This window comes from Citrobacter sp. Cpa228, from assembly GCF_030333085.1.
Lineage (GTDB): Bacteria > Pseudomonadota > Gammaproteobacteria > Enterobacterales > Enterobacteriaceae > Citrobacter > Citrobacter pasteurii.
On sequence record NZ_JAOWGQ010000050.1, the window covers coordinates 57672 to 114553 of the forward strand.

The 56882-nt window shown below is 53.2% G+C and carries 56 protein-coding genes and 1 pseudogene (1 of these 57 only partly in view); 35 read left to right on the forward strand and 22 right to left on the reverse strand.

The annotated features are described in order from the left end of the window. Both fieF and cpxP read right to left on the reverse strand, forming a co-directional pair. Nucleotides 1–541: the 5' portion of a CDF family cation-efflux transporter FieF gene (fieF, locus tag OGX91_RS13460; RefSeq protein ID WP_040233055.1), read on the reverse strand. The gene continues 362 nt to the left of window position 1, outside the view; 541 of the gene's 903 nt are visible here — the first part of the coding sequence; its start codon is at nucleotides 539–541; the stop codon falls past the left edge of the window. A 147-nt stretch (nucleotides 542–688) separates the two neighbouring features. After that, nucleotides 689–1189: a cell-envelope stress modulator CpxP gene (gene cpxP / locus OGX91_RS13465; protein WP_005121753.1), complete on the reverse strand. Its 501-nt coding sequence runs from the start codon at nucleotides 1187–1189 to the stop codon at nucleotides 689–691. Nucleotides 1190–1339: 150 nt separating this feature from the next. Here cpxP and cpxR point away from each other — a divergent pair, with 150 nt between their 5' ends. Next, nucleotides 1340–2038 carry an envelope stress response regulator transcription factor CpxR gene (gene cpxR, locus OGX91_RS13470; RefSeq protein ID WP_005121756.1) on the forward strand — a complete coding sequence of 233 codons (699 nt, stop codon included), beginning with the start codon at nucleotides 1340–1342 and terminating at the stop codon, nucleotides 2036–2038. Continuing rightward, complete coding sequence (cpxA, locus tag OGX91_RS13475) at nucleotides 2035–3408, forward strand: envelope stress sensor histidine kinase CpxA (protein WP_005121758.1); 1374 nt, start codon at nucleotides 2035–2037, stop codon at nucleotides 3406–3408. The genes cpxR and cpxA overlap by 4 nt, the downstream gene beginning before the upstream one ends. A gap of 62 nt (nucleotides 3409–3470) precedes the next feature. On the opposite strand, the gene yiiM is transcribed toward cpxA, so the two are convergent. Continuing rightward, nucleotides 3471–4145: a 6-hydroxyaminopurine reductase gene (yiiM, locus tag OGX91_RS13480; protein ID WP_149692173.1), complete on the reverse strand. Its 675-nt coding sequence runs from the start codon at nucleotides 4143–4145 to the stop codon at nucleotides 3471–3473. 152 nt (nucleotides 4146–4297) lie between these two features. On the opposite strand from yiiM, the gene OGX91_RS13485 reads away from it, so the two are divergent. Next, complete coding sequence (locus OGX91_RS13485) at nucleotides 4298–5194, forward strand: dihydrodipicolinate synthase family protein (protein ID WP_188232354.1); 897 nt, start codon at nucleotides 4298–4300, stop codon at nucleotides 5192–5194. Between the two features lie 42 nt (nucleotides 5195–5236). Here OGX91_RS13485 and kdgT read toward each other — a convergent pair whose 3' ends face one another. Then, the gene (gene kdgT / locus OGX91_RS13490; protein ID WP_040233060.1) at nucleotides 5237–6220 is read right to left on the reverse strand and encodes a 2-keto-3-deoxygluconate transporter; all 984 of its coding nucleotides are present in this window, start codon (nucleotides 6218–6220) and stop codon (nucleotides 5237–5239) included. A gap of 236 nt (nucleotides 6221–6456) precedes the next feature. Next, complete coding sequence (gene sodA, locus OGX91_RS13495; RefSeq protein WP_005121766.1) at nucleotides 6457–7077, reverse strand: superoxide dismutase [Mn]; 621 nt, start codon at nucleotides 7075–7077, stop codon at nucleotides 6457–6459. 289 nt (nucleotides 7078–7366) lie between these two features. Between sodA and rhaT the strand changes: the two genes are divergently transcribed. Next, entirely contained in the window at nucleotides 7367–8401 is a 1035-nt protein-coding gene (rhaT, locus tag OGX91_RS13500; RefSeq protein WP_005121768.1) for an L-rhamnose/proton symporter RhaT, read from the forward strand. Here rhaT and rhaR read toward each other — a convergent pair. Together rhaR and rhaS are read right to left on the reverse strand one after the other, a co-directional pair. Continuing rightward, a complete protein-coding gene (gene rhaR / locus OGX91_RS13505) occupies nucleotides 8398–9246 on the reverse strand; it encodes an HTH-type transcriptional activator RhaR (RefSeq protein ID WP_005121771.1) in 849 nt (282 codons plus the stop codon). The two genes, rhaT and rhaR, sit on opposite strands and share 4 nt — an antisense overlap. 131 nt (nucleotides 9247–9377) lie before the next feature. After that, complete coding sequence (gene rhaS / locus OGX91_RS13510) at nucleotides 9378–10226, reverse strand: HTH-type transcriptional activator RhaS (RefSeq protein WP_155022020.1); 849 nt, start codon at nucleotides 10224–10226, stop codon at nucleotides 9378–9380. Nucleotides 10227–10529: 303 nt separating this feature from the next. On the opposite strand from rhaS, the gene rhaB reads away from it, so the two are divergent. The 5 genes from rhaB (at nucleotide 10530) to rhaM (ending at nucleotide 15812) form a co-directional block, all read left to right on the forward strand. Then, a complete protein-coding gene (gene rhaB, locus OGX91_RS13515) occupies nucleotides 10530–11999 on the forward strand; it encodes a rhamnulokinase (protein WP_286626520.1) in 1470 nt (489 codons plus the stop codon). Then, complete coding sequence (gene rhaA / locus OGX91_RS13520) at nucleotides 11996–13255, forward strand: L-rhamnose isomerase (protein WP_005121780.1); 1260 nt, start codon at nucleotides 11996–11998, stop codon at nucleotides 13253–13255. The genes rhaB and rhaA overlap by 4 nt, the downstream gene beginning before the upstream one ends. A 143-nt stretch (nucleotides 13256–13398) precedes the next feature. Further along, nucleotides 13399–14226, forward strand: a complete 828-nt coding sequence (rhaD, locus tag OGX91_RS13525) for a rhamnulose-1-phosphate aldolase (protein WP_005121783.1) — start codon at nucleotides 13399–13401, stop codon at nucleotides 14224–14226. Between the two features lie 126 nt (nucleotides 14227–14352). After that, nucleotides 14353–15501, forward strand: a complete 1149-nt coding sequence (gene fucO, locus OGX91_RS13530) for a lactaldehyde reductase (RefSeq protein WP_286626547.1) — start codon at nucleotides 14353–14355, stop codon at nucleotides 15499–15501. Then, on the forward strand, nucleotides 15498–15812 hold the full coding sequence (gene rhaM, locus OGX91_RS13535; protein WP_155022022.1) for an L-rhamnose mutarotase: 315 nt from the start codon (nucleotides 15498–15500) through the stop codon (nucleotides 15810–15812). The genes fucO and rhaM overlap by 4 nt, the downstream gene beginning before the upstream one ends. An 84-nt stretch (nucleotides 15813–15896) precedes the next feature. Here the strand turns inward: rhaM and OGX91_RS13540 are convergent, their stop codons facing one another. Next, entirely contained in the window at nucleotides 15897–16445 is a 549-nt protein-coding gene (locus OGX91_RS13540; protein ID WP_003028726.1) for a helix-turn-helix domain-containing protein, read from the reverse strand. A 101-nt stretch (nucleotides 16446–16546) separates the two neighbouring features. Here OGX91_RS13540 and OGX91_RS13545 point away from each other — a divergent pair, with 101 nt between their 5' ends. The 6 genes from OGX91_RS13545 to OGX91_RS13570 all read left to right on the forward strand — a co-directional run bounded on the left by OGX91_RS13545 (nucleotide 16547) and on the right by OGX91_RS13570 (nucleotide 22550). Next, on the forward strand, nucleotides 16547–17206 hold the full coding sequence (locus OGX91_RS13545; RefSeq protein ID WP_040233068.1) for an AzlC family ABC transporter permease: 660 nt from the start codon (nucleotides 16547–16549) through the stop codon (nucleotides 17204–17206). Next, the gene (locus tag OGX91_RS13550; RefSeq protein ID WP_005121797.1) at nucleotides 17206–17529 is read left to right on the forward strand and encodes an AzlD domain-containing protein; all 324 of its coding nucleotides are present in this window, start codon (nucleotides 17206–17208) and stop codon (nucleotides 17527–17529) included. Before OGX91_RS13545 ends, OGX91_RS13550 begins: the two co-directional genes overlap by 1 nt. A gap of 182 nt (nucleotides 17530–17711) precedes the next feature. Then, nucleotides 17712–18158, forward strand: a complete 447-nt coding sequence (locus tag OGX91_RS13555) for a PTS fructose transporter subunit IIA (protein WP_005121799.1) — start codon at nucleotides 17712–17714, stop codon at nucleotides 18156–18158. Nucleotides 18159–18168: 10 nt separating this feature from the next. Next, nucleotides 18169–19620: a PTS fructose-like transporter subunit IIBC gene (locus tag OGX91_RS13560; RefSeq protein WP_149692165.1), complete on the forward strand. Its 1452-nt coding sequence runs from the start codon at nucleotides 18169–18171 to the stop codon at nucleotides 19618–19620. Continuing rightward, nucleotides 19610–20722: an aminopeptidase gene (locus tag OGX91_RS13565; RefSeq protein ID WP_286626527.1), complete on the forward strand. Its 1113-nt coding sequence runs from the start codon at nucleotides 19610–19612 to the stop codon at nucleotides 20720–20722. Before OGX91_RS13560 ends, OGX91_RS13565 begins: the two co-directional genes overlap by 11 nt. Nucleotides 20723–20804: 82 nt before the next feature. Further along, nucleotides 20805–22550 (forward strand): putative frv operon regulatory protein, encoded by a 1746-nt coding sequence (locus OGX91_RS13570; RefSeq protein ID WP_286626529.1) that lies wholly within the window; start codon nucleotides 20805–20807, stop codon nucleotides 22548–22550. 56 nt (nucleotides 22551–22606) lie between these two features. On the opposite strand, the gene OGX91_RS13575 is transcribed toward OGX91_RS13570, so the two are convergent. Together OGX91_RS13575 and fdhD are read right to left on the reverse strand one after the other, a co-directional pair. Then, nucleotides 22607–22819 (reverse strand): YdgH/BhsA/McbA family protein, encoded by a 213-nt coding sequence (locus OGX91_RS13575; RefSeq protein ID WP_003825262.1) that lies wholly within the window; start codon nucleotides 22817–22819, stop codon nucleotides 22607–22609. Nucleotides 22820–22946: 127 nt separating this feature from the next. After that, nucleotides 22947–23783 (reverse strand): formate dehydrogenase accessory sulfurtransferase FdhD, encoded by an 837-nt coding sequence (gene fdhD / locus OGX91_RS13580; RefSeq protein ID WP_005121813.1) that lies wholly within the window; start codon nucleotides 23781–23783, stop codon nucleotides 22947–22949. A 193-nt stretch (nucleotides 23784–23976) separates the two neighbouring features. Here fdhD and fdnG point away from each other — a divergent pair, with 193 nt between their 5' ends. The 4 genes from fdnG to fdhE all read left to right on the forward strand — a co-directional run bounded on the left by fdnG (nucleotide 23977) and on the right by fdhE (nucleotide 29622). After that, nucleotides 23977–27036 carry a formate dehydrogenase-N subunit alpha gene (gene fdnG / locus OGX91_RS13585; protein ID WP_188232348.1) on the forward strand — a complete coding sequence of 1020 codons (3060 nt, stop codon included), beginning with the start codon at nucleotides 23977–23979 and terminating at the stop codon, nucleotides 27034–27036. Nucleotides 27037–27161: 125 nt separating this feature from the next. Beyond that, nucleotides 27162–28064, forward strand: coding sequence for a formate dehydrogenase O subunit beta (gene fdoH / locus OGX91_RS13590; RefSeq protein ID WP_005121817.1), 903 nt, complete (start codon nucleotides 27162–27164; stop codon nucleotides 28062–28064). Continuing rightward, nucleotides 28061–28696, forward strand: coding sequence for a formate dehydrogenase cytochrome b556 subunit (fdoI, locus tag OGX91_RS13595; protein WP_005121818.1), 636 nt, complete (start codon nucleotides 28061–28063; stop codon nucleotides 28694–28696). The genes fdoH and fdoI overlap by 4 nt, the downstream gene beginning before the upstream one ends. After that, a complete protein-coding gene (fdhE, locus tag OGX91_RS13600) occupies nucleotides 28693–29622 on the forward strand; it encodes a formate dehydrogenase accessory protein FdhE (RefSeq protein ID WP_005121819.1) in 930 nt (309 codons plus the stop codon). The genes fdoI and fdhE overlap by 4 nt, the downstream gene beginning before the upstream one ends. Nucleotides 29623–29658: 36 nt before the next feature. Here the strand turns inward: fdhE and OGX91_RS13605 are convergent, their stop codons facing one another. Together OGX91_RS13605 and OGX91_RS13610 are read right to left on the reverse strand one after the other, a co-directional pair. Continuing rightward, complete coding sequence (locus tag OGX91_RS13605) at nucleotides 29659–30033, reverse strand: type II toxin-antitoxin system VapC family toxin (RefSeq protein ID WP_005121821.1); 375 nt, start codon at nucleotides 30031–30033, stop codon at nucleotides 29659–29661. Next, nucleotides 30033–30275 carry a ribbon-helix-helix domain-containing protein gene (locus OGX91_RS13610; protein ID WP_005121822.1) on the reverse strand — a complete coding sequence of 81 codons (243 nt, stop codon included), beginning with the start codon at nucleotides 30273–30275 and terminating at the stop codon, nucleotides 30033–30035. The genes OGX91_RS13605 and OGX91_RS13610 overlap by 1 nt, the downstream gene beginning before the upstream one ends. A 205-nt stretch (nucleotides 30276–30480) precedes the next feature. Between OGX91_RS13610 and OGX91_RS13615 the strand changes: the two genes are divergently transcribed. The 3 genes from OGX91_RS13615 (at nucleotide 30481) to OGX91_RS13625 (ending at nucleotide 32250) form a co-directional block, all read left to right on the forward strand. Beyond that, nucleotides 30481–31410: an alpha/beta hydrolase gene (locus OGX91_RS13615; RefSeq protein WP_005121823.1), complete on the forward strand. Its 930-nt coding sequence runs from the start codon at nucleotides 30481–30483 to the stop codon at nucleotides 31408–31410. Nucleotides 31411–31495: 85 nt separating this feature from the next. Then, entirely contained in the window at nucleotides 31496–31807 is a 312-nt protein-coding gene (locus tag OGX91_RS13620; RefSeq protein WP_155022027.1) for a type II toxin-antitoxin system HigB family toxin, read from the forward strand. Beyond that, on the forward strand, nucleotides 31804–32250 hold the full coding sequence (locus OGX91_RS13625) for a helix-turn-helix domain-containing protein (protein ID WP_040233078.1): 447 nt from the start codon (nucleotides 31804–31806) through the stop codon (nucleotides 32248–32250). The genes OGX91_RS13620 and OGX91_RS13625 overlap by 4 nt, the downstream gene beginning before the upstream one ends. Before the next feature lie 11 nt (nucleotides 32251–32261). Here the strand turns inward: OGX91_RS13625 and fabY are convergent, their stop codons facing one another. The 6 genes from fabY to OGX91_RS13655 all read right to left on the reverse strand — a co-directional run bounded on the left by fabY (nucleotide 32262) and on the right by OGX91_RS13655 (nucleotide 36986). Then, on the reverse strand, nucleotides 32262–33203 hold the full coding sequence (fabY, locus tag OGX91_RS13630) for a fatty acid biosynthesis protein FabY (RefSeq protein WP_003825286.1): 942 nt from the start codon (nucleotides 33201–33203) through the stop codon (nucleotides 32262–32264). 44 nt (nucleotides 33204–33247) lie between these two features. Next, nucleotides 33248–33685 carry a D-aminoacyl-tRNA deacylase gene (dtd, locus tag OGX91_RS13635; protein WP_286626533.1) on the reverse strand — a complete coding sequence of 146 codons (438 nt, stop codon included), beginning with the start codon at nucleotides 33683–33685 and terminating at the stop codon, nucleotides 33248–33250. Next, the gene (locus tag OGX91_RS13640) at nucleotides 33682–34554 is read right to left on the reverse strand and encodes a virulence factor BrkB family protein (RefSeq protein WP_040233081.1); all 873 of its coding nucleotides are present in this window, start codon (nucleotides 34552–34554) and stop codon (nucleotides 33682–33684) included. The genes dtd and OGX91_RS13640 overlap by 4 nt, the downstream gene beginning before the upstream one ends. Continuing rightward, the gene (gene yihX, locus OGX91_RS13645) at nucleotides 34548–35147 is read right to left on the reverse strand and encodes a glucose-1-phosphatase (RefSeq protein ID WP_182289591.1); all 600 of its coding nucleotides are present in this window, start codon (nucleotides 35145–35147) and stop codon (nucleotides 34548–34550) included. Before yihX ends, OGX91_RS13640 begins: the two co-directional genes overlap by 7 nt. A gap of 105 nt (nucleotides 35148–35252) precedes the next feature. Beyond that, complete coding sequence (locus OGX91_RS13650) at nucleotides 35253–36056, reverse strand: DeoR/GlpR family DNA-binding transcription regulator (protein WP_003847907.1); 804 nt, start codon at nucleotides 36054–36056, stop codon at nucleotides 35253–35255. A gap of 33 nt (nucleotides 36057–36089) precedes the next feature. After that, nucleotides 36090–36986, reverse strand: coding sequence for a sugar kinase (locus OGX91_RS13655; RefSeq protein WP_040233085.1), 897 nt, complete (start codon nucleotides 36984–36986; stop codon nucleotides 36090–36092). A 166-nt stretch (nucleotides 36987–37152) separates the two neighbouring features. Here OGX91_RS13655 and yihU point away from each other — a divergent pair, with 166 nt between their 5' ends. The 8 genes from yihU to ompL all read left to right on the forward strand — a co-directional run bounded on the left by yihU (nucleotide 37153) and on the right by ompL (nucleotide 46792). Then, nucleotides 37153–38049 (forward strand): sulfolactaldehyde 3-reductase, encoded by an 897-nt coding sequence (gene yihU / locus OGX91_RS13660; RefSeq protein ID WP_286626536.1) that lies wholly within the window; start codon nucleotides 37153–37155, stop codon nucleotides 38047–38049. 10 nt (nucleotides 38050–38059) lie between these two features. Further along, the gene (gene yihT / locus OGX91_RS13665) at nucleotides 38060–38935 is read left to right on the forward strand and encodes a sulfofructosephosphate aldolase (protein ID WP_286626538.1); all 876 of its coding nucleotides are present in this window, start codon (nucleotides 38060–38062) and stop codon (nucleotides 38933–38935) included. Nucleotides 38936–38949: 14 nt separating this feature from the next. Next, nucleotides 38950–40191 (forward strand): sulfoquinovose isomerase, encoded by a 1242-nt coding sequence (gene yihS / locus OGX91_RS13670; RefSeq protein WP_005121832.1) that lies wholly within the window; start codon nucleotides 38950–38952, stop codon nucleotides 40189–40191. 18 nt (nucleotides 40192–40209) lie between these two features. Next, on the forward strand, nucleotides 40210–41052 hold the full coding sequence (locus tag OGX91_RS13675) for an aldose-1-epimerase (protein ID WP_286626539.1): 843 nt from the start codon (nucleotides 40210–40212) through the stop codon (nucleotides 41050–41052). A 48-nt stretch (nucleotides 41053–41100) separates the two neighbouring features. Further along, nucleotides 41101–43137: an alpha-glucosidase gene (locus tag OGX91_RS13680; protein ID WP_188232342.1), complete on the forward strand. Its 2037-nt coding sequence runs from the start codon at nucleotides 41101–41103 to the stop codon at nucleotides 43135–43137. Nucleotides 43138–43182: 45 nt separating this feature from the next. Next, entirely contained in the window at nucleotides 43183–44565 is a 1383-nt protein-coding gene (locus OGX91_RS13685) for an MFS transporter (RefSeq protein WP_040233093.1), read from the forward strand. A gap of 46 nt (nucleotides 44566–44611) precedes the next feature. Next, the gene (locus tag OGX91_RS13690; protein WP_199947747.1) at nucleotides 44612–46033 is read left to right on the forward strand and encodes an MFS transporter; all 1422 of its coding nucleotides are present in this window, start codon (nucleotides 44612–44614) and stop codon (nucleotides 46031–46033) included. 66 nt (nucleotides 46034–46099) lie between these two features. Then, nucleotides 46100–46792, forward strand: coding sequence for a porin OmpL (ompL, locus tag OGX91_RS13695; protein WP_040233095.1), 693 nt, complete (start codon nucleotides 46100–46102; stop codon nucleotides 46790–46792). Nucleotides 46793–46862: 70 nt separating this feature from the next. On the opposite strand, the gene typA is transcribed toward ompL, so the two are convergent. Then, nucleotides 46863–48686, reverse strand: coding sequence for a ribosome-dependent GTPase TypA (gene typA, locus OGX91_RS13700; RefSeq protein WP_003028641.1), 1824 nt, complete (start codon nucleotides 48684–48686; stop codon nucleotides 46863–46865). A gap of 379 nt (nucleotides 48687–49065) precedes the next feature. On the opposite strand from typA, the gene glnA reads away from it, so the two are divergent. The 4 genes from glnA to OGX91_RS13720 all read left to right on the forward strand — a co-directional run bounded on the left by glnA (nucleotide 49066) and on the right by OGX91_RS13720 (nucleotide 53449). Beyond that, complete coding sequence (gene glnA / locus OGX91_RS13705) at nucleotides 49066–50475, forward strand: glutamate--ammonia ligase (protein WP_006686119.1); 1410 nt, start codon at nucleotides 49066–49068, stop codon at nucleotides 50473–50475. Between the two features lie 281 nt (nucleotides 50476–50756). Continuing rightward, nucleotides 50757–51806: a nitrogen regulation protein NR(II) gene (gene glnL, locus OGX91_RS13710; RefSeq protein ID WP_199947748.1), complete on the forward strand. Its 1050-nt coding sequence runs from the start codon at nucleotides 50757–50759 to the stop codon at nucleotides 51804–51806. Between the two features lie 10 nt (nucleotides 51807–51816). Beyond that, complete coding sequence (gene glnG, locus OGX91_RS13715; RefSeq protein WP_040233111.1) at nucleotides 51817–53226, forward strand: nitrogen regulation protein NR(I); 1410 nt, start codon at nucleotides 51817–51819, stop codon at nucleotides 53224–53226. A gap of 112 nt (nucleotides 53227–53338) precedes the next feature. Further along, nucleotides 53339–53449, forward strand: a complete 111-nt coding sequence (locus tag OGX91_RS13720; RefSeq protein WP_086523820.1) for a YshB family small membrane protein — start codon at nucleotides 53339–53341, stop codon at nucleotides 53447–53449. Nucleotides 53450–53538: 89 nt separating this feature from the next. Here OGX91_RS13720 and hemN read toward each other — a convergent pair whose 3' ends face one another. From hemN to OGX91_RS13735, 3 genes and pseudogenes are all read right to left on the reverse strand, one after another. Further along, complete coding sequence (gene hemN / locus OGX91_RS13725; protein WP_005121847.1) at nucleotides 53539–54912, reverse strand: oxygen-independent coproporphyrinogen III oxidase; 1374 nt, start codon at nucleotides 54910–54912, stop codon at nucleotides 53539–53541. Between the two features lie 188 nt (nucleotides 54913–55100). Further along, a complete protein-coding gene (gene yihI, locus OGX91_RS13730) occupies nucleotides 55101–55610 on the reverse strand; it encodes a Der GTPase-activating protein YihI (protein ID WP_005121849.1) in 510 nt (169 codons plus the stop codon). A 168-nt stretch (nucleotides 55611–55778) separates the two neighbouring features. Next, nucleotides 55779–55913, reverse strand: a pseudogene (locus OGX91_RS13735) (hypothetical protein). 260 nt (nucleotides 55914–56173) lie between these two features. Between OGX91_RS13735 and yihA the strand changes: the two are divergent. Continuing rightward, on the forward strand, nucleotides 56174–56806 hold the full coding sequence (yihA, locus tag OGX91_RS13740) for a ribosome biogenesis GTP-binding protein YihA/YsxC (protein WP_103771976.1): 633 nt from the start codon (nucleotides 56174–56176) through the stop codon (nucleotides 56804–56806). Nucleotides 56807–56882: the final 76 nt, after the last annotated feature.

The following is a 56882-nucleotide window of genomic DNA, read 5'->3' on the forward strand; positions in this document are numbered from 1 at the left end:
AGGCATCCGCACGATGCCAACCATACCAGGCCAGTCCAAGCGCCACGAGAATCGCACCGTTCATCATAACATCAGACTGATAATGAAGCATATCTGCCCGTACAGCCTGACTTTGCGTACGTTTAACCACCCAGCGCTGAAACGTGACCAGAATAATTGTACACACTAACGCAATGATGGTGACCACCACCCCAACGCCAGGATCTTTCATCGGCGTCGGCTGGATGAGATGCTGAATCCCGGTCAGGAATAAAAACAACGCCGAACCGGAAATAAACATGCTTTGCGCCAGCGCCGCCAGTGATTCCGCTTTTCCGTGTCCGAACGTATGTTCATCATCGGCCGGTTGCAACGAATAGCGCACCACCAACAGGTTGGTTAACGACGCCGCGATGTCCACCAGAGAATCCACCAGTGCAGCCAGAATACTGACCGATCCGGTGTACCACCACGCAAAAATTTTGATCAAAAGTAACAGCGATGCCATCACGGTAGCCGCGATTGCCGCCCGGCTAACCAGCCGCCCATAGGTTTGATTCATAAACACTCCTGCCAGGATATGCCGCTAGTATAACGGATGAAGTAAAACAGTCAGGCAATTACCGAGTGACAAATTTGGGGCAAAAAAAACCCCCACATCATGTGGGGGAAGACAGGGATGGTGTCTATGGCAAGGAAAACAGGGTTACTACTGGGAACGTGAGTTGCTACTACTCAATAAATTTAACGATGAGCTTTGTTTCCAGTGCGCTACGTCGCGCAGTTGCTCCATTCGTTGTTCATGTTTCTCATTTAAAACCGCTTGCTGCTCGGGCGTTAACAGGCGATACATCTGGTTGCGGACCCTGGCTATTTCAACCTGGCGGGCAACCTGTTCTTGTGCCATTTTTTCTGCCTGAGCGCGCACAGCGCTTTCATCAAATTTCTCTGCGGTGACAAGACGATGCATTGTCTCCATTTCGCTAACATTAACAGGAGGCTGTTCGTGTCTTGCCTGCTGCATTAAATCTCGCATCTGTTGACGTTGATGTTCGGTTAAACTGATACCGTCAAACATGTGGCTCTGTACGCTGCGCTGCGATGAGCCTTCACCGAGGTGCCAGTGATCGCCTGTGACGACTTCAGCTGCATGGCTTAAAGTACTAAGTGCCAGCGTTGAGGCCATGACGGCAGCGGTAACTTTGCCCATCACTTGCTCCCAAAATCTTTTCTGTCGCGATTCAACGAGAGACAGTTTACGATTCGGGCTGCAAACATGCGTCAGGGGGTGTAAAACAACGTAAAGTCATAGATTAGCGACGCCTGATGACGTAATTTCTGCCTCGGAGGTACGTAAACAATGAATAAAATCCTGTTAGTTGATGATGACCGAGAGCTGACTTCCCTGTTAAAGGAGTTGCTCGAAATGGAAGGTTTCGATGTGCTGGTTGCCCATGATGGGGAGCAGGCACTTGAGCTTCTGGATGACAGCATCGATTTACTTTTGCTCGACGTCATGATGCCGAAAAAAAACGGCATCGATACACTGAAAGCGCTTCGTCAGACACACCAGACGCCCGTAATCATGCTGACCGCTCGCGGCAGCGAATTGGATCGCGTACTCGGCCTTGAGCTGGGCGCGGACGACTATTTGCCCAAACCCTTTAACGACCGTGAACTGGTCGCGCGCATCCGCGCTATTCTGCGTCGCTCGCACTGGAGTGAACAACAGCAGAACAGCGACAACGGTTCACCGACGCTGGAAGTGGATGCGTTAAGCCTGAATCCGGGTCGCCAGGAAGCCAGTTTTGATGGGCAAACCCTGGAGTTAACCGGCACCGAATTCACCCTGCTTTATTTACTGGCACAGCATCTCGGCCAGGTCGTTTCTCGTGAACACCTGAGTCAGGAAGTGCTGGGCAAACGCCTGACGCCGTTTGACCGCGCGATCGACATGCATATCTCGAACCTGCGTCGTAAGCTGCCAGAGCGTAAAGACGGACACCCATGGTTTAAAACTCTGCGTGGTCGCGGCTACCTGATGGTCTCCGCTTCATGATAGGGAGCTTAACCGCACGCATCTTTGCCATCTTCTGGTTGACGCTGGCACTGGTGTTGATGTTGGTGCTGATGTTACCCAAGCTCGACTCACGCCAGATGACCGAGCTACTGGACAGCGAGCAGCGCCAGGGGTTGATGATTGAGCAACACGTTGAAGCTGAACTGGCGAACGATCCACCCAACGATTTGATGTGGTGGCGTCGCTTGTTTCGGGCAATAGACAAGTGGGCGCCGCCAGGGCAGCGGTTATTGCTTGTTACTACAGAAGGACGTGTGATCGGTGCAGAACGCAACGAAATGCAGATCATTCGTAACTTTATTGGTCAGGCCGATAACGCCGACCATCCGCAAAAGAAAAAATATGGTCGCGTTGAGATGGTCGGGCCCTTCTCCGTCAGAGACGGTGAAGATAACTACCAGCTGTATCTCATTCGACCTGCCAGCAGCTCACAATCTGACTTTATCAACCTGCTGTTCGACCGGCCGCTGTTGTTACTGATCGTCACCATGCTCGTCAGCTCGCCGCTGCTGCTTTGGCTGGCATGGAGCCTGGCGAAACCGGCGCGTAAGTTGAAAAATGCGGCAGATGAGGTGGCACAGGGTAACCTGCGTCAGCATCCGGAACTGGAAGCCGGCCCGCAGGAATTTCTGGCAGCAGGTGCCAGTTTTAACCAGATGGTGACCGCGCTGGAACGCATGATGACCACGCAGCAACGCCTGCTGTCGGACATCTCTCACGAGTTGAGAACGCCACTCACACGTTTGCAACTGGGGACTGCGCTGCTGCGCCGTCGTAGCGGTGAGAGCAAAGAGCTGGAGCGGATTGAAACTGAAGCACATCGGCTGGACAGCATGATCAACGACCTGCTGGTGATGTCGCGTAATCAGCAGAAGAACGCGCTGGTCAGTGAAACGGTGAAAGCCAATCAGCTGTGGGGCGAAGTACTGGATAACGCCGCCTTTGAAGCCGAGCAGATGGGTAAATCGCTGACAGTGAATTTCCCGCCGGGTCCGTGGCCGCTGTATGGCAACCCGAACGCACTGGAAAGCGCATTGGAAAACATTGTGCGCAATGCCCTGCGCTATTCACATACGAAGATCGAAGTGGGCTTCTCGGTGGATATCGACGGGATTACCATCACCGTGGACGACGACGGCCCAGGAGTTAGCCCTGAAGACAGAGAACAGATTTTCCGTCCGTTCTATCGTACCGATGAGGCCCGCGATCGCGAGTCTGGCGGAACGGGTCTGGGTCTGGCTATTGTGGAAACCGCAATCCAGCAGCATCGCGGCTGGGTGAAGGCCGAAGACAGCCCGCTGGGTGGTTTACGGCTGGTAATTTGGTTGCCGCTGTATAAGCGTTCCTGAGTCTCTCTGTGGTGCCGGATGGCGGCGTAAATGCCTCATCCGGCCTCCACGGACTGGAAGAATTATTTCCCCCACAAACGGCGGGAATTGTCCTCGATTTTGCCGCTTAAACGGCGCTTCTGCATCGTTCTGGTCCAGCTTTTCGATAGCCCCGCAGCCGACAGCAAACGGTGATACTGGTCGTCATCAAACGGCATATGCCAGGCAATGGCAATCGCCTCCTGCACACTGACATCGCTCACGCGTGACGCCAGGATCAACGGCGCGTCCGCCGATACCAGCCCGGGAGCAATGACGCTGCACAGCCAACCCGTCTTGCCCGCATCCTGCATCTGGCTGGCCATATCGCTGATGCCAAAATGGAAATTTAGCTTAAAGCACGGCGAGCGCGGCTGCGTGACCTGAATCAACGCCTCGCCCCACTGGAAAATATCGCCAATATAGACATTCTCTTCTGTCAGCCCAAGCGTTGAGAGGTTCTCCCCAAAGGCGGGGGCGACAAATAACTCCGCCTGTTCGGGGAATTCTTGTATCCAGTGCTGATAGTGTTCACGCGGATAGTGGCACAACGCACGATCCGGCCCGCCGTGAATTTTAGTCTCCGCCTGTTCATCACCCGTGAGCCCCAGATCGGTCAGCATCAGCTCGCCATCAACCTGAACTTTAGCAATCGCGCTGGGACGGCTTCCCGTGTAGTCCCGAATCTTGCCTGTAAAAACATCGACCGGATATCGCATCTGTTCCCTCTCCCGATAAATTTCTCCCATTACACCATATTTATTTTACCCCAGTCGCTCAAAATGAGAGCACGGTTCACATGAAACTTAGGGACACATGCTATCAATGTAAGCTGGTTTTGAAACATCATTTCAATTAAGGAGTCGACAACGTGACTGGTCAATCGCAATTTGCTGGCGTCTGGTGTCCTTCCATTACGCCAATGGACAATGACGGCAAGATCGATCTTAACGGTCTGAGCCAGCATCTCAAACGCCTTACCGAGGCCAAAATCGACGTAATTTTGCTGATGGGCAGCATCGGGGAATTTGCCTCCTTTACGCTCGAAGAAAGGCTGTTGCTGATCCGTGAAGCCCGTGCCATGAGCTCGCTGAAGATGGTCGCCAACGTCTCATCCACTTGCCAGAACGATGTGCTGTTGATGGCACAGGAAGCGTATCGCGCCGGTTACGATGCCGTGATGATCCTACCACCTTACTATTACGGGCAAACGGCGAAACAGCTCCTGAGCTACTTCCGTCAATTGGGGCAGAAACTCAGCGGCAAATGGTTTGCCTATAACTTCCCGGCGCGAACCGGTTGTGATTTAACGCCTGAACTGGTTGCCACGCTGGCAGCTGAATTCCCGAACTTTGCTGGCATTAAAGATACCGTGGACTGCCAGTCCCACACCCGCAGCATGATCCAGACAACACGTGCCGTGCGGGAAGATTTTGCGGTGCTGTCGGGTTATGACGAATACTATATTCCTAACCTGCTGGCAGGTGGCGCGGGGATTATTTCAGGATTAAACAACGTCATGCCGGCGCTGTTTGTCAGCGCACGAGAAGCATTTAAGCAGGGGGATCTGGCTGCACTTCGCGATATTCAGGACCAGATTGGCACCTACATGTCCATCTACGCCATCGGTGAGGATTTCGTCACCACCATCAAAACCGTGGTATCGCGTAAGTTTGGCTATTGCACCGGGGTTTCGCGTAATGCAGGCGGGGAGCTGAATGAAAGTGAGTGTCGAACAATTGATGAGGTGTTTGTAATCAAGGGTTAAAACGGTTAAGCCGGATGGTACAAACCATCCGGCTTAATCACGTTACTTCACCGCGTTGCGCATATCGATTGCCGCCGCTCTGGCTTTGACTCTTTTCGACCAGATGGACGTGATAATCGGCACGAGGATGGAGGTTACAATCACTGACGTCGCCACCAGAGAGGTTGCCGCCGGTGCCATGGGTTTAAACGCCGGAACCATTTCCGCAATCAGCACCGGTGTGGCGACCGCCGCCCCCGCAGAGCTGGAAGCTGCAATTCCTGCCGTACCATCGCCGCCGCCAATCAGTTTATCGGCAATAATCAGCGGGATACCGGTGATGATAATCACCGCCACGCCCAGCAGAATACCCAGTACGCCGGTCTGTGCAATCACGCTCAAATCAATGGTGTTACCTAATGCGAAGGCGAAGAAAGGGATCAGCGTCTGCACGGCCTTACTGAAGAATTCCCGCAGTTCAGGGTCCAGATTCCCCAGCGCAAAGCCAATCAGGAACGGCAATACTGCACCAACAAATACGTGCGGTTCAAACGACGCGATCCCGGCAGTTCCCAGAATCACCATGGTCATCAGCGGACCTGACTCCAGCGACATCAGGACAAACGCCCCGGCCTCTTCTTTGGTGCCGTACTGCTGCATAATCGAGGCATACAGCCCGCCGTTAGTCATATCCATGGCCGCCACCAGCGCCAGCGTAGACAACCCGGCGAAGAACCCGACTTCCACGCCATGTTCAGGCAGAATGCGCGATGCAATCGCCGCAACCACCCACGCCACCAGGATCTTAGTTATCACTAACGTGCCGGATTTACGCAGTACGGTTCCGGTAGCGCTCAGCTTAATCGACGCTCCCATGCAAAAGAACCAGACTGCCAGAATCGGCACCGTACCGGTGATCATACCGTTGGTAAATGAGCCGAAGTATTTCCCGGCGCCGGGGGAAAAGGTGTGACACAACGCGCCCAGAAACAGCGGCACCAACATCATACCGCCTGGGATTTTCTCTATCGTACGTTTGATCTGCATTTCCATCACCTGTAGACATAAAAATGGGGCAATTTTTATGGGCGACTGCATCTTGCTTTTGAGATGCGCCCGTCTTGATGAAAAGAAGATAGACATTCGTAGAGACTATAAAAGTGATCTCACCCACATAATAAAACCTTGTTTCAATTTAAATGGATCATTGTTTTTATATTGATTTTGATCACAAAAAAACCCCCACAAGCATCGCTTGCAGGGGCTTAGTTAACGCGTCGAACTTATTTTTTTGCAGCGAAACGTGCAGCAGCTTCGTCCCAGTTCACTACGTCCCAGAACGCCTTGATGTAGTCCGGGCGACGGTTCTGGAATTTCAGGTAGTAAGCGTGTTCCCAAACGTCCAGACCCACGATCGGGAAGCCGGAAGCGCCAGAGATTGCTTCACCCATCAGCGGGGAATCCTGGTTAGCAGTGGAAACAACAGCCAGTTTGTCACCTTTCAGCACCAGCCACGCCCAGCCGGAACCGAAACGAGTTGCTGCTGCTTTTTCAAATTCAGCTTTGAAGTTGTCAACAGAACCGAAGTCACGTTCGATAGCCGCTTTCAGGTCGCCCTGCAACGTGGTACCGGTTTTCAGGCCTTTCCAGAACAGGCTGTGGTTAGCGTGACCGCCCGCGTTGTTACGCAGAACGGTTTTCTTATCCGCAGGCAGCTGATCCAGTTTGGTGATCAGTTCTTCAGCGGACAGGCTCGCGAATTCAGGCAGGCTTTCCAGCGCAGCATTAGCGTTATTTACGTAAGCCTGGTGGTGTTTGGTGTGGTGGATTTCCATCGTCTGCTTATCGAAGTGCGGTTCAAGGGCATCATAAGCGTACGGCAGGGATGGCAGTGTATAACTCATAATCATCTCCAGTATTGTCGGGCGGCCAGTGTTAACGCCGCGTAAGCAGTTGGGTCATTATAGTTAATTAAATGATATTGAAAATGATTATCAATGCCGTACTTTTTACATGGTTTTAATTATTCATCACCATTGCTGAAGATGTGAGCCAAATCACCCAGTTAACGTGATGATTGCCAACAAGAGGACAAAGGCGGCAATCGTCAAAAGGTTAATAATCTGCGTAATTTTTAAACTCGTTGTGTCGGAGGGGTTATGACCGACGATAAAAAATAACGAGGATTCAGTCATGAGTAACGCGATTACGATGGGTATTCTTTGGCATTTGATAGGTGCAGCCAGTGCAGCCTGTTTCTATGCCCCGTTCAAACAAGTCAAACATTGGTCATGGGAAACGATGTGGTCGGTTGGCGGGATCGTCTCCTGGCTTATCCTGCCATGGACCATCAGCGCCATGTTGCTTCCCAACTTCTGGGCCTACTTCAGTTCTTTCAGCCTCTCCACGCTGGCACCGGTATTCCTGTTTGGAGCGATGTGGGGGATCGGTAATATCAACTATGGCCTGACCATGCGCTATCTCGGCATGTCGATGGGGATTGGTATTGCGATTGGTATTACCCTGATTGTCGGCACGCTGATGACCCCTATCATCAACGGTAACTTTGATGTGCTGATCAACACCGATGGCGGGCGCATGACGCTACTGGGCGTATTGGTCGCGCTGATCGGCGTGGGCATTGTGACCCGCGCAGGACAGTTGAAAGAACGTAAAATGGGCATCAAAGCAGAAGAGTTCAACCTGAAGAAGGGGCTGGTGCTGGCGGTAATGTGCGGCATTTTCTCTGCCGGGATGTCCTTTGCGATGAACGCGGCGAAACCCATGCACGATGCCGCCGCCGCGCTGGGCGTTGATCCGCTGTATGTCGCGCTACCAAGCTATGTCGTCATCATGGGCGGCGGCGCGTTAGTCAACCTGGGCTTCTGTTTTATTCGTCTGGCAAAAGTGAAAGATCTTTCGATAAAAGCCGACTTCTCGTTAGCCAAACCGCTGATCATTACCAACGTGCTACTGTCCGCGCTCGGTGGCCTGATGTGGTATCTGCAATTTTTCTTCTACGCCTGGGGCCACGCTCGCATTCCGGCGCAGTATGATTATGTCAGTTGGATGCTGCACATGAGCTTCTATGTCCTGTGTGGCGGTATTGTTGGTCTGGTGCTGAAAGAGTGGAAAAACGCGGGCCGCCGTCCGATCAGCGTACTGAGCCTCGGCTGCGTGGTCATTATTCTCGCGGCAAATATTGTTGGTCTGGGGATGGCCAGTTAATCATGCGGGCTGCTGAGATGACGCCACTGGCTCGGCGTCATCCCGGTTTCTCGCGTGAATACCACCGAAAAGTAATTACTGTCTTCAAAGCCGCAGCGCATAGAAATTTCACTGATCATCAGCCTACTGTGTTTGAGCAGATACTGAGCATGGCAAACCCGTACCTGGCGGAGATACTGGTTGATGGTCATCCCGGTCTGGCTGCGAAACTGCTGACGCAAAACTCGCTCACTGCACTGTTCCTGCTCACAGAATTTATCCAGCGCAAAGGCATGTTCATGACTCCCGGCCAACGCGGTAATCAGCTTATCCAACAACGTTTCACTTGATGTCGATGGAAGCGTATCCGTGGCATAGCGGTGCCGTTTGAAATGAGTCACCAGTTGCCCAAACAGCAACTCGGCCATTTCAAAAGCCAGCGGGTCACGCTGATTACTCTCATGCTCAAGCTGACTAATTATCTGCCGGGCCTGGGACATACCCGCGCTACCAAGCCGCCAGTGGGGCTGTCGCGGCGAGCCGTTAAATCCTGGGATCGCGCTTTCCCAGCCGACATTCAGCGTCAGCCGTTCCGGGCAGTAAATGATATTTTGCAGGACGAGATCGTTAACTGAGGTGTAGGAGTGTTTGTCTTCGGCACGGATATAAAACAGATCGCCACGGGTTATCCGGTACGGGCGATCGTTGAGAACATGCAGGCCATTGCCGCGCCAGACCAGCACCAGCTCGCAAAACTCGTGAGTATGCTCAGCGAAGACATCCTGCGGATAACGATCGGCCACGGCGACAGCCTGCTGCTCATGCGCAAAAAAGTCTGATTTCAAAAGGATTAGCTGATTCGCCATCACAATATTCCCTGCCGGATAGCGGCTACGTGTCACGTAATCTGTAGGCCGGATAAGGCGTAGCCGCCATCCGGCGTTAAGGAACAAGATTATCTGAGATTCGGCGGTAAAAAACGTTGATAGCTTTCGCGTTACTGGAGGCTGCTTCCAGTAATGACATCGCGTCCCTGTCGGATATCGCGCGGCGACCAGTTAAACTCCCGGCGAAACAGCGTCGAAAAATGGTTACTGTCACCAAACCCGCAGCGATAAGCGATGTCCGTCACGCTGTCATCACTGTGACGTAGCAAATGGCGGGCTTTGATAAGCCGTAGGCGGTTGAGATAGCGCTGTGGCGTCAGCCCGGTCTGTTGTTTAAGCTGGCGGTGCAAAGTACGTAAAGAGAGCGAAAACTGCTCGGCTATGGCTTCCCAGCACACTTCATCGGCAAAATTGTCCTCCAGCCATGCCAGTAGTTGGTTCAGCCGCGCATCATTATCTGTTGCCGCTTCCATCAGGCTGCTTTTACGCAACAGCACCAACAACTGCATGAACAAGATCTCACGGTTTGCCGCTGTTGGCGTATCCATTGCCTCTCCAAGATTTTCCATTTGCCCCACCAGATGCCGAACCTGCTGCAACACGCTCTGATTCACCCGCCAGTGTGACAGATATTGCCCATTCAACTCCTGGGGTAACAACTGATTCAGCCCGGCCAAAAACTGAAATGCATCCGGGGAACGATACAGAATATTGGTCAGACACAGGTTGTCAGTATGTTCATATAAGTGTCTGTCATGATCGCGGACAAAACACACCGTTCCCCCGCCAATGGTATAAGGCTGTCCATTGAACACATGAATTCCCGTACCATGTTCAACCACTACAATTTCATGAAAATCATGATGATGCTCTGGAAAAGCAGGCTGAGGAAGCCGGGGCTCAATCGCCACGGGCGCTTTACCTGTCGGAAAAAAATCCACGCAATGCAATACGGTCATGATGACATCCCCCCCGATCAAATGGACATGGCTGAATAGTAATTAAGGGTTATCACCCTCACCTTAAATTTTTGACGCCAAAGTGCGTAAACACGGTCAATTCTTCAAGAAATAGCAGGAAAGATCGGGAATTGCGGAAGGGGTCACATCAGGTGAAATCGTCCCTATTAGTAGAAACTGTGAACGCTATCACGTTCACCTTTGCCATGCTGCCAGCCGCGTATTGTCGCTGTCACTAACAAGAAGGTACGCCATTTCACGGGTTCTTAGACTGAGTGCAATGAAACTCAGAAGGACCTCGCTATGACTCTTCGCCATTGTGCCGCTGTTGATCTCGGTGCATCCAGTGGACGCGTAATGTTGGCGCGTTACGACAGTGAACACCGTACCCTGACACTGCGTGAAATCCACCGCTTTGTTAACTGCCTGCAAAAAACAGACGGTTTTGACACCTGGGACATCGACAGCCTGGAAAACGACATTCGCCTCGGTCTGCAGAAAGTCTGCGATCAAGGCATTCGGATCGACAGCATCGGCATTGATACCTGGGGTGTGGATTATGTCCTGATCGGTAAAAACGGTCAGCGTGTTGGGTTGCCAGTCTCTTATCGCGATAGCCGCACGAACGGCATTATGTCACGAGCCATGACGCAGCCAGGTAAAAGTGAAATCTATCGCCGTAGCGGCATTCAGTTTCTACCCTTTAATACCCTGTATCAGCTCCGCGCGCTGGTCGAGCAGCAACCGGAACTGCTCCCCCAGGTGGCGCATGCCCTGCTGATCCCAGATTACTTCAGCTATCGCCTGACCGGAGAAATGAACTGGGAATATACCAACGCCACCACCACCCAGTTAGTCAATATCAACACCGACGACTGGGACGAAACCCTGCTGGCCTGGAGCGGTGCCGACACAACGTGGTTTGGCCGCCCCACGCATCCGGGGAACGTAATTGGCCACTGGATTTGCCCGCAGAAAAATCAAATTCCGGTGGTTGCCGTCGCCAGTCACGACACGGCCAGCGCGGTCATTGCTTCTCCGCTGGCCGATAAAAATAGTGCCTATCTCTCTTCCGGTACCTGGTCGCTGATGGGCTTCGAAAGCAGAACACCGTATACCAACGATGCGGCGCTGGCGACGAACATCACCAACGAAGGGGGCGCGGAAGGGCGCTACCGCGTGCTGAAAAACATCATGGGGCTGTGGCTACTTCAGCGCGTGTTAAAAGAGCGACAGATAACCGACCTGCCAGCGCTTATCGCCCAAACGCAAGCGCTGCCGGCCTGTCAGTTCCTGATAAACCCCAACGACGATCGCTTTATTAATCCCGACGATATGAGTGCGGAAATTCAGGCGGCCTGTCGTGAATCAGGCCAGCCCGTTCCCCAGCAAAACGCCGAACTGGCGCGCTGTATCTTCGACAGCCTGGCATTGCTGTACGCCGATATCCTGCAGGAACTGGCTGAGCTTCGCGGCGAAGTATTTCACCAACTGCACATCGTGGGTGGTGGGTGCCAGAACGCATTACTCAACCAACTTTGCGCGGATGCCTGCGGTATTCGTGTCATATCCGGGCCTATTGAGGCCTCCACGCTCGGCAATATTGGCGTCCAGTTGATGACGCTGGACGAGCTTAACAACGTCGATGATTTCCGTCAGGTGGTACGCGCTAACTACGACCTGACCACCTTCATTCCCAATCCTGAAAGTGAAATTGCCCGCCACAAAGCGCAGTTTCAACCATTACGACAGACAAAGGAGCTTTGCGCATGACCACTCAACTTGAACAAGCCTGGGAACTGGCAAAACTGCGTTTCGCCGCGGTAGGTATTGATGTCGAGGCAGCCTTGCGCCAGCTCGATCGTCTGCCGGTCTCCATGCACTGCTGGCAGGGCGACGACGTCGCCGGATTCGAAAACCCGGAAGGTTCGCTCACGGGTGGTATTCAGGCTACCGGCAACTATCCGGGCAAAGCGCGTAACGCCAGCGAACTGCGGGACGATCTGGAGCAGGCGCTGAGCCTGATCCCGGGTCCAAAACGTCTGAATTTGCATGCGATCTATCTGGAGTCTGATACGCCAGTTGCCCGCGACCAAATCAAACCTGAACACTTTAAAAACTGGGTTGAGTGGGCAAAAGTGAACCGCTTAGGGCTTGATTTCAACCCGTCCTGCTTCTCGCATCCGCTGAGCGCCGACGGCTTCACGCTGGCCCACGCCGATGACACCATTCGCCAGTTCTGGATTGACCACTGCAAAGCCAGCCGTCGCGTCTCGGCGTATTTTGGCGAGCAGTTGGGTACGCCATCAGTGATGAACATCTGGATCCCGGATGGCATGAAAGACATCACTGTTGATCGTTTAGCACCGCGCCAACGCCTGCTGGACGCGCTGGACGAAGTGATCAGCGAGAAATTCGACCCGGCGCACCACATCGATGCCGTCGAGAGCAAACTGTTTGGTATTGGCGCAGAAAGCTATACCGTCGGCTCCAACGAATTCTATATGGGTTACGCCACCAGCCGCCAGACCGCGCTGTGCCTGGATGCAGGTCACTTCCACCCAACAGAAGTGATCTCCGACAAAATCTCCGCCGCCATGCTGTACGTGCCGCGCCTGCTGCTGCACGTCAGCCGTCCGGTGCGTTGGGACAGCGATCACGTGGTGCTGCTGGATGATGAAACACAGGCGATTGCCAGCGAGATCGTGCGCCACAACCTGTTTGACCGCGTACACATCGGCCTCGACTTCTTCGACGCCTCCATTAACCGCATCGCCGCGTGGGTGATCGGCACCCGCAATATGAAAAAAGCCCTGCTGCGCGCGCTGTTAGAACCGACCGGGCAATTGCGTCAGCTCGAAGCCAGCGGCGACTACACCGCACGTCTGGCTCTGCTGGAAGAGCAAAAATCGCTGCCGTGGCAGGCCGTCTGGGAGATGTATTGCCAGCGTCACGACACGCCAGCGGGCAGCCAGTGGCTGGACAGCGTGCGCACTTATGAAAAAGAGATTTTGAGCAAACGTAGCTAACCGCATCGCCTGACCTGTAGGCCGGATAAAACGCCCCGCGTCGCCATCCGGCAATGAATAAAACACGATTGCCGGATGGCGCTTCGCTTATCCGGCCTACGTAAGACCCGATAACGTTCGGGCAATAAATGGGAACACCGAACATGCAAAACATGACCACTTCCTGGTTCGTCCAGGGGATGATTAAAGCCACTTCCGATGCCTGGCTGAAAGGCTGGGACGAACGCAACGGCGGCAACCTGACACTGCGCCTGGATGAGGCAGATATTGCGCCATTTAGCGCCGATTTCCACGAAAAACCGCGCTATATCGCGCTGAGCCAGCCGATGCCGCTGCTGGCGAATACGCCGTTTATCGTCACCGGTTCGGGGAAATTTTTCCGCAACGTCCAGCTCGATCCGGCAGCCAATTTGGGCGTGGTGAAAATCGACAGCGATGGCGCGGGTTACCACATTCTGTGGGGGCTGACCCACGAAGCCGTGCCGACCTCCGAACTGCCCGCGCACTTCCTTTCCCACTGCGAGCGCATTAAAGCCACCAATGGCAAAGACCGCGTGATCATGCACTGCCATGCCACCAACCTGATCGCCCTGACCTACGTACTGGAAAACAATACCGCGCTGATGACCCGTAAGCTGTGGGAAGGCAGCACCGAGTGTCTGGTGGTGTTCCCGGATGGCGTCGGTATTCTGCCGTGGATGGTGCCTGGTACGGATGAAATCGGTCAGGCCACCGCAGAAGAAATGCAGAAACATTCGCTGGTACTGTGGCCATTCCACGGCGTGTTCGGCAGTGGCCCCACCCTCGACGAAGCGTTCGGTTTGATCGATACCGCAGAGAAATCCGCTGAGGTTCTGGTCAAGATTTACTCGATGGGCGGTATGAAGCAGACCATTACGCGTGAAGAGCTGGTAGCACTTGGCAAACGCTTCGGCGTGACGCCGCTGGCAAGCGCCATAGAGCTGTACTGATACCTCCCCACTCAACGTCGGATGCGGCTTCGCCTTATCCGGCCTACATGACGGTGCGCATTTCACCGTAGGCCCGATAAGCGTAGCGCCATCGGGCACCAGGGAATTTTTTTAAGGAGAATAATGATGAGCTTTATGTTGGCACTGCCAAAAATTAGCCTGCATGGCGCCGGCGCGATTGCCGATATGGTGAACCTCGTGGCGAATAAGCAATGGGGCAAAGCGCTGATCGTCACCGATGGTCAACTGGTAAAGCTGGGCCTGTTGGATAGCATGTTTGCCGCGCTGGATGAACATCAGATGTCTTACCACCTGTTTGATGAGGTGTTTCCAAACCCGACGGAAGCGCTGGTGCAGAAAGGCTTTGCGGCGTACCAGGACGCAGAGTGTGATTACATCATCGCTTTCGGCGGCGGCAGCCCGATCGATACCGCCAAAGCGGTGAAGATCCTGACCGCCAACCCAGGCCCTTCCACTGCTTACTCCGGCGTGGGAAAAGTGAAAAATGCGGGCGTACCGCTGGTCGCCATCAATACCACCGCCGGAACGGCAGCAGAGATGACCAGTAATGCGGTCATTATCGACTCAGCCCGCAAGGTTAAAGAGGTGATCATCGACCCGAATATCATCCCGGATATCGCCGTGGATGACGCCAGCGTCATGCTGGACATCCCGGCTTCCGTCACCGCTGCAACCGGCATGGACGCCCTGACCCACGCCATTGAAGCCTATGTCTCCGTCGGCGCACATCCATTGACCGATGCCAACGCGTTAGAAGCGATTCGTCTGATCAACCTATGGCTACCGAAAGCGGTCGATGAGGGTCATAACCTCGACGCCCGTGAGCAAATGGCGTTTGGTCAGTATCTGGCGGGTATGGCATTCAATAGCGCTGGCCTGGGTCTGGTGCATGCGCTGGCACACCAGCCGGGCGCAACGCACAACCTGCCGCACGGCGTCTGCAACGCCATCCTGCTGCCGGTAATCGAAAACTTTAATCGCCCCAACGCCGTGGCACGCTTTGCCCGCGTGGCGCAGGCAATGGGCGTCGATACGCACGGTATGAGCGATGAAGCGGCCAGCATGGAGGCCATCAACGCGATTCGTGCACTCAGCAAGCGTGTCGGTATTCCTGCGGGCTTTAGTTCACTTGGCGTGACGAAAGAGGATATTGAGGGCTGGCTGGATAAAGCGTTGGCCGATCCGTGTGCGCCGTGCAACCCGCGCACCGCCAGCCGCGACGAGGTCCGCGAGCTGTATCTGGAGGCGTTATGATCCGCAAGGCCTTTATAATGCAGGTGAATGCCGATGCGCACGTTGAGTATCAACGTCGGCACAATCCCATCTGGCCAGAACTGGCAGCGGTGCTGAAAGCCCACGGCGCACATCACTATGCGATTTATCTCGACGAGGAGCGCAATCTGCTGTTCGCCACCGTTGAGATCGAGTCCGAAGCGCGCTGGAATGCTGTCGCCGAGACTGAGGTTTGCCAGCGTTGGTGGAAGCATATGCGCGATGTAATGCCGGCAAACCCGGACAACAGCCCGGTCAGCGCAGAGCTAAAAGAAGTGTTTTATTTGCCGTAAGTCGTGTGCCCGGTGGCGCAAGCTTACCGGGCCTACGGTTCTATTTTTTCCAGGTCGGATAAGCGATAGCGCCATCCGGCAGTTTCAATTTTGTTCAGAAACCAGAATCGCCTGGGTGTCCGGCTCCAGTGCTTTAAAGATATGCGCCTGGTCAGCGGGGTAACAAATATAGTCGCCCTCGCCTAACTCCTCCGGCGCTTCCGTCAATCCCACCATCGCCTTACCCTGCGTCACAATAATATGCTCCACCGATCCCGGTGGATGTGGCTGTGAAATACGGTCCGCACCGGGTTGCGTCAGCAGCAAATAGATATCCCGCCGCGCGCCCGGTGGGCAAGCTGCCAATAAAATCGCCTGATAATGGGCCTGTTCCGCCACCACTTTTGTCCCTTCGCCACGGCGAATCACCTGCGTTTTTTGCTCCTGCGGTTCCAGTAATCGGGCAAAGGGGATATCCAGCGCCACACACAGTGACCACAGCGTTTCCAGGCTAGGATTTCCATTACCGGCTTCCAACTGCGAAAGCGTAGATTTTGCAATCCCTGCGCGGCGCGCAATCTCCGCCAACGACAAACCGGTACGCTGACGTTCGCGCACCAGACTCTTCGCAATCATACTGATGGGTTGGGTCATATTCGACTCTTTGTTTTTTATATCGAACGAATCGTTCGACTTGTAAAGCAAACCTGTTCCGTTCATTATAATGGAAATTCGTTCGATATGGCTAAAACAGTATGAAACATTATTTTTCCAGCCTCAAAGGCGACACGATTAAAGCGATATTTTTAGTGTGCCTGGCCGTCGGCGTGGTAGGCATGTCCTACGGTTCGCTGGCAATGGCTTACGGCTTCCCGATTTGGGTGCCCTTTGTACTCTCGATTACAGTGCTGGCCGGGGCTTCTGAATTTATGTTTATCGGTATTATCGCCAGCGGCGGAAATCCGTTGGCGGCAGCGGCGGCCGGGTTACTGGTGAATGCCCGACATGTACCGTTTGGCGTGACGGTACGCGATCTGGTCGGCACTCGCGCCGCTGGCTTTCTCGGCTGCCATATCATGAACGATGAAAGCGTGGTGTTCGGCCTGTCGCAAAAAACACCGGAACAACGTAAAGCCGCCTACTGGTTATGCGGCCTGGGCGTCGCCATTTTCTGGCCGATTGGCACACTGATCGGTGCCGGTGTCGGCAAGCTGCTCCCTGCACCTGAAACCATTGGGCTGGATGCCGTTTTCCCTGCCATTTTGTTGGCCTTAGTGGTTCCGGCCTTTAAAAACCGCACCACGCTCATCCGTGCCTGTAGCGGGGCCGCATTGTCACTCGCGTCCGTACCTTTCGCACCGGTAGGCTTGCCGGTACTGCTCTCACTGTTTGGCTTACTGGCGAGGAAAAAATAATGGGTAACATGACGCTGTTTATCGTCGGTATCGCCGTATTGTCTTTGGGTACATATTTAATGCGCTTAGGGGGAGCAAAACTGGGAGGCCGTTTAGCCTTTTCTGAACGTTCACAGGCGTTGCTTTCTGATGCTGCAACGGTGTTACTGTTCTCCGTCGCGCTGGCAACCACCTTTTATGAAGGCGAACACTTTGCCGGCATGGCGCGCGTACTCGGTGTGGGTTTTGCGGTGTTTCTCGCCTGGCGTAAGCTGCCGCTGATTGTGGTGATCGTTGCCGCCGCAGTGGTGACTGCGTTGTTAAGAATGGCTGGTATGCACTAAAAATAGCATTACCCTGGCAAAATATTCGTCAGGGTAATCGCCTGTGGCGTTGTGTGTTTTACTCCACAAAACCAGGCGCTAACTCTGCCTAAAATTGTCACGCCCCGCAGACATATTGCTGCTCATCTCTTCGCCATCTCATCGTTAAAATCACATCAAACAGTTTTTAACGGAATCCCACCATGACAGCCCTTACAGCTAACTGTATTGACCTGAATATTCAGGGGAATAGCGTTTATGCCATCCTCAAGCAACTGGCGGATATGGCGTTTCAGAATGGTTATGTCTCCGATCGCAGCGCCTTCCTACAAACCCTATTGCTGCGCGAAAAGCTGCACTCTACTGGCTTTGGATCCGGCATCGCCGTCCCTCACGGTAAAAGCCCCTGCGTTAGGCAGCCTTTCGTCTTGTTCGCGCGTAAATCAGAAAACGTGGACTGGAAAGCCAGCGACGGCGAAGACGTTAACTGCTGGATCTGCCTCGGCGTACCGCAAACCGGCGAAGATGATCAGGTCAAAATTATCGGCACCCTGTGCCGCAAAATCATCCACGACGATTTTATCAACCAGCTGAAACAGGGCGACGCCAGCCAGGTGCTCGCCCTGCTCAATCAGACCTTAACCTCATAAGGAAGCGGCTATGGAGTCATCCTTACGTTTAGTGGCGATCACCAACTGTCCGGCAGGTATCGCTCACACTTATATGGTGGCGGAAGCGCTGGAACAAAAAGCGCGCGCACTCGGCCACACCATTAACGTTGAAACTCAGGGTTCAAGCGGCGTCGAAAACCGCCTGACAACCGAAGATATTGCCGCCGCCGATTACGTTATTCTGGCGACGGGTCGTGGATTAAGCGGTGAGGATCGCGCGCGTTTCGCCGGGAAAAAAGTCTATGAGATTGCCATTTCCCAGGCGCTGAAAAATATCGACCAGATTTTCACCCAGTTGCCGACGCATTCGCAGCTGTTTGCCGCCGACAGCAGCGTGAGGCTGGGTAAACAGGAGGTTCAGCAGGGCAGCGTGATGAGTCACCTGATGGCGGGCGTTTCCGCCGCGCTGCCGTTTGTTATCGGCGGGGGTATTCTGGTCGCCATCGCCAATATGCTCGTTCAGTTCGGTTTGCCCTACATCGATATGTCGAAAGGCGCACCTTCGTTTACCTGGATTGTCGAATCGGTAGGCTATCTGGGTTTTACCTTTATGATCCCAATTATGGGCGCGTATATCGCATGGTCGATTGCCGATAAGCCGGCTTTCGCTCCCGCATTTCTGGTCTGTTATCTGGCAAATGATAAAGGCCTGCTCGGTACCCAGTCCGGGGCGGGGTTTCTCGGTGCGGTAGTGCTGGGGCTGGCGATCGGTTACTTCGTGCTGTGGTTTCGCAAAGTTAAGCTCGGCAAAGCGCTGCAGCCGCTGCTGGGTTCCATGTTGATCCCGTTCATCACCCTACTGGTGTTTGGCGTACTGACTTATTACGTCATCGGCCCGGTAATGTCTGACATCATGGGCGGCCTGCTGCACTTCCTGAACACCATTCCGCCGTCTATGAAAATGGGCGCGGCTTTCCTCGTTGGCGCGATGCTGGCGTTTGATATGGGCGGGCCAATCAACAAAACCGCCTGGTTCTTCTGCTTCTCGCTGCTGGAAAAGCATATCTATGACTGGTACGCCATCGTCGGGGTGGTAGCCCTGATGCCGCCCGTCGCGGCGGGCATTGCCACCTATATCGCACCAAAACTGTTTACCCAACAGGAGAAAGCCGCCGCCAGTAGCGCGATTGTGGTGGGTGCAACCGTCGCCACCGAACCGGCGATCCCTTACGCATTGGCTGCGCCGCTACCGATGATTACCGCCAATACGCTCTCCGGCGGTATTACCGGTATGCTGGTCATCGCCTTTGGAATCAAACGCCTCGCGCCAGGTTTAGGTATCTTTGATCCGCTGATCGGCCTGATGTCTCCAGTGGGCTCATTTTACCTGGTGCTGGCTATCGGCCTGGCGCTGAACATTTCGTTAATTATCATTCTGAAAGGATTGTGGCTGAGACGTAAAGCAAAAGCCGCGCAGCAGGAGCTTGCCCATGAACATTGAGTTACTTCAGCAGTTATGTGAAGCCAGCGCCGTCAGCGGTGATGAGCAGGACGTTCGCGCACTTCTCATTAATGCGCTGGATCCCAGCGTCGATGAAATCACCTTCGACGGCCTCGGCAGCTTTGTCGCCCGCAAAGGAAACCGTGGGCCGAAGGTTGCCATCGTTGGGCACATGGATGAAGTGGGCTTTATGATTACACATATCGACAATAGCGGCTTTTTGCGCTTCACCACCATTGGCGGTTGGTGGAGCCAGTCGATGCTGAACCACCGGGTCACCATTCGTACCCGTAAAGGCGTTAAAATCCCTGGCATCATCGGCTCCGTCGCTCCGCACGCCTTAACGGAAAAGCAGAGACAGCAGCCGCTGACCTTTGACGAGATGTTTATTGATATTGGCGCGAGCAGCCGTGAAGAGGTGGAAAAACGCGGGATTGCGATCGGTGACTTCAGTAGCCCGGAAGCCAACTTCGCTCGCTGGGGCGAAGATAAGATCGTCGGTAAAGCGCTGGATAACCGCGTCGGCTGCGCCCTGATGGCAGAGCTTCTACAAACCGTCGATAACCCTGAAATTACCCTGTACGGCGTGGGCAGCGTGGAAGAAGAAGTCGGGTTGCGCGGGGCACAAACTTCAGCGGAGCATATCAAGCCCGACGTGGTGATCGTGCTGGATACGGCGGTGGCGGGCGACGTACCAGGAATCGACAATATTAAATACCCCTTGAAGCTGGGCGATGGCCCTGGCCTGATGCTGTTCGATAAGCGATATTTTCCCAATCAGCAACTGGTCGCCGCGTTAAAAGAGTGTGCCAAAAGGAGCGATGCGCCTTTGCAGTTCTGTACCATGAAAACCGGGGCGACGGACGGTGGGCGCTATAACGTGATGGGTGGTGGTCGCCCGGTGGCGGCGCTCTGTCTGCCGACTCGCTATCTCCACGCCAACAGCGGCATGATTTCCGCAGCAGATTACGACGCGCTGTTTACGCTGGTGCGTGAGCTGTTGACCTCGCTGACGGCAGAGAAAGTGAAATCCTTCACCGACTTTCGCCAGGTGAACAATACACAAACTCATTCGAGTTGCATCAAGGCGGCAAATGAATGAATCCCTGGGAACGTACAAATAGTACGTGACCAGGGTGAGTGAATGCAGCCAACGCAGAAGCAACTTGAAAGAGGAAGTGTATATGTTATCGGAACGCCAGTTAAAAATTGTGGATATTCTTGAACAACAGCCGTGTCCGTTGGGCGAGCTGGCGCGACAAACTGGCGTTTCAGGCAGAACCATCCTGCGTGATATTGATTACCTCAACTTTACCCTCAGTGGTAAGGCCCGTATTCAGCCTGGCGGCAACGCGGGCTATCAACTGGATATCGTCGACAGGCGCAGTTTTTTCCAGCTTCTGCAACGTCATGATAATGATGATCGGTTGCTGGCGTTTCTGTTAATCAATACCTTCACACCCCGGGTACAGCTGGCCTCAGCGCTTAATTTGCCCGAAACCTGGGTGGCCGACCGCCTCCTACGTTTGAAGCAGCGCTATGAGCGTGCCTTTTGCCTGGCCAGCCGCCCGGGCGTCGGTCATTTCATTGATGAACCGGAAGAAAAGCGCATTATCCTGCTGGCAAATCTGCTCAAAAAAGATCCTCTCCTGATTCCACTGCCGGGTATGACCCGAGACAACATTGACAGGCTTAATGCCGCATGTGCAAAACTGAATGAATTCCCGCTCATTTCGGGAGAATACCTGGCAAGCCTGGTGCTGGCAGTCTACGCCCTGCGTAATCAGCTCTCCGGCTCATGGCCGGAATGTCGGTATGCATCATTGAAAAATGTGGTGGAACAAGGTGGTGTTTACCTGGGCGAGAACGCCTTCAGAACACTGAACGGTCTTCTGGAAATCAGGCAACGGCAGGCAATGACCATCTCGGCCGATGCGGTGACCTGTTTGTTAAAAAGCGTTCCCGGCATCGCTGCGTTGAACGTTATCGATACCCAACTGGTTGATAATATTACCGGCCACTTGCTGAGATGCATCTCTGCCCCGGTTTGGGTACCGGAACATCGCCAGAGCAGTATGCATAACCTGAGGTCTACCTGGCCGGCTGCTTTCGATTTGAGTCTGCGTTTTATTGCCCTGCTGCGTGAAAAACTGGATATCCCCCTGTTTGATAGCGACCTCATCGGGCTTTACTTCGCCTGCGCGCTGGAACGACATCAAAACGAGCGGCAGCCCGTCATTTTGTTATCCGACCAGAATGCTATCGCCACCATCAACCAACAGGCCATTGAGCGAGATGTGCTGAATTGTCGGGTGATCATTGCGCGAAATACAAGTGAAATCAGCGCCATCAGTGAAGAAGTTGCCCCATTGTTAATCATCAACAATAGCCATTACTTACTCGATGACTCAATAAAAAATACATTAACCATCAAGAACATTATCACCGCTGCAGGTACCGAACAGATCAAACACTTCCTCGCGACAGCCTTTATCCGCCAGCAGCCCGAGCGATTCTTTTTACAGCAGGGTAGCTTCCATTACGCCAATAAGAAGGACGAAAGCTGGCAGAGCATCATTGGTCGGATCTGCGGGCAGCTTGTGGCACAGAGCCACATCAGCGAGGACGAAGCGCTGCGCATTTGCGCCCGAGAACATGAAGGCGAAAACCTGATAGTGAATCGCCTGGCGATCCCTCATTGCTGGAGCGAACAGGGGCGTCGCTTTCGTGGTTTCTTTGTCACTCTCGCGCACCCTCTTCAGGTGAATAACGAACCGGTCAGCCATGTACTCATCACCTGTGCCGCCGCCGAAGTCAGGCATGAACTAAAAATCTTTAGTTTTTTATCCAGCGTATTGAGCAGCCATCCGTCAGAAACTATTGCGGGATTGAAAAGCTATGACACGTTTCTGGCATTGCTCAGGCAGTGAATGCCGGAAACGAAAAAAGCGCCTCAAGGGCGCTCTTTCGACAGTACTAAGGTCTTTTATTTCAGCAGTTCAGCGGTCATATGCACGCGGTTGCCAGTGTATGCCTGAGTAATTTTGTAATCGCTGGCTCCTGCGCGTTCAGCCTGAGCGGCAATTTTTGCTTCGGCGCTTTCCAGCGTAGAACCGGTTGCGGTAACTGTCTGAGCAGCGAAAGAACCGAAAGAAGTAGCCAGAGCGATAACTGCGACAAAAGTTTTGATGCTTTTCATGATATAAACCCTTTAACTTAGTTGTTTGAGTAAGGCACCGTGCCTTGATGTGATAAATAATAGCCCTCACATCACACAACTAAAAGCGGAAGGATTTGCCAGTCTTATTCAAATTAATTGAATATTTTTATTCAGCTATCAGACGCTCGGGGTGTGTATAAATCGTCGCCCTGCCCGGTTTACAAAAGCCCACCAGCGTCAGGTTGCAACGTTCGGCAACTTCTACCGCCAGTGTTGTCGCGGCAGACACAGCAAACAAAATCTCCACGCCACACATCGCCGACTTTTGCACCATCTCGTAGCTGGCTCGGCTGGAAACTAACACCGCGCCCTGTTGCCAGGTTTCCCCTTCGATTGCACGTCGACCCAACAGTTTATCCAGCGCAACATGACGCCCAACATCTTCATGACCCCCTACCAGATGGCCTGACGGCTGTACCCAGGCCGCCGCGTGCGTGCAGCCTGTCAGTTGCCCCACGGGCTGGAAATCAGGGAGATGCCTTAAGGCGTTATCAAGATGTGCCAGATCGAATGTCTGGGTAAACGGCAGCGGCTGGACTGGCTTGCCAATGTCATTGAGTTGTTCAACGCCGCAAACGCCACAACCGGTACGACCGGCCAGCGCACGACGTCGCTCCTTCAACCCCATAAAACGACGGCTGGACAGCTCAACCTGCACTTCTAATCCGTTACAGGAAGGAACCACTTCCATTGCGTAGATATCCTGCGGGCGCTCAATAATGCCTTCAGAAAGTGAAAAGCCCATCGCAAAGTGCTCAAGATCTTTCGGTGACGCCATCATCACCACGTGCGAAATCCCGTTGTAAACCAACGCAACCGGTACTTCTTCAGCGACGACATCCGGCTGAGGATGTTGCAAATCCTCGCGTTTCCAGAGGGTCAGCTGGCGCGATCCTGTCAAAGCCGTCACATTTTTGATGTTTTCTCGAATAATCTTATTCACTTTCTTTTAACCATATTGGAACACACATACCAACATTGTGGTATTCTTTACAAACCCCTCCTGGACGGAGGGAAATTCACCCAATTCTGGACCTTTGCGGTCCCGTCCGCAAAGAAAAAAACAACCACTTCCCTCGCGCTCGAGTAACGGAAAAGTGAAGGGAACGTGACAATGTCGAAACAAGGAGCGAACCATGCAGGTCAGCAGAAGGCAGTTCTTTAAGATCTGCGCTGGCGGTATGGCAGGCACCACGGCAGCGGCACTGGGTTTTGCACCCGGCGTAGCGCTCGCGGAAACACGGCAATATAAACTGCTGCGTACCCGCGAAACCCGTAATACCTGCACTTACTGTTCCGTTGGCTGTGGACTGTTAATGTACAGTCTCGGTGACGGCGCAAAAAACGCCAAAGCATCCATCTTCCATATCGAAGGGGACCCGGATCACCCGGTGAACCGTGGCGCGCTGTGCCCGAAAGGGGCAGGACTAGTGGACTTCATCCACTCAGAAAGCCGTCTGAAATTCCCGGAATACCGCGCACCAGGCTCTGATAAGTGGCAACAGATTAGCTGGGATGAGGCATTTGACCGCATCGCTAAGCTGATGAAAGAAGACCGCGACGCAAACTACGTTGCACAAAACGCCGAAGGCGTAACCGTTAACCGCTGGCTTTCCACCGGGATGCTGTGTGCTTCCGCGTCCAGTAACGAAACCGGCTATTTAACGCAAAAATTCTCCCGCGCGCTGGGTATGCTCGCGGTCGACAACCAGGCACGCGTCTGACACGGACCAACGGTAGCAAGTCTTGCTCCAACATTTGGTCGCGGTGCGATGACCAACCACTGGGTCGACATTAAAAACGCCAACCTCATTGTGGTGATGGGCGGTAACGCCGCTGAAGCTCACCCGGTCGGGTTCCGCTGGGCGATGGAAGCCAAAATTCACAACGGTGCGAAGCTGATTGTGATCGATCCGCGCTTTACGCGAACCGCAGCGGTGGCTGATTTCTATGCGCCGATTCGTTCCGGTACTGACATTGCCTTCTTGTCAGGCGTCTTGCTGTACCTGCTGAACAACGAAAAATTCAACCGCGAATACACTGAAGCCTATACCAACGCCAGCCTGATCGTGCGTGAGGATTACGGTTTCGAAGATGGCCTGTTCACTGGCTACGACGCGGACAAACGCAAGTATGACAAAACCAGCTGGAACTACGAACTGGATGAAAAAGGCTTCGCTAAACGCGATGTCACCCTGCAACACCCGCGCTGTGTGTGGAACCTGCTGAAACAGCACGTTTCCCGCTACACGCCGGATGTCGTAGAAAACATCTGCGGTACGCCGAAGGCTGATTTCCTGAAAGTGTGCGAATACATCGCAGAAACCAGCGTCAAAGACAAAACCGCGTCGTTCCTGTATGCGCTCGGCTGGACGCAGCACTCCGTGGGTGCGCAGAACATCCGTACCATGGCGATGATCCAGTTGCTGCTTGGCAACATGGGGATGGCTGGCGGCGGCGTTAACGCCCTGCGCGGTCACTCCAACATTCAGGGGCTGACCGACTTAGGCCTGCTGTCACAAAGCCTGCCGGGCTATATGACGCTGCCGAGCGAAAAACAGACTGACCTGCAAACCTACCTTGCCGCCAACACGCCAAAACCGTTGCTGGAAGGTCAGGTGAACTACTGGGGTAACTACCCGAAATTCTTCGTTTCGATGATGAAAGCCTTCTTTGGCGATAAAGCGACAGCGGAAAACAGCTGGGGCTTCGACTTGCTGCCGAAGTGGGACAAAGGGTACGACGTGCTGCAGTACTTCGAGATGATGAACCAGGGCAAAGTGAATGGCTATATCTGCCAGGGCTTTAACCCGGTCGCGTCATTCCCGAATAAAAACAAGGTCGTGGCTTCACTGTCCAAACTGAAATTCCTGGTCACCATCGACCCACTCAACACCGAGACGTCTACCTTCTGGCAGAACCACGGTGAGTCGAACGATGTTGACCCGTCGAAAATCCAGACCGAAGTATTCCGTCTGCCGTCCACCTGCTTCGCCGAAGAGAACGGTTCTATCGTCAACTCCGGTCGCTGGTTGCAGTGGCACTGGAAAGGCGCGGACGCCCCGGGGATTGCCGTTACCGATGGTGAAATCCTCGCCGGTATCTTCCTGCGCATGCGCAAGATGTATGCCGAGCAGGGTGGCGCGAACCCGGAACAGGTGCTGAGCATGACCTGGAACTACTCCACACCACACGAACCGGCTTCGGAAGAAGTGGCGATGGAGAGCAACGGTAAAGCGCTGGCCGACATTACCGACCCGGCAACAGGTGCAGTCATCGTCAAGAAAGGCCAACAGCTTAGCTCGTTCGCCCAACTGCGAGACGACGGCACCACTTCCAGTGGCTGCTGGATTTTTGCCGGGAGCTGGACGCCGGAAGGCAACCAGATGGCACGTCGCGATAACGCCGACCCGTCAGGTCTTGGCAATACGCTGGGCTGGGCATGGGCGTGGCCGCTCAACCGACGCATTCTGTATAACCGCGCGTCTGCTGACCCGCAGGGGAATCCGTGGGATCCAAAACGTCAGATCCTGAAATGGGATGGGGCGAAATGGAGCGGGATGGATATTCCGGACTACAGCGCCGCCGCACCTGGCAGCAACGTTGGGCCGTTCATCATGCAGCCGGAAGGGATGGGACGCCTGTTTGCTATCGATAAGATGGCGGAAGGTCCGTTCCCGGAACACTACGAGCCGTTTGAAACGCCGCTGGGGACTAACCCGCTGCACCCGAACGTCATCTCTAACCCTGCCGCGCGCATCTTTAAAGGTGACGCACAAGCACTGGGTAAAGCAGATAAATTCCCGTACGTCGGTACGACCTATCGTCTGACCGAGCACTTCCACTACTGGACCAAGCATGCGCTGCTCAATGCCATCGCACAGCCGGAACAGTTTGTGGAAATTGGCGAGAAGCTGGCGAATAAGCTCGGTATCTCTCATGGCGATACCGTCAAAGTCTCCTCTAACCGCGGCTACATTAAAGCCAAAGCAGTGGTGACTAAACGTATTCGCACGCTGAAGGCCAACGGTCAGGATATCGACACCATCGGTATTCCGATTCACTGGGGCTACGAAGGTGTGGCGAAAAAAGGCTTTATCGCTAACACGTTAACGCCATTCGTCGGTGATGCGAACACGCAGACGCCGGAATTTAAGTCCTTCCTCGTGAACGTGGAAAAGGTGGATACCCAATAGATTTCAGATTGCAGGCAGGCGGTGACGCCAGGCATTCCGGGAGCGTAGAAAACTACGTGACTGGAATGCCGAAGGAAACCAACGAACCTGCAAACTGAAAGATGAAGGGTAAACGGAGACGAATTATGGCTTATCAAACTCAAGATATTATCCGCCGTTCTGCGACCAACAGTTTCACCCCCGCGCCTCAGGCGCGGGATCACCAGGAAGAGGTGGCGAAGCTTATCGACGTCACCACCTGTATTGGCTGTAAAGCGTGTCAGGTGGCCTGTTCGGAATGGAACGACATCCGTGATGAAGTGGGCAACAACGTTGGGGTGTACGACAACCCGGCTGATTTGACCGCTAAATCCTGGACGGTAATGCGCTTCTCAGAAGTGGAACAGAACGACAAACTGGAGTGGCTTATCCGCAAGGATGGCTGTATGCACTGTGCCGATCCGGGCTGTCTGAAGGCGTGTCCGGCTGAAGGCGCAATCATTCAGTATGCCAACGGTATCGTCGACTTCCAGTCCGAGCAGTGTATCGGCTGTGGCTACTGTATCGCAGGCTGTCCGTTCGATGTGCCGCGCCTCAACCCGGAAGACAACCGCGTCTACAAATGTACGCTGTGCGTTGACCGTGTCGTGGTCGGGCAAGAACCGGCCTGCGTGAAAACCTGCCCAACCGGCGCGATTCATTTCGGCACCAAAGAGTCGATGAAAACGCTGGCAGGCGAGCGTGTGGTGGAGCTGAAAACGCGTGGTTACGAAAACGCGGGTCTGTACGATCCGGCAGGCGTTGGCGGTACGCACGTCATGTACGTATTGCACCATGCTGACAAGCCGAATCTGTATCACGGCCTGCCGGAGAACCCGGAAATCAGCGCCACCGTGAAATTCTGGAAAGGCATCTGGAAACCTCTCGCAGCCGTCGGCTTTGCAGCGACATTTGCGGCCAGTATCTTCCACTACGTCGGTGTAGGCCCGAACCGCGCGGAAGAGGAAGAAGACAACCTGCATGAAGAAAAAGACGAGGTGCGCAAATGAAACGACGTGACACCATCGTGCGCTACACGGCGCCGGAACGCATCAACCACTGGGTAACCGCCTTCTGCTTCATTCTGGCGGCAGTGAGCGGGATGGGCTTTCTCTTCCCGTCTTTTAACTGGCTGATGCACATCATGGGCACTCCGCAACTGGCGCGAATTGTGCACCCGTTTGTCGGCGTTGTCATGTTTGCCTCGTTTATCATTATGTTTTTCCGTTACTGGCACCACAATCTAATCAATCGGGATGATATCTTTTGGGCGAAGAATATTCGTAAGATTGTCGTCAACGAGGAAGTAGGTGACACGGGACGTTATAACTTCGGCCAGAAATGCGTATTCTGGGCGGCGATTATCTTCCTGGTCCTGTTGCTGGTGAGCGGAGTGGTCATCTGGCGTCCATATTTTGCGCCTGCTTTCTCAATCCCGGTGATCCGATTCGCGTTAATGCTGCATTCATTTGCCGCAGTAGCGTTAATTGTGGTTATCATGGTGCACATTTACGCCGCCCTTTGGGTGAAAGGCACCATTACCGCGATGGTGGAAGGATGGGTTACCAGTTCATGGGCGAAGAAACATCACCCGCGCTGGTACCGTGAAGTCCGAAAGACAACGGAAAAGAAAACTGAATGAGTATTCGCATAATCCCGCAAGATGAGCTGGAGAAGAGCGAGAAACGCACGGCGGATATGATTCCGCCGTTATTATTCCCCAGACTCAAAAATTTGTATAACCGCCGCGCTGAACGTCTGCGCGAGCTGGCCGAAAGCAACCCGCTGGGCGATTACCTGCGCTTTGCCGCGCTGATCGCCCACGCGCAGGAAGTGGTGCTATACGACCATCCACTGCAGATGGACCTGACCGCGCGCATCAAAGAAGCGAACGATCAGGGCAAACCGCCGCTGGATATCCACGTCCTGCCACGCGACAAGCACTGGCAAAAGCTGCTGCAGTCGTTGATTGCTGAGCTGAAGCCAGAGATGAGCGGTCCGGCGCTCGCCGTGATCGAGAATCTGGAAAAAGCCTCAGAGCAGGAGCTGGAGCTGATGGCCAGCGCGCTGTTTGCCTCCGATTTTGCCTCCGTCAGCAGCGACAAAGCACCGTTCATTTGGGCTGCCCTGTCGCTCTACTGGGCGCAGATGGCAAGCCTGATCCCCGGCAAAGCCCGTGCGGAATACGGTGAACAGCGTCAGTACTGCCCGGTGTGTGGTTCAATGCCGGTCTCCAGCATGGTGCAAATCGGTACCACCCAGGGTCTGCGTTATCTGCACTGCAACCTGTGCGAAACCGAGTGGCACGTGGTGCGCGTGAAGTGCAGCAACTGTGAGCAGAGCCGTGACTTGAACTACTGGTCACTGGATAACGAACAGTCGGCGATCAAAGCTGAAAGCTGCGGCGACTGTGGGACTTACCTGAAGATTCTCTATCAGGAAAAAGACCCGAAAGTCGAAGCCGTGGCCGACGATCTCGCTTCACTGATGCTGGACGCGCACATGGAGCAGGAGGGCTTTGCCCGCAGTTCCATCAACCCGTTCCTGTTCCCGGGTGAAGGGGAGTAAGGTCTTCACACTACCGGGCGGCGTAGGTCGCCCGGGTTATAATGTATACGGTGTGACCACACCGGATAGGCCTGCAAAATCCTTAGTATTTCGCGTAACCAGCGTAAGACGATGAATCTGTGCTGTTGCCAGAATAATGGCATCCGGCAATTTCATCCCATATTCCTGCCTGATACTCACGCTTCGTTCAGCAATATCCTGTGAAACACCGATCACGTTAAAAGCGCTCAACGCAACGCGTGTGCAGGATTCCTGATGGTATTTCTTTGCCCCAACCATCACTTCCATCCAGGTGATAAGGCTGATCGCATTCTGCGGCGGCCATGTTTCTATCGCTTGCTTTGCTTCACTCCGTCCACTAAACAGGTCGATGAGGATGTTGGTATCAAAAAGCGCGGATCCTTTGACCATTACCATTCCTCACGAAGTTTGCGTTGGTACTCAACGCCATCTTCTTCACAACCTTTCCAGAGTCCGAGAGCGCTGGAAATAGTCGTTTCAGCCTGTTCCTGCCTTTCCAGATACTGCTCAACGGCCTCCCGCAAGAGTTCAGCTCGCGGCAGGTTACGCTGCACCTTGAGGTCATCAAGACGTTTAATCACTTCGTCTGATAAATCGAGTAAAATTCTGCCCATATCCATCCCAGCCATCATACTCACATATACCTCCAGTATATCATCAGCGATTAATTTCCACACAACACACACCTGGGAAAAGCGGGAAAATAGCTTTCACGTGAACGATTTTTACTTTTGCGAGCCGCTTTCCAGAATCATACCCATCCCTATTTTTCCCATTTTCATTTGTGAGTATCCAGGTTATAAACCTGTATATCCATACAGATAAGAGTATTTAAAAATGGCACTGGAAAGCGGGATTGCGCAGTTAGTTGAGGCATTTATCGCGGCGGGACGCCCTTCTTCCCGCGAACAGAATATTGATGACCGGAGAGCTGGCTATATTGCCAGTACGGCGCTGGCCGGAGAAACTGAAACCCGCGTACAGGTTGAAGATATTGAACTCGATACCATGACGTTTCGCGTTGTTTCGCCTCTTAACTCTGCGGGAACGCTGCCCTGCGTCATTTATTATCATGGCGGATGTTTTGTCAGCGGTGGGTTTGCTACGCATGATAACCAACTAAGGCAGCTCGCCTGGTTCAGCGGCTGTCGGGTCATTGCAGTACAGTACCGCCTTGCGCCAGAGCATACTTTCCCGGCAGCACATAACGACGCTGAAACCGGGGCCAATATCATCTGGAAATATGCCCAGAAACTGGGAGTCGATCGCGAGCGCATAACCCTTGCTGGCGACAGCGCGGGCGGGCACCTGGCGCTGGTCACGGCACTACGCCTGAAAGCGGCCAGGCAATGGCAACCTGCACAGCTTATGCTGATCTACCCGATGCTGGACGCAACTGCCAGCTTTGCGAGCTATGACCATAATGGACGGGATTACATTATCACTCGCGATACACTGCTTTCGGGCTACGAGATGTATATGCCGAACACCGATCCATTGCATCCAGAAGTCAGCCCACTCTGGCGTGAAGACTTCAACGGCTTGCCGCCCACGCACATCATTACCGCTGAATTTGACCCACTGTGCGATGAAGGAGAGGCCCTGTTTCACCAGCTCCAGAAGCAAGGTGTGGACTGCACCTGTCAGCGCTATCCCGGCGTTATCCACGGATTTTTTCAGTTAGGAGGCGTAAGCCAGACAGCGCGAAACGCAATGCGCGACGTGGCCTGGCGTGTTAAAAGCCCATCAGCGGAGATAATTTCTTAATATTCAATGTTGTTTTCAACTTGAAAATATGATGGCATTGCGTTAGATTGTTTTCAGGTTGAAAACTATGTAATGGAACTACATCGTGCATGTTATCAGCCGAAAACCATTCAATGAGGGTATGCTCATGTATCCAAACCATGGGCTTGCTCTCTCTGAGTTGCTGCATGTTTTGGAGAAAAAAACATTCCATCACCCTGAAGAGATGAAACAGTATATTCCTTCTCTTGATAATTTTAAGTACAGGAATAAATGGTGGGTAATTGATGTTTCTGGTAACAACCTGAGACTCATTGCCTACATAGATTTCAGGTTACATAAGGTATTTGTGAAGCATATCGTTCTCCACGCCGAATATGACAAACTGACAGAATATTATCGGGGCCATAAAGAATGAGATCTCATCGTCATATGGACGCAGCCAGCGCAAAAAAGATCGTTGACACCTTCAGTTGTGCTGTAAAAACGATCCCTCTTTTGGGGGAAGAACGCAATGAAACGGAGTATCGAAGGGCACTAGCGCTAGTAGAGTTTCTGGTTGACCACGACGATCTTGAAAACCCACTATTTGAATTACTTAGTGCCCGAATCAGTGAATACGAAAAACATGCACCAGAATTCAGAGCGCTCAATCAACACCTGAAACAAATCCCCTCTGGCGTTTCCGTATTGCGTACGCTCATGGATCAGTACGGATTAAAAGCCACCGACCTCGCCAACGAACTTGGTTCTAAATCGAACGTCAGCAACATCCTAAATGGCCGTAGAGCACTGACTGTAAGCCATATTAAAGCACTTGCAGAACGCTTTAAACTTCCGGCAGATGCATTTATCGAGTAGAGGGTATCCCCCTACTCTTCCTCGTTACCGCCCTCTTCATATGCGCCAAACGGTTTTGCGGGTAGCACAATGTAAGTACCTTCAAACACGACGCCCGGTGTGTCATCGCCAAACACCCCGACCTGCATCTGCACACGCGCCTTGCGGCCTCTTGCCAGACGGTCGAGGTCGCCGCTCAGCGAACCCAGATCGGCAATAGCAGTTGGTTTCCCGGTGATCGGCCTGCTGTAGCGGATATGCGCGTCGGCGAGAATGATCGTTCCTCCCAGATGACGCTCGCGCAGCATCAGCCAGATAAGTCCCCAGCCCGTTAGCGTCGCCAGTGAAAACAGGCTACCGGCAAACAGGGTATGGTGCGGATTCTGATTGCCCGTCTCGGGCATCGTGGTAATAAATTTCTGCCCGGTGTACTGCTGAATGCGCACGCCCATTTTCTCACTCAATGGAATATGTTCGTACCAGGCTTGTTGTAGCTGTCCGCACCAGTCCCCGCGATGGAGAATATCGTCCAGCGTCGCAATGGGCTTAATCATCAAAAAGTGGCGCACCGGCGTGGTTTGCGGCGTGGTGATTTCTCCCTGGCTCACAAACCCGAGCTTGGCGAAAAATTCGACCGCATCTTCACGGGCGCTACAGGTTACGCGTTTGACCCCTTCCTGACGCGCCACAGACTCCAGAGTCATCGCCATCAGCGTGCCCAACCCTTTCTCTTGCACGGAAGGGTCTACTGCCATAAAGCGTATGGAAGCTTCGTTATCCGCATTGATATACAGACGCCCTACCGCAACCAGATTCCCCTCTTCGTCCACCACCATCTGGTGATGCGCCATCGCGTCCCATGCATCTCGTTCGGAGCCTTTTGGCTGATGCAATGGCTTACGCAGCATCTCCCAGCGAAACTGGTAGTAGCGCTCCAATTCTTCTTCTGTTTGCGGTACTCGAAGGTGATACATCGTCGTATTCTCTCTTGTTGTCCGCGGCCATACCGGTAGCTGGTTCATACTTGTAACCAAAACGTCACGGGGCCATCATTAACCAGTGAAACCTGCATATCCGCAGCGAATCGACCGGTTTGCGTATTCATTTCCTGTTGGCGGCAACGCTCAACAAAGTATTCATACAGCGCTTCTGCTCGCACGGGCGCTGCGCCTTTCGAAAACCCCGGACGCATGCCGCGTTCGGTATCTGCCGCCAGCGTAAACTGTGAAACCACCAGCACGCTGCCGCCTGACTGCTGCACGTTGAGGTTCATTTTGCCTTCGGCATCGCTAAAGATTCGATAACCGAGTACGCGCTCGCACAGGCGGTTCGCTTTCTGTTCGTCATCATCCCTTTCGACACCTAACAAGACCAAAAGTCCTGGGCCAATTTCACCCGTCACCTCGCCCTCCACGGTGACGCTGGCACGGGTTACGCGCTGAATTAATGCAATCATGGTTGCTCTGCTTCTTCTTGTTTTGCGGCTTGTTTAAGTTTGCGGTATTCCCCGAGAGTGACAGTTATTTCCGCGCCTAGCAAGACGATACACCACGTCCAGTATACCCAGACAAATAAAATGGGGATCACCGCCAGGACACCGTAAATGAGCTGATACGACGGGAACATGGTGATGTAGAGCGCAAATCCTTTCTTTCCGGCTTCGAACAACACAGCGGCCACAAAGGCGCCAATCACCGCATCACGATTAGGGACGCGCGTAGTCGGTACAATGCTGTAGAGGAGCCAGAACGAGAGCCAGGAAAGCACCAGCGGGAAAATACGCAGGATGTTATCAATCACCGTGTTGAGATCGCTGGCCCAGCGCAATGACAACAGATAAGAACTGATTGCCAGACTGGCTCCCGCCAGCAGCGGCCCCAGCGTTAAAATCATCCAGTAGACGGCGAAAGAGTACACTTTGGGACGAGTGCGCTTGCTGCGCCAGATAGTATTCAGAGCGTTATCAATGGAATACATCAGCAATAATGCTGTGACAATCAACCCACATGCCCCGACGGCCGTCATTTTGTTCGAGTTGGCGACAAACTGTTCGATATAACGCTGGATGACGTCCCCCGTCGCCGGGATAAAGTTTGCGAAAATAAAATGACGTAACTGGACACTGACGTCGGAAAACATCGGAAATGCGGCGAAAAGCGCAAATACGACGGCAATAAGCGGCACTAATGAGAGCAATGAAACGTAGGCAAGATTCCCTGCCAGCGTCGTCATATTGTCCTCATCAATCCGCTGCCATAGTAGCTTCAGCCAGTCTCGTACAGGACGCGTATGATGCCTGGCCTGTTGCTGAACATTTTTTAGCATAACAACGTCGCGAAATAGTCAGGAATGGTCGTTTTATCGACGACCTGGATACTGGTGATCCCTAACCGGTTAGCCCCTTCAATATTATCGGCGTTATCGTCAAAAAAGACCGCATCGTGCGCAGAAAAACCTTCAGACTGCAGGACGTGCTGGTAAATTCGCGCTTCCGGTTTACGCATGCCCAGTTCCTGGGAAAGGTAAATATGGTCAGCAGCCTGACGGATCTCGGGGTATTCGTCCGGCCAAAACGTGGTGTGCAGGCGGTTGGTATTCGATAAGACGACCACCCTATGCCCCTGCTCACGCAGCTTCTGCATGATGTCGATGACCTCAGGGCGCAAGGCGACAAACACGGCCTGCCAGCCGTGAGAGAACTGCTCGTAACTTAGCGGCAGCGCCATCTCATGACATAGCGCCTCGGCAAAGGCTTCATCGGTTATTTCGCCTCGCTCGTGCTGGTGAAAAGCCTCCCCCATAGTGAAATTTTGCTTTAGCGAAGCCAACGGTACACGGCTTAGATCGCTCCATGTGCCCAACACGCGGTTGAAGTCGATATCAACAATCACATTACCCAAATCAAAGATATAGAGCATGCCCTTCTCCTTATTCGCCGTGGATGAATAACTGTAGCGGGAAAGGAGAAGTTTGACTATGCGAGAGTGATGGCTGCGAACTTATCGGGCCATCATTGGGAAGAATTACACGGCCAGAGCATCATCCTGTGAAGGACTCACCTGTACAATTTCAACCTGCTGTGACTGGAGTAAATTGTGCAATGCCGGACCTGGATATTCATCAGTAAACAGCGCAGTTACCTGCGACACATTACCAATTTCTACCGCGGCAGAAGCTGTATATTTCGTATGATCCGCCGCCAGCAGAATGTGTCTTGAATGCGACATCATCGTTTTCACTACGCTGGCCTCGTTAACATCAAACTCCAGCAGCGCGCCATCACTTTCAATCGCGCCAACGCTGGTAACCAGGTAGTCGGCACGAAAATCAGCCACAAATGCCGAGGCAGAAGGGCCAATGATGCCGCTGTTATGCGGGCGCAGCGTCCCTCCGGGAACCATTACTTCAAAACGCGGGTTGTTATACAGAATATGCGCCACGCGCAGGCTATTGGTAATAATGCGCAAATGATTATGGTTTAACAGCGCGCGGGCAACCTGCTCAACGGTGGTGCCTATGGTAATGAACACCGTCGAACCGTCAGGGATGTAGTCAGCCACCGCTTCCGCGATGGCTTTCTTCTCTTCCGTCCACGAGACTTCACGCTGCTCAAACGCCGTATTCACCACGCTGGAGGCCCTGCCCGCCCCACCATGATGACGCGTAATTAATCCCTGCTCGCTGAGTTTACGAATATCACGACGCACGGTCTGCGTGGACACGTCCAGCAGGCTGGCCAGCTCGTCGATATTCATATAACCGCGCTCGCTGATCAGCATCAACAGCTGATCGTGCCGCGGGTTACCGGTCAGTTCGGTAAGGCTCATGAAATTTCCTCGAAAAACCATTGCCCTGGCATTTTATACAAAAAGTGACAGAAAAGATCGGGTTTGATCACAGTCAGGGATTCCGGCCCTTCCTCCCGGACGCGTGCATTTTAGCGCAGCAACCCCACTGGCGAACCTGACCGCGTCTTCCGGGGCATCACCACCCGCCAGGCTGAATGCGAGCGCACCGTGGAAAACGTCTCCGGCCCCCGTAGTATCCACAACGTCGACTTTAAATCCAGATTGATGCTGCAACGCATTATTTTTTATCCAGTCGCAGCCCTCACTGCCACGCGTCACATAAACATGACCATTTGTGAGCGTTTTTGCTTGTTTAAGTCCAGCTTCAGAATCATTTATCCCGGTTAAACGCGCCAGACCCGGTTCAGAGAACGCAGCATGATCGCTTAACGCCACCAGTTCACTGATATCTTGTGGCGTGACGTCACCATCCAGTACCGTCATCACTCCCGCCCGACGCGCCAGCGTGAACGCCTGCCTGGTGCCTTCGTGCCAGCGAACATCCGCCAGAACCACATCCCACTGGGAAAAATCGATCTCGTTGAGCCAGTCAGCGTCATGCAGTAAGTCCGGGCTGGGGTAGTTAACGATAATCCGTTCTCCTTGCGCATCCACCATAATCGCCGATTGCGAAGACTTTGCCCCGGCGTAGCGCCGGGTGTAGCGGGTGTTTACCCCCAGGGATTCCAGCTCCGCCAGCAGGCTGTTTCCGGTGTCGTCATCGCCCACACGGCCAATAAAGTCCACTTGCGCGCCCAGCTTCGCTGCAGCCACTGCGGCCGTCGCAGCAGGCCCGCCGCCCACTTCCGTATAACGCTTCGCCACATACTTACCTCCTTCAGTCGGTAAACCTTCCACGTAATAGATGCGATCCATCACGGCAATACCTACACAAGCAATACGAATCATGGTCATTCCTTAGGCATTTCAAGATGGGATCATTTTAATTTCACAAAATGTTTAAAAAGTGACGGCTGTCAATTTTTTGACCATAAATTACAAATACGATCAAAAACAGACAAAAACAAACGACCTTAAATGACAAAAAATGACATCCACGTCTCAGGAGAACGTTATGGCAGTTATAGCATTTATCGGATTAGGTCAGATGGGTTCACCCATGGCGAGCAACTTGCTGAAGCAGGGTCATCAACTCAGCGTCTTTGACGTTAACCCGGATGCCGTTCAGCGCCTGGTGGAAAAAGGAGCCCAACCTGCCAGCAGCCCGGCTCAGGCAGTAAAAGGGGCAGAATTTGTCATCACAATGCTGCCAAACGGCGATCTGGTGCGCAGCGTACTGTTCGGTGAGCAGGGTATCTGCGAAAACCTCTCCCCGCAGGCATTAGTGATTGATATGTCGACTATTCACCCACTGCAAACCGACAAATTGATCGCCGATATGCGTGCCAAAGGCTTCGACATGATGGATTGCCCGGTTGGACGTACCTCCGATCACGCTATCGCAGGAACGCTGTTGCTGCTGGCAGGTGGAACGGCACAGCAGGTAGAACGCGCCACACCGGTTCTGATGGCGATGGGTAATGAATTGATCAACGCAGGCGGCCCCGGTATGGGCATTCGCGTCAAGCTCATCAACAACTACATGAGCATCGCGTTAAACGCCTTGTCTGCTGAAGCCGCCGTGTTGTGCGAAGCGCTCGGCCTCTCCTTCGATGTGGCCTTGCAAGTCATGAGCGGCACTCCCGCCGGGAAAGGCCACTTCACTACCTCATGGCCGAACAAGGTGCTGAAAGGCGATCTTTCCCCGGCCTTTATGATCGATTTAGCGCATAAGGATCTTGGTATCGCTCTGGACGTTGCCAACCAATTACACGTACCGATGCCGCTCGGTGCCGCCTCCCGCGAAGTCTATAACCAGGCACGCGCCGCTGGCCGTGGCCGGGAAGACTGGACGGCCATTCTTGCACAGGTTCGCGCATCCGCCGGGCTAAATAAACACACAGATAAGTAAGGACTGAACAATGACGAAGTACACCCTGAAAGATATCACCCGAGCTTCCGGCGGTTTTGCCATGCTGGCAGTCGATCAGCGCGAAGCTATGCGCTTAATGTTTGCCGCAGCAGGCGCAAAATCTCCGGTTAGTGACAGCGTACTGACTGATTTCAAAGTCAATGCGGCGAAGATCTTGTCCCCTTATGCCTCCGCCATTCTGGTGGATCAGCAGTTCTGCTACCGCCAGGTTGTAGAGCAAAACGCGGTCGCCAAAAGCTGCGCCATGATTGTGGCCGCTGATGAGTTCATACCGGGTAACGGTATTCCTGTCGATAGCGTAGTGATTGATAAAAAAATCAACCCGCAGGCGGTGAAGCAAGATGGCGCCAAGGCCCTCAAACTGCTGGTGCTGTGGCGTAGCGATGAAGATGCCCAACAGCGTCTGGACATGGTGAAAGAATTTAATGAGCTATGCCATTCCAATGGACTGCTGAGCATCATCGAGCCGGTGGTTCGCCCACCGCGTCGTGGCGATAAGTTCGATCGCGAACAGGCCATTATCGATGCCGCAAAAGAACTGGGTGACAGCGGTGCCGATCTCTACAAGGTCGAAATGCCGCTGTACGGCAAAGGAACCCAACAGGAATTGCTTAGCGCCTCTCAGCGCCTGAATGAAAACATCAACATGCCGTGGGTCATTCTTTCCTCTGGTGTGGATGAAAAACTGTTCCCACGCGCGGTCAGCGTAGCAATGACCGCAGGCGCATCCGGCTTCCTGGCCGGACGTGCGGTCTGGTCATCCGTTGTGGGTCTGCCGGATACCGAACTGATGCTGCGTGATGTTTCCGCACCGAAGTTGCAGCGTCTGGGCGATATCGTCGACGAAATGATGACCCGCCGCTAATAGAGGATCAAAGCATGAAATGGTTTAACACCCTAAGCCACAACCGCTGGCTGGAACAGGAAACCGACCGCATCTTTAACTTTGGTAAAAATGCGGCTGTCCCTACTGGATTTGGCTGGCTGGGAAACAGTGGTCAGGTCAGAACGGATATGGGAACACATCTGTGGATCACCGCCCGCATGCTGCACGTCTATTCCGTTGCCGCCTCCATGGGGCGCCCAGGTGCATATCAACTCGTCGACCACGGCATTAAGGCGCTGAACGGTGCCCTACGTGACACACGCTACGGCGGTTGGTACGCCTGCGTCAATGACGAAGGCGTGATGGATGCCTCCAAGCAGGGTTATCAACATTTCTTCGTCTTACTTGGCGCGGCAAGCGCGGTCACTACCGGTCATCCACAGGCCAGAAAATTGCTGGATGACGCCATCGAGGTGATTGAGAAGTACTTCTGGAGCGAAGACGAGCAAATGTGCCTGGAGTCCTGGGACGAAGCCTTCAGCCAGACGGAAGATTATCGCGGCGGCAACGCTAACATGCACGCGGTCGAGGCTTTCCTGATCGTGTATGACGTGACTCATGACCGTAAATGGCTCGATCGCGCACTGCGTATCGCTTCGGTGATTATTCACGACGTGGCCCGTAGCGGGGAGTACCGCGTCAATGAACACTTCGATTCACAGTGGAATCCAATCCGCGATTACAACAAGGACAACCCAGCTCACCGTTTTCGCGCCTACGGTGGCACGCCGGGTCACTGGATCGAGTGGGGCCGCCTGATGCTGCATCTGCATGCCGCGCTGGAAGCTCGCTTCGAAACACCACCCGCCTGGCTGCTGGAAGATGCAAAAGGGCTTTTCCACGCCACTATCCGCGATGCCTGGGCACCGGACGGCGCAGACGGTTTTGTCTATTCGGTGGATTGGGACGGCACACCGATCGTTCGCGAAAGAGTGCGTTGGCCGATAGTCGAAGCGATGGGCACCGCCTACGCCCTGTACACCCTCACAGGCGACAGCCAGTACGAAGCCTGGTACCAGAAATGGTGGGATTACTGCATCACTTACCTGATGGATTACGAGACCGGTTCATGGTGGCAGGAGCTGGACACCGATAACAAGGTGACCACCAAAGTCTGGGACGGCAAGCAGGACATTTATCACCTGCTGCACTGCCTGGTGATCCCGCGTCTGCCGCTGGCTCCGGGTCTTGCTCCGGCTGTTGCCGCCGGTCTGCTGGATATCAACGCTAAATAAGTAACAAGGTGGGCTGCCATGCATAGCGGTGGAAAAACCCTTCATCTTCAGGCCGGACACTACCAGGCGAAAATCGTCACGGTTGGCGCTGGGCTAGCAGAATTGACGCACCGCGGGCGTCATATCGTTATTCCCCACAAACCGGAAGAAATGCCGCTGGCACATTTGGGGAAAGTGTTAATCCCCTGGCCAAACCGCGTTGTAGATGGCAGCTATCACTATAACGGCAAGGATTACCAGCTTGCCGTTAACGACTCAGTTTCACATACCGCTATTCATGGGTTACTGGCCTGGCGGGACTGGCAGATTAACCAGCAGTCGGCATCGGAAGTGTCGCTGACGATTTTTCTGCCGCCTTCTTATGGTTATCCCTTCGCGCTGGTTTCAGAGGTGATTTACCGACTGGAGGCAACCCGTGGACTGCACGTTTTTATTTGCACACAGAATGTGGGTGACGAAATCGCGCCGTATGGCGCGGGAGCACATCCCTATTTGACCTGCAATCTGCAACCCATTGATGACTGTGAATTGACGCTCCCGGCGAGTGAAGGAGCATGCGATGAACGATATTTCACCACGCCGCAACGCATTGCGCAGACCGCTATCGATCATACGTTCAGGACTTTGCCACCTGGCGCTGAGTGGGAAGTCAGGATGACCAGCCCAGCGCAAAACATGTCCACTTTTTTACGCAGCCACCAGCCCTGGCTGCAAGTGTATACCGGCGAAAAATTAGCAAGGCGCGGCCTGGCGGTTGAACCGATGACCTGCCCGCCAGACGCCTTTAACTCCGGAATTAGCCTGATTCATCTCGCGCCCGGAGAACAACATCAGATGCATTTTTTAATCGGCAGTGAATAACAGATTTCCGACAAATTACCGAATTACCCTATTTTTACGGAGACGATAATGAATTCGCTACAACAACGGTCAACCGCCTTAGAACTCACATCATTACCTGATGGATTTGCTCTAACGTACCACCAGCGCCTGATTTTACGCCACAGTACAGAAACTCCCTGCCTGTGGATCGGCGCGGGCGTTGCCGATATCGATATGTTTCGCGGCAACTTCAGTATTAAAGACAAGCTCAATGAGAAAATTGCCCTGACCGACGCCACGGTCAGCGAGTCGCCTGACGGCTGGCGGGTGTATTTCAGCCGCGGTGATACCATCAACGCCACGCTGCATATTTCCACCGATGAACAGGGTCGTCTGAAGCTGGATCTGCACAACGGCGATCTCAGCCATAACCGCATCTGGCTGCGTCTGGCCGCAAGGGCGGACGATCATATCTACGGCTGCGGCGAACAGTTCTCTTACTTCGACTTACGCGGGAAGCCGTTCCCGCTGTGGACCAGCGAACAGGGCGTGGGCCGAAACAAAAACAGCTATGTCACCTGGCAAGCCGACTGTAAAGAGAACGCCGGCGGCGACTACTACTGGACCTTCTTCCCACAGCCGACCTTCGTCAGCACGCAGAAGTACTACTGCCACGTTGATAACAGTTGCTATATGAATTTCGACTTCAGCGCGCCGGAGTATCACGAACTGGCGCTGTGGGAGGACAAAACCACCCTGCGCTTTGAGTGCGCTGATACCTACATCTCCTTGCTGGAAAAACTGACCGCGCTGCTGGGTCGTCAGCCGGAGCTGCCGGACTGGATTTACGATGGCGTCACGCTCGGTATTCAGGGCGGTACTGAGGTTTGCCAGAGCAAACTGGACACCATGCGTAACGCTGGCGTGAAGGTAAACGGCATCTGGGCGCAGGACTGGTCCGGGATCCGCATGACCTCCTTTGGCAAGCGCGTGATGTGGAACTGGAAGTGGAACAGCGACAATTATCCGCAGTTGGATAGCCGTATTAAGCAGTGGAAAGAAGAGGGCGTGCAGTTCCTCTCCTACATCAACCCGTACATCGCCAGCGATAAAGATCTCTGTGCCGAAGCGGCCAAACACGGTTATCTGGCGAAAGATGCATCCGGCGGCGATTACCTCGTAGAGTTTGGCGAGTTTTACGGCGGTGTGGTCGATCTGACCAACCCGGAAGCCTACGACTGGTTCAAAGAGGTCATCAAGAAAAATATGATCGAACTGGGCTGCGGCGGCTGGATGGCAGATTTTGGCGAATACCTGCCGACAGATACGTATCTGCACAACGGCGTCAGCGCCGAGATCATGCACAACGCCTGGCCCGCACTGTGGGCGAAATGTAACTACGAAGCGCTACAGGAGACCGGCAAACTCAGCGAGATCCTGTTCTTTATGCGTGCGGGTTACACCGGTAGCCAGAAGTACTCCACCATGATGTGGGCAGGCGATCAGAACGTGGACTGGAGCCTTGACGACGGTCTGGCTTCCGTCGTTCCTGCGGCGCTGTCTCTGGCGATGACCGGCCACGGTCTGCACCACAGCGATATCGGCGGCTACACCACCCTGTTTGACATGAAACGCAGCAAAGAACTGCTGCTGCGCTGGTGCGACTTCAGCGCCTTCACGCCGATGATGCGCACCCACGAAGGTAACCGCCCTGGCGATAACTGGCAGTTTGATGGTGATGCTGAAACCATCGCCCACTTTGCCCGCATGACCACCGTCTTTACCACCCTGAAACCGTATCTGAAACAGGCCGTCGCGCAAAACAGCGCTACCGGTCTGCCGGTGATGCGCCCGCTGTTCCTGCATTACGAAGACGATGCACACACCTACACCCTGAAATATCAGTACCTGCTGGGACAGGATCTGCTGGTTGCGCCGGTTCACGAACAAGGCAAGCCTGACTGGACCCTGTATCTGCCGGAGGATAGCTGGGTAAATATCTGGACCGGGGAAACTTACCAGGGCGGTGACATCACCGTGGATGCGCCAATTGGCAAGCCTCCGGTGTTTTATCGCGCGAAGAGTGAGTGGGCGTCACTGTTTGCCACGTTACGCAACATCTAATACGGCTCGCCCGTGGGGAAACTCACGGGCACATGGAGAATAATAATGAGTCAGAATTCCTCTAATCCGGCAACCCTACGCTTGCCGTTCAAAGAAAAACTCGCCTATGGGATGGGTGATTTGGGTTCCAATATCCTGCTGGACATTGGCACGCTCTATTTACTCAAGTTTTATACCGATGTCCTTGGTTTACCGGGAACTTACGGCGGTATCATTTTCCTTATTGCCAAGTTTTTTACCGCGTTTACCGATATGGGCACCGGGATTATGCTCGACTCGCGACGCAAAATCGGTCCGAAAGGTAAATTCCGCCCGTTCGTTCTGTATGCCGCATTTCCGGTAACCCTGCTGGCGATTGCGAATTTTGTCGGTACACCATTTGAAGTCACCGGCAAAACGGTGATGGCGACGATACTGTTTATGCTGTACGGACTGTTTTTCAGCATGATGAACTGCTCTTACGGTGCGATGGTCCCCGCGATCACCAAAAACCCGGACGAACGCGCCTCTCTGGCGGCCTGGCGACAGGGCGGAGCCACTCTTGGCCTGCTGCTGTGCACCGTCGGTTTTGTGCCAGTGATGAACCTGATCGAAGGCAACTCGCAGTTGGGCTATATCTTCGCCGCCACCTTGTTCTCTCTGTTCGGCCTGCTGTTTATGTGGCTGTGCTATGCCGGGGTAAAAGAACGCTATGTGGAAGTGAAACCCGTTGATGCCACGCAAAAACCGGGATTATTACAATCATTCCGCGCCATCGCGGGTAACCGTCCACTGTTTATTCTGTGCGTGGCCAACCTTTGCACGCTTGGCGCGTTTAACGTCAAGTTGGCGATTCAGGTCTATTACACCCAGTACGTACTGAACGACCCGATCCTCCTTTCGTGGATGGGCTTTTTCAGCATGGGCTGTATCTTCATCGGCGTGTTCTTAATGCCGGGAATGGTCAGACGTTTCGGCAAGAAAAAGGTCTACATCGGCGGCCTGCTGATTTGGGTCGCGGGTGATCTGCTTAACTACTTCTTTGGCGGCGGCTCAGTCAGTTTTGTTGCCTTCTCCTGCCTGGCGTTCTTCGGCTCAGCATTCGTCAACAGCCTGAACTGGGCGCTGGTCTCCGACACGGTGGAATATGGCGAATGGCGTACCGGCGTGCGTTCGGAAGGGACGGTGTACACCGGATTTACCTTCTTCCGTAAAGTGTCACAAGCGCTGGCGGGATTCTTCCCTGGCTGGATGCTGACGCAAATCGGCTATGTCCCCAACGTGGTGCAATCTGCCAGTACGGTCGAAGGATTGCGTCAGCTGATCTTTATTTATCCCTGCGCGTTGGCGGTGATCACCATTGTAGCTATGGGCTGTTTCTACAACCTTAACGAGAAGATGTATGTCCGCATCGTTGAAGAGATAGAAGCGCGTAAACAAACCGTTTGATAATAATAATGAATAGCGCTCTACGGGGCGCTATTGAGGAGCGATTATGTCTTTTCATGATCCGCTAACGCTAAAACTGAGCCTGCGTGAAAAATTCGCCTACGGAGTGGGTGACTTCGGCTCAAATTTGATGCTGTGTATCGGCACGCTGTATCTGCTTAAATTTTATACCGATGAACTAGGGATGCCGGCGTATTACGGTGGGATTATCTTTTTGGTGGCGAAGTTCTTCACCGCCTTCACTGATATGTTGACCGGTGTATTGCTGGACTCAAGGCGTAATATTGGCGCAAAGGGGAAATTCAGACCCTTTATTTTGTATGCGTCATTTCCTGTCGCCGTCGTCGCCAGCGCGCAGTTTTTAGCGACAGGCTTTACGCTGACGGTGAAAACCGGGCTGGCGACGGTGTTGTTCATGCTGTTCGGCCTGTTCTATAGCCTGATGAACTGCTCCTACGGCGCGATGGTGCCTGCAATTACTAAAAATCCGCATGAGCGCGCTCAGCTCGCCGCCTGGCGTCAGGGCGGCGCTACCGTAGGCCTGTTACTGTGTACCGTTGGCTTTATGCCAATTCAGGCGCTATTTGTCAGTTCGCCTTCGCTGGGTTATCTGATTGCCGCACTGATCTTCTCCGTCTGCGGGTTATTCAGCATGTGGTGGTGCTTTAGCGGTGTGAAGGAACGCTATATCGAAATCGTACCGGACCATCATAAGCCCAGTATTCTCAAGTCGTTTTGCGCCATTTTCCGTAACCCTCCGCTGCTGGTGCTGTGTATTGCCAACCTGTGCACGCTGGCGGCATTCAACATTAAGCTGGCAATCCAGGTGTATTACACCCAGTACGTGCTCAACGATATCCACCTGCTCTCCTGGATGGGGTTTTTCAGCATGGGGTGCATTCTGCTTGGGGTACTGCTGGTGCCCACAGCTGTAAAACGCTTCGGTAAAAAACAGGTTTACCTCGGCGGTCTGACGTTATGGGCAATCGGCGATGTGCTGAACTTTTTCTGGGGCAGTACGTCATTTTTATTCGTAACGTTTTCCTGCATGGCCTTCTTCGGAACCGCTTTTGTTAACAGCCTGAACTGGGCGCTGGTTCCGGATACGGTCGATTATGGCGAATGGAAGACGGGGATCCGTGCGGAAGGCTCGGTATATACGGGTTATACCTTTTCTCGCAAAATTTCCGCAGCGCTGGCCGGTTTCCTGCCAGGTATTATGCTGACGCAAATCGGTTATATCCCCAACATCGCCCAGAGTGATGCAACCCTACTTGGTTTGCGTCAGCTTATTTTTCTCTGGCCCTGCGGGCTGGCAATTATTGCGGCAATCACGATGGGCTTCTTTTATAAACTCAGCGAAGCCCGTTTTGCTTTTATTATTGAGGAAATCAGCCAACGGAAGAAAAATAACATTCAACCAGAACGCATTAGCCATAAAAAGAAAACCTCTGCTGTAAACGTATAAAAATAATTGCCGCTTATTCCATCTTAATGGATGGCGGCCTCCCTACGCTTAAAAAATGGATTTATCATGAAAAAATTAAATACAATAATTCTCTTATCCTCTGTTGTTTCCACTTCTGTTTTTGCGGGTGCCTATATCGAGAACCGCGAAGCATATAATCTGGCTTCCGATCAGATAGAAGTGATGATGCGCGTCGGCTATAACTCCGATATGGGCGCGGGCATCATGCTCACCAACACCTACACTATGCAACGCAAGGATGAGTTAAAACACGGCTATAACGAAATTGAAGGCTGGTATCCGTTATTTAAACCGACAGATAAATTAACCATCCAGCCCGGCGGGCTAATAAACGATAAGAGTACTGGTTCCGGTGGTGCTGCTTATCTGGATGTTAACTATAAATTTACCCCATGGTTTAATCTTACCGTACGTAACCGATATAACCATAATAACTACAGTTCAACCGACCTGAACGGTGACCTGGATAATAATGATACCTATGAAATAGGTAACTACTGGAACTTTGCCATTACCGATAAATTTTCCTATACCTTTGAACCGCACTATTTTATGCGCGTCAATGACTTCAATAGCAGCAACGGAAAAGATCATCACTGGGAAATTACCAATACCTTTAAGTATCGGATCAATGAACACTGGTTGCCCTACCTGGAATTACGCTGGTTAGATCGCAATGTTGAACCTTATCATCGCGAACAAAACCAGATTCGTGTTGGGGCAAAGTATTTCTTCTGATACTGCTGATGATAAAAAAAGCCGCTGATTATCAGCGGCTTTTTTGTGCTTACCTGAGAAAGAGCGTTAATTACTCTTCTTTCGCGCCACGCATTGCACGGCGACGATCGTTTTCAGTCAGGTGACGCTTACGGATACGGATAGAGGTTGGGGTAACTTCTACCAGTTCGTCGTCATCGATGAATTCCAGAGCCTGCTCCAGAGTCATCTTAACCGGCGGAACCAGAACCGTTGCTTCGTCAGTACCGGACGCACGCATGTTGGTCAGTTTCTTACCGGTCAGGCAGTTTACCGTCAGGTCGTTAGAGCGGCTGTGAATACCGATGATCTGGCCTTCGTAAACTTCAGCACCGTGACCCAGGAACAGCTTACCGCGATCCTGCAGGCTGAACAGTGCGAACGCAACTGCTTTACCCTGGCCGTTGGAGATCAGTACGCCGTTCTGACGCTGACCCACATCACCCGCACGAACATCGTCGTAGTGGCTGAAGGTGGAGTACAGCAGACCGGTACCGGAAGTCATGGTCATGAATTCTGAACGGAAGCCGATCAGGCCACGGCTTGGGATCACGTAGTCAAGACGTACGCGGCCTTTGCCATCTGGATTCATGTTTTTCAGGTCGCCTTTACGCTCACCCAGAGCCTGCATGACAGAACCCTGATGCTGCTCTTCGACGTCCAGCGTTACGTTTTCGAACGGCTCTTGTTTACGGCCATCGATTTCGCGGAAGATAACTTTCGGACGGGAAACCGCCATTTCGAAACCTTCACGACGCATGTTTTCAATCAGAACAGACAGGTGCAGCTCACCACGACCGGATACACGGAACGCATCCGCATCTTCGGTTTCTTCAACGCGCAGCGCAACGTTGTGCACCAGCTCTTTGTTCAGGCGATCAAGGATCTGACGAGAGGTAACATATTTACCTTCTTTACCACAGAACGGAGAAGTGTTTACGCAGAAGAACATGGTTACGGTCGGTTCATCAACGGACAGAGCCGGCAGCGCTTCGACGTTCTGCGGGTCGCAGATGGTGTCGGAGATGTTCAGTTCGCCCAGACCGGTGATCGCGATGATATCGCCTGCTTCGGCAATATCGCTCTCGATACGTTCCAGACCCAGATGAGTCAGGACTTTACCGACTTTACCGTTACGGGTTTTGCCTTCGCTATCAATGATAGTGATCTGCTGGTTCGGTTTAACTTTACCGCGTTTAATGCGGCCGATGCCGATTACGCCAACGTAGTTGTTGTAGTCCAGCTGGGAGATTTGCATCTGCAGCGGGCCATCAAGGTCTACGTTCGGAGCCGGTACGCGATCAACGATGGTCTGATACAGCGGAGTCATGTCTTCAGCCATATCTTCGTGATCCAGACCTGCGATACCGTTCAGCGCGGAAGCGTAAACGATCGGGAAGTCCAGCTGTTCGTCGGTAGCGTCGAGGTTAACGAACAGGTCGAATACCTGATCAACAACCCAGTCAGGACGCGCGCCAGGACGGTCAACTTTGTTGATAACAACAATTGGCTTCAGGCCATGGGCAAAGGCTTTTTTGGTCACGAAGCGCGTCTGCGGCATCGGACCGTCCATTGCATCCACCACCAGCAGCACGGAGTCGACCATGGACATTACACGTTCAACTTCACCACCGAAGTCGGCGTGCCCCGGGGTATCAACGATGTTGATACGGTAGTCATTCCATTTGATAGCGGTGTTTTTAGCGAGGATGGTAATCCCACGCTCTTTCTCCAAATCGTTGGAGTCCATCACGCGCTCTTGGGTTTCAGCACGTGCATCGAACGTACCGGATTGTTGGAGCAGCTTGTCTACCAGGGTCGTTTTACCATGGTCTACGTGCGCGATGATGGCGATGTTACGCAAATTTTCGATCACAACTTTGCCTCAGGCATTTTAGAAATAGCGCGTTATTGTACACGGATTAATCGCAGTACAAAACAGGATCACAAACATCCTCCGCAAACAAGTATTGCAGAGTTTCTTTGTGATCACATTCACGGAGCGTTAAAAGGGGTAATCTGACATGCTTTGCACCAATATGGTGCTTAATGTTCACATTAAAGCACTATAATGGTGCAATACAACCTTCATGGTGCAGCCCCTTTGCACGATGGTGCGCATGATAACGCCTTTTAGGGGCAATTTAAAAGTTGGCACAGATTTCGCTTTATATTTTTTACGGCGACACGGCCAATTTTTGCAGAATTGAAGACTTCGTTACCACGACGACCACGACCAATCCGGGAGAGTAAGTATGTCCGCTGAACACGTTTTGACGATGCTGAATGAACACGAAGTGAAGTTTGTTGATTTGCGCTTCACCGATACCAAAGGTAAAGAACAGCACGTCACTATTCCTGCTCACCAGGTAAATGCCGAATTCTTTGAAGAAGGCAAAATGTTTGACGGCTCCTCAATCGGTGGCTGGAAAGGCATTAACGAATCAGACATGGTTCTGATGCCAGATGCGTCGACTGCACTCATCGACCCGTTCTTTGAAGAGTCAACCCTGATCATCCGTTGCGATATCCTGGAACCCGGCACGCTGCAGGGCTATGACCGCGACCCGCGCTCCATCGCAAAACGCGCTGAAGAGTATCTGCGTTCCACCGGCATCGCAGACACCGTTCTGTTCGGGCCAGAGCCAGAATTCTTCCTGTTTGACGACATCCGTTTCGGCGCGTCTATTTCCGGTTCCCACGTGGCTATCGATGACATCGAAGGCGCATGGAACTCCTCCACCAAATACGAAGGTGGTAACAAAGGTCACCGTCCTGGTGTGAAAGGCGGTTACTTCCCGGTTCCTCCGGTAGATTCTTCTCAGGACATCCGTTCTACCATGTGTCTGATCATGGAAGAGATGGGCCTGGTTGTTGAAGCGCATCACCACGAAGTGGCGACCGCTGGCCAGAACGAAATCGCGACCCGCTTTAACACTATGACCAAAAAAGCGGACGAAATTCAGATCTACAAATACGTGGTGCACAACGTTGCGCACCGTTTCGGTAAAACCGCGACCTTTATGCCAAAACCGATGTTCGGTGATAACGGTTCCGGTATGCACTGCCACATGTCCCTGTCCAAGAACGGCGTAAACCTGTTCTCTGGCGACAAATATGCGGGTCTGTCTGAGCAGGCGCTGTTCTACATCGGCGGTGTAATCAAGCACGCTAAAGCGATCAACGCCCTGGCTAACCCGACCACCAACTCCTATAAGCGTCTGGTCCCAGGCTACGAAGCGCCGGTAATGCTGGCTTACTCTGCCCGTAACCGTTCTGCTTCTATCCGTATTCCGGTTGTTGCTTCTCCGAAAGCGCGTCGTATTGAAGTGCGTTTCCCGGACCCGGCTGCTAACCCGTACCTGTGCTTCGCAGCACTGCTGATGGCTGGTCTTGACGGTATCAAGAACAAGATCCACCCGGGCGAAGCCATGGACAAAAACCTGTATGACCTGCCGCCGGAAGAAGCGAAAGAAATCCCACAGGTTGCTGGTTCTCTGGAAGAAGCACTGAAAGAACTGGATCTGGACCGCGAGTTCCTGACCGCAGGCGGCGTGTTCACCAATGAAGCGATCGATGCGTACATTGCGCTGCGTCGCGAAGAAGATGACCGTGTGCGTATGACTCCGCACCCGGTAGAGTTTGAGCTGTACTACAGCGTTTAATCGTTTGAGTTGCCGTGGAACTTTTAGCCTGCTCAGGCAGGCTTGAGATCGATGGCGAATGATAGGATGCCTGATGGCGCAAGCTTATCAGGCCTACCGGTAACATCACCTTGTAGGCCGGATAAGGTAAAGCCGCCATCCGGCATCTGCGTTTGCCAGTCATCTGTAGCCCATCCCAGGATGGGCTTTTTTCTCCACTAACAACCTGCTTTCTCGCGCTTTTTATGCGTAAAAAGCTATAATGCACTAAATTGGTGCAATACTTTTCAGGAGACTGCTGAATGGCAACCGGCACGCTGCCCGATGCTGGGCAGATCCTTAATTCGTTAATCAACAGCATTTTACTCGTCGACGATGAGCTGGCGGTGCATTACGCCAACCCGGCTGCGCAACAGCTGCTCGCCCAAAGCTCCCGCAAACTGTTTGGTACACCGCTTCCCGATCTGTTGAGTTATTTCTCCTTAAACATCGGACTGATGCGAGAGAGCCTGGAAGCAGGCCAGGGCTTTACGGATAACGAAGTGACGCTGGTGATAGAAAGCCACTCACATATCCTCTCAGTGACCGCTCAGAGGCTGCCTGATGGCCTTATCCTGCTGGAGATGGCGCCAATGGATAACCAGCGTCGTCTGAGTCAGGAGCAGCTCCAGCACGCCCAGCAGATTGCCGCCCGCGATCTGGTACGTGGTCTGGCACACGAAATTAAAAACCCGTTGGGCGGCCTGCGCGGGGCGGCGCAACTTCTCAGCAAAGCGCTTCCGGATCCGGCGTTGACTGAATATACCAAAGTCATTATTGAGCAGGCCGACCGCCTGCGTAATCTGGTTGATCGCCTGCTGGGACCGCAACAGCCAGGTATGCATGTCACGGAAAGTATTCACAAGGTGGCGGAGCGTGTGGTGGCGCTGGTCTCAATGGAGCTCCCGGAAAACGTCACGCTGATTCGTGATTACGACCCTAGCCTGCCAGAACTGCTGCACGATCCGGATCAGATAGAACAAGTTCTGCTGAATATCGTGCGTAATGCTCTACAGGCGCTGGGACCGGAAGGCGGAGAGATCATTCTGCGTACCCGCACCGCGTTTCAGCTCACGCTGCACGGCGTACGTTATCGTCTGGCGGCACGGATTGATGTTGAGGATAACGGTCCGGGTATTCCCTCGCATTTGCAGGACACGCTGTTCTACCCAATGGTCAGCGGTCGCGAAGGCGGTACCGGGCTTGGATTATCCATCGCCCGCAATTTAATTGATCAACATTCCGGCAAAATTGAATTTACCAGTTGGCCGGGTCATACCGAGTTCTCGGTTTACCTGCCTATCAGGAAATAAGGTGACGTTTATGCAACGAGGAATAGTCTGGGTCGTTGATGACGATAGTTCCATCCGTTGGGTGCTTGAACGTGCGCTCGCAGGGGCAGGGCTAAGCTGTACCACATTTGAAAGTGGTAAAGAGGTGCTGGACGCGCTGGCCAGCAAAACGCCTGACGTACTGTTGTCGGATATTCGCATGCCGGGCATGGACGGTCTGACGCTGTTAAAACAGATCAAAGCGCGGCATCCGATGCTTCCGGTCATCATAATGACCGCACACTCCGATCTGGATGCTGCCGTCAGCGCCTACCAGCAAGGGGCGTTTGATTATCTGCCCAAACCTTTTGATATCGATGAAGCCGTGGCGCTGGTCGAACGTGCCATCAGCCATTATCAGGAACAGCAGCAGCCGCGCAATGTTCAGATCAATGGCCCAACAACCGACATCATCGGCGAAGCGCCGGCAATGCAGGACGTCTTTCGCATAATTGGCCGACTGTCCCGATCGTCAATCAGCGTATTGATTAACGGAGAGTCCGGGACCGGTAAAGAGCTGGTCGCCCATGCGTTGCATCGTCATAGCCCGCGCGTCAAAGCGCCATTTATCGCGCTGAACATGGCGGCTATTCCGAAAGATTTGATCGAGTCTGAGCTATTTGGCCACGAAAAAGGGGCGTTTACCGGGGCAAATACCATTCGTCAGGGGCGTTTCGAACAGGCTGATGGCGGCACCCTCTTCCTTGATGAAATTGGCGATATGCCGCTGGACGTACAGACACGTTTGTTGCGCGTATTAGCCGATGGGCAGTTTTACCGCGTTGGCGGATACGCGCCCGTAAAGGTAGATGTTCGAATTATCGCAGCCACCCACCAGAATCTGGAACTGCGCGTGCAGGAAGGCAAATTCCGTGAGGATTTATTCCACCGTCTGAACGTAATTCGCGTCCATTTGCCCCCGCTGCGTGAGCGCAGGGAAGATATCCCCCGTCTGGCACGTCATTTCCTGCAGGAAGCCGCCCGCGAGTTGGGTGTGGAAGCCAAGCAACTCCACCCTGAAACCGAAGCGGCGCTTACGCGTCTGGCCTGGCCGGGTAACGTACGTCAGCTTGAGAACACCTGTCGCTGGTTAACCGTCATGGCCGCCGGCCAGGAAGTACTGATTCAGGACTTACCGGCCGAACTGTTTGAAGCCAGCGTGCCCAATGCGCCTTCACACATGCAGCCGGACAGCTGGGCAACCCTGTTGGCACAGTGGGCAGACCGAGCCTTGCGTTCCGGTCATCAAAACCTGCTTTCTGAGGCTCAACCGGAAATGGAGCGCACGCTGTTGACCACCGCGCTACGTCATACCCAGGGGCACAAACAGGAAGCAGCGCGCTTGCTCGGCTGGGGGCGTAATACCTTGACGCGCAAGTTAAAAGAACTCGGAATGGAGTGACGATTCATCACTGTGTAAAGATTGATCATTGAGCGCAAATTGCTGCTATTTTGCGCTTTACTGTTCCGATGAGTTAAGTATGATCGTGCCCGGCAAATGGGGGGAAGTCATCATGCTGGAATCAATCATTAATCTGCTGTCGAGCGGCTCAGTCGACAGCCACACGCCACAAACTGCGGTTGCCGCAGTGCTGTGTGCGGCGCTGGTTGGGCTGTTCAGCTGAAGGTGTGCCGGATGGCGCTAACGCTTATCCGGCCTACAGATTATCGCGACGTGTAGGCCCGGTAAGCGTAGCGCCACCGGGCAACCCGGTTAAATGACGCGGGAGAACTGCTGCATGCGTGCTTTCTGGCGCAGATATGCATCAAAGCACATACAAATATTACGAATTAGCAGGCGCCCCTTCGGTGTAACCTGAATCCCATTCTCATCCACATCCACCAGCCCATCTTTCGCCAGTGGCGCCAGCAGTTTCAGGTCTTCAGCAAAATAGTCAGCGAAGTTCAGATCCCATTGCTGTTCCACGGCAGCATAGTCGAGGCGGAAGTTGCAGATCAAAAGCTTAATAACATCCCGACGAATGCAGTCGTCGCGGGTCAGCGTAATTCCGCGCCACAGTGCGTTACCTTGCTCGTCGACCTGCTGGTAATAGTGCTTCAGCTCTTTCTGGTTCTGCGCGTAGTTGTCGCCAATCATGCTAATGGCCGATACGCCCATCCCCAGTAAATCAGTATCGCCCTGGGTGGTATAACCCTGGAAATTACGATGCAGCACGCCTTTGCGTTGAGCAATGGCCAGTTCATCATCCGGGCGGGCAAAGTGATCCATGCCAATGAACTGATAGCCGGCGTCGGTCAGTGAAGAGATGGTCTCCTGCAGAATATCCAGCTTCTGCTGCGCGCTGGGCAGGTCAGCATCTTTGATCTTGCGCTGGGCTGCGAAAAGCGTTGGCAGATGCGCGTAGTTAAAGACGCTCAGACGGTCTGGATTCAGCTCAGACACGCGTTTCAGGGTGAAGGCGAAGCTTTCCGGCGTCTGTTTTGGCAGGCCATAAATCAGATCAATATTTGTAGAGGTAAAGCCAATCTCCCGCGCATGATTCAGTAGCGCAAAGATAAACGCCTCGTCCTGCTCACGGTTCACCAGGCGCTGAACTTCTTTGTTGAAGTCCTGCACCCCCATGCTCAGGCGGTTAAAACCTTCAGCGCGTAAATGATCGAGCACATCCAGCTCAATTTCGCGCGGATCAACTTCGATCGAGATTTCGGCATCATCGTTAAAGTTGAAGTTACCACGCAGCAGCGACATCAAACGGCTGATTTGCGCTTTATTTAAGTAAGTTGGCGTGCCGCCACCCCAGTGTAGCTGGCTGACATGCCGTCCAGAAAACAACGGTGCGCGGTGAATAATTTCTTGTTCCAGGGCATCGAGGTATTGATCGGCTTTATGCTGCTGACGGGTCACAATCTTATTGCAGCCACAGAAGTAACACAGTTTATGGCAGAACGGGATGTGAACGTATAACGAAAGTGGGCGCTCAGGATAACGCGCCACGGCGTGTAAAAACGCTTCTGCACCGTAGTCTTCAGAGAACTCCAGCGCGGTCGGGTACGAGGTATATCGTGGCCCGGAATAGTTATATTTCTGGATCAGGGCCAGGTCCCAGTCTATTAGCTGTTCAGACATGCTCACTCCTTCCGATGGCGTCTCTGGCGGGTACGGCGTACCGGCTTAACCCCAGTGCGGGTGCAAAGCCGGTTGCGCAGCCACTTCTGTCGCCGCGACAACCGCTGTAGTTTAACGAATAACCACACCAGATAACATATAACCGGAAGGGTTATAAGCAGGACGGGAAGACCCACGGTGTAAAACCGTTAGTTGCCACCTTTCAGCAGGCGCATCATGTCTTCCTGCTTTTCTTCCTCATCCTCTTCTTCCTCGTCATCGTAAGAAAGACCTAACTTTTGCATCAGCTCGTCGATGCGATCCAGTTTGGCATCAACCCAGGTCTGATCTTCTGTGCTCAGGGTTTCTCCGGCTTCAAGACGCTCCAGCAGCGCATCCAGGCGCTCATCCGTTTCCAGTAAATCCAACTCAGCCTGTGGTGAAAGCATAGGTTTCTCACTTTTCGGTTTGTGCTGTTTGGTGACTTTTTCGGTCACGCCCAATGGAATGGGGGTTTTGCTGCCAATACGAGGATCTTTTTGCTTATTTTGGTTTCCGCCACCAGATGCGCCTTCGCTACCGGACGCACGGCTACCTGCCGCATGACCACGGTGTTTTTTCTGGCGCTTACGGTCGCGAGCTTCCTGGTTAATTTCTTCGCGTGTTTTACGACGCGCTTTTGCAGGACCTTTACCGCGTGGTGTAGAAGTTGGTTTCATCATGATTCGTCTTTGGCTGTTTTATTCAGTATATAATTGCGCCGGAATCTAGCAGAAATAAAGAAAAAAGGCGACAGAGTAATCTGTCGCCTTTTTTCCTGACTCTCAACCCTTACGGGCTCTACAATCCCTGTTGGCTATCAACACACCCTGTTTTTCCCTTAGCCTCTAACATTCCGTGTTGTTTCCATTTCCTTTTACTAACGTCTCCGGACGTTTGTCTTCCTGACAATCCTGTGTCTTCGCCTCCTGGCGCTCCTGACCCTCATCCTGAGTCGCCTATCCTGTCAGCTTCCTCGCTATGGATGCTACTTTACCTTCTTAAGATAAACACACAAGTAAGCCAGGTAACAATTTCAACTTTTCAGAATTCAGCCCAAACGTAATATGCTGATTTACATGATCAATATTATTTTCTACTCTGTTTTCTCGCATAGATACTATCGGCAATGTCTCACAAAGTGCGAGGTTTTGACTTACACATCCCACTCGTCGAAAAACCAGCCTTTTGCTGGTGTTCAGGTATAATCGCTGCAAAGCCTTGATTGATGGAGACGACCACGTTGACTAACTTGAATTATCAACAGACGCATTTTGTGATGAGTGCGCCTGATATTCGCCATTTACCTTCTGATACGGGAATTGAAGTGGCTTTTGCTGGCCGTTCCAACGCAGGCAAATCCAGTGCACTAAATACCCTGACCAATCAAAAGAGTCTGGCGCGTACCTCTAAAACACCAGGCCGTACTCAGCTCATCAACCTGTTTGAAGTTGTGGATGGTAAACGCCTGGTCGATTTGCCAGGTTACGGCTATGCCGAAGTGCCGGAAGAGATGAAACGTAAATGGCAGCGCGCACTGGCCGAATACCTGGAAAAACGCCAGAGCCTGCAGGGTCTGGTGGTATTAATGGATATTCGTCACCCGCTAAAAGATCTCGACCAGCAGATGATCCTGTGGGCTGTTGAGAGCAACGTTCAGGTTCTGGTTCTACTGACTAAAGCAGATAAGCTGGCCAGTGGTGCCCGCAAAGCACAGCTGAATATGGTGCGTGAAGCCGTACTGGCATTTAACGGTGATGTGCAGGTAGAAGCATTTTCATCATTGAAGAAGCTGGGTGTGGACAAACTGCGTCAGAAGCTGGATAGCTGGTTTAGTGAGCTGGCACCGGTTGAAGAGATGCAGGACGGGGAGTAGCCCACGGTATTGCCGGATGGCGCCGCTGCGCGTCTTATCCGGCCTACAGCATGTACAAAACTTTTCTTTCGCACAA

What these genes read in the sequence shown, in the direction of transcription:
- glnL (WP_199947748.1), top strand. Translation starts at nt 50,757, where the DNA reads ATGGCAACCGGCACGCTGCCCGATGCTGGGCAGATCCTTAATTCGTTA.
- OGX91_RS13640 (WP_040233081.1), bottom strand. Translation starts at nt 34,554, where the DNA reads ATGCTAAAAAATGTTCAGCAACAGGCCAGGCATCATACGCGTCCTGTA.
- yihX (WP_182289591.1), bottom strand. Translation starts at nt 35,147, where the DNA reads ATGCTCTATATCTTTGATTTGGGTAATGTGATTGTTGATATCGACTTC.
- hemN (WP_005121847.1), bottom strand. Translation starts at nt 54,912, where the DNA reads ATGTCTGAACAGCTAATAGACTGGGACCTGGCCCTGATCCAGAAATAT.
- rhaB (WP_286626520.1), top strand. Translation starts at nt 10,530, where the DNA reads ATGACTCTTCGCCATTGTGCCGCTGTTGATCTCGGTGCATCCAGTGGA.
- fdoI (WP_005121818.1), top strand. Translation starts at nt 28,061, where the DNA reads ATGAAACGACGTGACACCATCGTGCGCTACACGGCGCCGGAACGCATC.
- kdgT (WP_040233060.1), bottom strand. Translation starts at nt 6,220, where the DNA reads ATGCAGATCAAACGTACGATAGAGAAAATCCCAGGCGGTATGATGTTG.
- OGX91_RS13625 (WP_040233078.1), top strand. Translation starts at nt 31,804, where the DNA reads ATGAGATCTCATCGTCATATGGACGCAGCCAGCGCAAAAAAGATCGTT.
- rhaM (WP_155022022.1), top strand. Translation starts at nt 15,498, where the DNA reads ATGATCCGCAAGGCCTTTATAATGCAGGTGAATGCCGATGCGCACGTT.
- OGX91_RS13605 (WP_005121821.1), bottom strand. Translation starts at nt 30,033, where the DNA reads ATGGTCAAAGGATCCGCGCTTTTTGATACCAACATCCTCATCGACCTG.
- yihU (WP_286626536.1), top strand. Translation starts at nt 37,153, where the DNA reads ATGGCAGTTATAGCATTTATCGGATTAGGTCAGATGGGTTCACCCATG.
- OGX91_RS13610 (WP_005121822.1), bottom strand. Translation starts at nt 30,275, where the DNA reads ATGATGGCTGGGATGGATATGGGCAGAATTTTACTCGATTTATCAGAC.
- ompL (WP_040233095.1), top strand. Translation starts at nt 46,100, where the DNA reads ATGAAAAAATTAAATACAATAATTCTCTTATCCTCTGTTGTTTCCACT.
- OGX91_RS13550 (WP_005121797.1), top strand. Translation starts at nt 17,206, where the DNA reads ATGGGTAACATGACGCTGTTTATCGTCGGTATCGCCGTATTGTCTTTG.
- rhaA (WP_005121780.1), top strand. Translation starts at nt 11,996, where the DNA reads ATGACCACTCAACTTGAACAAGCCTGGGAACTGGCAAAACTGCGTTTC.
- yihS (WP_005121832.1), top strand. Translation starts at nt 38,950, where the DNA reads ATGAAATGGTTTAACACCCTAAGCCACAACCGCTGGCTGGAACAGGAA.
- cpxA (WP_005121758.1), top strand. Translation starts at nt 2,035, where the DNA reads ATGATAGGGAGCTTAACCGCACGCATCTTTGCCATCTTCTGGTTGACG.
- fucO (WP_286626547.1), top strand. Translation starts at nt 14,353, where the DNA reads ATGAGCTTTATGTTGGCACTGCCAAAAATTAGCCTGCATGGCGCCGGC.
- OGX91_RS13720 (WP_086523820.1), top strand. Translation starts at nt 53,339, where the DNA reads ATGCTGGAATCAATCATTAATCTGCTGTCGAGCGGCTCAGTCGACAGC.
- OGX91_RS13565 (WP_286626527.1), top strand. Translation starts at nt 19,610, where the DNA reads ATGAACATTGAGTTACTTCAGCAGTTATGTGAAGCCAGCGCCGTCAGC.
- glnA (WP_006686119.1), top strand. Translation starts at nt 49,066, where the DNA reads ATGTCCGCTGAACACGTTTTGACGATGCTGAATGAACACGAAGTGAAG.
- OGX91_RS13555 (WP_005121799.1), top strand. Translation starts at nt 17,712, where the DNA reads ATGACAGCCCTTACAGCTAACTGTATTGACCTGAATATTCAGGGGAAT.
- fdoH (WP_005121817.1), top strand. Translation starts at nt 27,162, where the DNA reads ATGGCTTATCAAACTCAAGATATTATCCGCCGTTCTGCGACCAACAGT.
- yihI (WP_005121849.1), bottom strand. Translation starts at nt 55,610, where the DNA reads ATGAAACCAACTTCTACACCACGCGGTAAAGGTCCTGCAAAAGCGCGT.
- rhaS (WP_155022020.1), bottom strand. Translation starts at nt 10,226, where the DNA reads ATGACCGTATTGCATTGCGTGGATTTTTTTCCGACAGGTAAAGCGCCC.
- rhaR (WP_005121771.1), bottom strand. Translation starts at nt 9,246, where the DNA reads ATGGCGAATCAGCTAATCCTTTTGAAATCAGACTTTTTTGCGCATGAG.
- fdhE (WP_005121819.1), top strand. Translation starts at nt 28,693, where the DNA reads ATGAGTATTCGCATAATCCCGCAAGATGAGCTGGAGAAGAGCGAGAAA.
- sodA (WP_005121766.1), bottom strand. Translation starts at nt 7,077, where the DNA reads ATGAGTTATACACTGCCATCCCTGCCGTACGCTTATGATGCCCTTGAA.
- OGX91_RS13615 (WP_005121823.1), top strand. Translation starts at nt 30,481, where the DNA reads ATGGCACTGGAAAGCGGGATTGCGCAGTTAGTTGAGGCATTTATCGCG.
- OGX91_RS13575 (WP_003825262.1), bottom strand. Translation starts at nt 22,819, where the DNA reads ATGAAAAGCATCAAAACTTTTGTCGCAGTTATCGCTCTGGCTACTTCT.
- OGX91_RS13650 (WP_003847907.1), bottom strand. Translation starts at nt 36,056, where the DNA reads ATGAGCCTTACCGAACTGACCGGTAACCCGCGGCACGATCAGCTGTTG.
- rhaD (WP_005121783.1), top strand. Translation starts at nt 13,399, where the DNA reads ATGCAAAACATGACCACTTCCTGGTTCGTCCAGGGGATGATTAAAGCC.
- rhaT (WP_005121768.1), top strand. Translation starts at nt 7,367, where the DNA reads ATGAGTAACGCGATTACGATGGGTATTCTTTGGCATTTGATAGGTGCA.
- dtd (WP_286626533.1), bottom strand. Translation starts at nt 33,685, where the DNA reads ATGATTGCATTAATTCAGCGCGTAACCCGTGCCAGCGTCACCGTGGAG.
- fabY (WP_003825286.1), bottom strand. Translation starts at nt 33,203, where the DNA reads ATGTATCACCTTCGAGTACCGCAAACAGAAGAAGAATTGGAGCGCTAC.
- yiiM (WP_149692173.1), bottom strand. Translation starts at nt 4,145, where the DNA reads ATGCGATATCCGGTCGATGTTTTTACAGGCAAGATTCGGGACTACACG.
- OGX91_RS13690 (WP_199947747.1), top strand. Translation starts at nt 44,612, where the DNA reads ATGTCTTTTCATGATCCGCTAACGCTAAAACTGAGCCTGCGTGAAAAA.
- OGX91_RS13655 (WP_040233085.1), bottom strand. Translation starts at nt 36,986, where the DNA reads ATGATTCGTATTGCTTGTGTAGGTATTGCCGTGATGGATCGCATCTAT.
- OGX91_RS13675 (WP_286626539.1), top strand. Translation starts at nt 40,210, where the DNA reads ATGCATAGCGGTGGAAAAACCCTTCATCTTCAGGCCGGACACTACCAG.
- OGX91_RS13560 (WP_149692165.1), top strand. Translation starts at nt 18,169, where the DNA reads ATGGAGTCATCCTTACGTTTAGTGGCGATCACCAACTGTCCGGCAGGT.
- OGX91_RS13680 (WP_188232342.1), top strand. Translation starts at nt 41,101, where the DNA reads ATGAATTCGCTACAACAACGGTCAACCGCCTTAGAACTCACATCATTA.
- yihT (WP_286626538.1), top strand. Translation starts at nt 38,060, where the DNA reads ATGACGAAGTACACCCTGAAAGATATCACCCGAGCTTCCGGCGGTTTT.
- OGX91_RS13570 (WP_286626529.1), top strand. Translation starts at nt 20,805, where the DNA reads ATGTTATCGGAACGCCAGTTAAAAATTGTGGATATTCTTGAACAACAG.
- OGX91_RS13685 (WP_040233093.1), top strand. Translation starts at nt 43,183, where the DNA reads ATGAGTCAGAATTCCTCTAATCCGGCAACCCTACGCTTGCCGTTCAAA.
- OGX91_RS13545 (WP_040233068.1), top strand. Translation starts at nt 16,547, where the DNA reads ATGAAACATTATTTTTCCAGCCTCAAAGGCGACACGATTAAAGCGATA.
- glnG (WP_040233111.1), top strand. Translation starts at nt 51,817, where the DNA reads ATGCAACGAGGAATAGTCTGGGTCGTTGATGACGATAGTTCCATCCGT.
- cpxP (WP_005121753.1), bottom strand. Translation starts at nt 1,189, where the DNA reads ATGGGCAAAGTTACCGCTGCCGTCATGGCCTCAACGCTGGCACTTAGT.
- cpxR (WP_005121756.1), top strand. Translation starts at nt 1,340, where the DNA reads ATGAATAAAATCCTGTTAGTTGATGATGACCGAGAGCTGACTTCCCTG.
- OGX91_RS13540 (WP_003028726.1), bottom strand. Translation starts at nt 16,445, where the DNA reads ATGACCCAACCCATCAGTATGATTGCGAAGAGTCTGGTGCGCGAACGT.